Origin of the sequence: Rickettsia endosymbiont of Halotydeus destructor (genome assembly GCF_049278075.1) — a bacterium.
Classification (GTDB): domain Bacteria; phylum Pseudomonadota; class Alphaproteobacteria; order Rickettsiales; family Rickettsiaceae; genus Rickettsia.
Genome location: NZ_JAPNPB010000002.1, coordinates 230,685 through 280,315, shown reverse-complemented (window position 1 = coordinate 280,315; position 49,631 = coordinate 230,685). Strand labels below are relative to the sequence as shown.

The window sequence follows — 49,631 nt, the reverse complement described above, 5'->3', positions numbered from 1 at the left end:
CCTAGCAATGACGATTTATATTGCTTATTTCTGAGCCATAATTTCTTATAACAATCTACTGAAAATTCTTTAAAAATTCAAAATCTTTGCTCTGTAAGCTAAAAGCTTCGGGTAAAGTTATCTTGGCTACAAAATCCTCTGTTACATCGGTTTTTATAAATAAAGTTATTCTGGCATTACTATGTTCGCCGTTTAAGCATGTTGTTAATAAATCAACTATTTGATTTAAGTCCGTATAGCTTTTCGGAAAAAATTGTAACTCAATTTGTTGATTATTGATGGCTTCTTCAATACTCATAAAACTTTTAGCAGTTAATTTTATGCCGCCTTCATCTTTTATTATATCGCAATTAACAATGACTAAGCTTTTAACATTAAGCAAATGCGAATAATCCTGTATGACCTCTTCGCTAAAAATACTTAAATCAAAAATGTCTTGAGCGTCGGAAAGCTGCAACGTAACAAATCTTCCCCTTGCAGACATTCGTGAATCTTTTTTCTGAATCACGCCGGCAAGCATTACTCGATTAGTGCCGTCAGGTAAATTATTATGTAAATTTGCCGAGCTTAAAATCCCGAGGCGGTTAAATATTTCTTCATATTCAGATAACGGGTGGTGGGTTATAAATAGTCCTAATGCCTCAAATTCATAAAATGCTAAAGTATTTTTATCAGCGTGATCGCTTGCTATTAAAAGCTGAGGGCTTAAACTATTTACCTTAATTAAACTAAATTGATTAGAAGCTTGTTCTTCATGGTAAGAAATGGAATATGCCAGCAATTTTGAAATGCTTAAAAATAATTGTTGACGGTTATCGTGAAGCTCATCAAAACAACCTGATTTAATAAGATTTTCCAGAGATTTACTATTTATGGATTTAGGGGGCATGCGCTCAATAAAATCTATAATGCTCTTAAATTTTCCTCCTTTTTCTCTCTCCTCCGCTACTAACTTACCAAAATTCGTAGTAACGCCTTTGATTGCTCCGAGTCCGAATATTATAGATTTTTGTTCTTCTGGATTCCTGTCTTCGCGGGAATGACATAGAGGGCGGGAATGACATAAAGAGGGTATACTAAAATAACCGGTGGAAATATTAATATTGGGTGGAATGATTTTTATATCACTATCTTTTGCTTCTTGCGAGAATAAGCCGATTTTATCGTGGTTGTTTAATTCAAGATTTAAACATGCAACTAAAAATTCAGCAGGATAATTAGCTTTAAGATAAGCTGTTTGGTAGGAAATAATGCCATATGCCGAAGCATGTGCTTTATTAAAACCATAGCTGGCAAATTTGGCAAGCGTTGCAAAAACCGATTTGGCCTGAGCTGCAGGAATATTATTGGCAATTGCACCCTTGATAAAAATTTCTTCCTGCTCGTCCATCTCTCTTTTAATTTTTTTCCCCATAGCTTTACGGAGTAAATCAGCGCCGCCAAGAGTATAGCCGGCAAATTTTTTAGCAATTTCTAATACTTGCTCTTGATAGATTACGACGCCGTAAGTTTCTTTAAGTATAGGCTTTAATATTTCATGCAAATAATCGGGTTGCTGGGTGCCGTGTTTACAAGCGATATAGGTAGGAATATTTTCCATCGGGCCTGGGCGATATAAGGCCCCTAGAGCTATTAAGTCCTGAATGGAATCAGGTTTTAAGCGCCTTAGCGTATCTTTCATCCCGCCGCTTTCAAATTGGAAAACCCCAACTCCTTTACCTTTACATAACATTTGATAAGTCTTTTCGTCATCAAATGTCATATTATTAAAATCAATATCGACGCCTTGTTCTTTCAGAAGTTTTTTACAGTCGGTAATAACGGTAAGAGTTTGTAATCCTAGAAAGTCAAATTTAATTAAGCCGGCAATTTCCGAGTATTTCATTGAATATTGCACTATTAACATATCGGAATTAGTATCTTTGCAAACCGGGACTATTTCGACTAAGTCTTTACCGGCTATGACGATTCCTGCAGCGTGAGTAGAGGAATGCCTATGTAAGCCTTCTAAAATTAAGGAAGTGTCTAAAACTTGTTTTATTAATTCCGCTTCCCCTTCCAAATTATATAATCCTTTGCCTTTAGCAGCACTTAGAAGCTCAGGGACTTCTTTCATAGCCTGATCAAGAGTTACTTGATTAACGGCACTAAACGGCACTAGCTCCGTTAAATAATCAGCGTATCTATATGCGAGGCCAAGTACCCTGGAGACGTCTTTAATTACCGCCTTTGCCTGCATTTTTCCGAAAGTAATTATTTGCCCGACTCTATTATTACCGTATTTAGCACGAACGTAATTTATAACCTCTTCTCGTCTTTCCTGACAAAAATCAATATCAAAATCCGGCATTGAAATGCGTTCAGGATTTAAAAATCTCTCAAATAATAAACCGAATTTAATCGGGTCAGGATCGGTGATTAAAAGACTCCAGGCAACGACAGAACCAGCACCTGAACCTCTACCTGGACCAACTAATATGCCCTGCTCCTTACTCCATTTAATAAAATCTGAAACGATCAAAAAATAACCTGCAAAGTCCATTTTACAAATAATATCTAGCTCATAGTTAAGACGAGCAAAATATTCTTCCTTAATTATTTCCTGTTGCTCAGATGAGGTATTTTCCGTTTTAAATTTTGTGGCTAATCTAGCAAGCAAGCCCTCTTTCGCCTCTTTTTTTATTAAGTCAGTTTCGCTAATGTCATCAGTAGAAAAGTTAGGGAGCATTGGAGAATTCGGGTGCGCCATTACATAACAGCGCTGGCTTAAGTAAATAGTATTTTCGATTGCTTCAGGTAAATCAGCAAAAAGCTCTTTCATTTCCCTGGGAGATTTAAAATAGCAGTTATTGCTAACTATTTTACGATCCTGATATTCTTTAGTAACGCCGGCAGAAATACATAACAATACATCATGGGCATAATGCATATCTGTATCGCTAAATAATACTTTATTAGTGGCGACGAGCGGAATATCTAAATCACAGGCTATTTTAATATGAGCTGCTTCAATAAATTGCTCTTCGGGTAAATTATGCCGCATAATTTCTAAGTAAAACCGGTCACCGAATATTTCTTTTAATTTACGAGCGGCAAGAAGAGCCTGCGCTTCGTCTTTGGCGAGTAAGTTTTTACCAACAATCCCTTCAGTATAGCAACAAAGTGCAATCAAACCTTCATTATAAGTAGTAAGGTCATCAAAAGTTATATGGTCACAAATTTTGCGATCATTTTTAGTGAAGATTAAACTAGATAACTTAAGTAAATTTTTATAGCCGATTTCATCTTTGGCAATAAGTAAAATTTCGGCAAACTCAGCCTTACCGAAATTATTCTGTATATTAAGTATAACACCGTGAATGGGCTGCACGCCTTTTTTTACGGTTTGCAAAGCAAATTCTAGTGAGCCAAATAAATTACTGCGGTCAGTAAGGCAAATGGCCGGCATTTTTTGACGAGCGGCTAATTCCGCTATTCGCTCGATTGTTAACGCACTTTCTAAAAAAGAATAAGAACTTTGCGTTCTTAAATGTACAAAATCAGCTTGCATTTTTATTTATGTATTATTAATTTTTCAGAATTGTTCTTATGTTATTCCCGCTGACTTTCTATGTCATTCCTGCGAAAGCAGGAATCCAGAAAATAATAGTCATCTTAAATTTATTTCAGTATCTAATTAAAAAATGCTGAAACAAATTCAGCATGATAAGAAAAGACTGGATTCCCGTTTTCACGGGAATGACATAGAACACGCTTTAACTTATTCACCTCGCAATACTCTTTATCCCCCACGCCCGATGCCGTAATACTCAAAGCCTGCCGCTTTTACTGTTTCTGCATCTAGAAGATTTCTTAGATCTATAATTATCGGCGATTTAACTGATTTATAAATTACTATCCAGTCTAATTCATTAAATTCTAACCATTCGGTAGTAATCACAATTGCATCTGCTTGAGCGCAAGCTTCAATAGCGGATTTTAAATATAATAAATTTTCATTTTCAAAATATTTTTGTGCGTTATCTAAGCCCACCGGATCAAATGCTTTAATGTAAGCACCTTTAATTAGTAAGTTTTTTATAATTTCGATTGCTGGACTATCTCGAATATCATCAGTACCTGCTTTATATGTAAGCCCTAAAATAGTGATATTTTTACCCGATAGTTCATTACCTAGCAAATTACTAATTTTATCTACCATTTTAAAAGGGCGCCCCCTATTACTATCAATTACTGCATCAAGGATTTTACAATCGGTTTGGTAATTTTCAGCAAGCGCTCTTAGAGCTAAAATATCTTTCGGAAAGCACGAACCGCCAAATCCGGGGCCAGCATTTAAAAACTGGGCACCGATTCTCTGGTCAAGGCCCATACCGAAAGCCAGGTCTTTAATATTTGCGCCTGTCTTCTCACATAAATTTGCCATTTCATTTATATAGCTAATTTTAGTAGCTAAAAAACTATTAGAGGCATATTTAATAAGTTCTGAGGTGACTAAATCGGTAACTACTAGAGGAATATTTTGATCGATCAAAGGTAAATATATTTTCCGAATTATTTCTTCCGATTTTTTATTATTAACTCCAACAATTATCCGATCAGGAGCTAAAAAGTCTTTAACCGCTGTTCCTTCTCGTAAAAATTCAGGGTTTGAGGCCACGTTAAACGTAAAATTTTTCTCTGCTAAATAATCAATAATTTTATTGCAGCTAGTTGGCGGAACGGTCGATTTAATCACTAATAAACAATCTTTACTTATCCAGTTACAAATTTTATCAATAACGTCAAAAACATAGGTTAAATCCGCTTCACCTGAAGGTAACGATGGAGTCCCGACGGTAATGAAAACCGCTTCAGCAGTTGCAAGCTCAGCGTCATAATTATAAGTAAATTTTAATCTTTCGGATTTTATCGATTGCTGTAAATATTTATCAAGGTCAGTTTCATAAATCGGCGATATTCCGCTATTTAGCTTAGCAATTTTAGTCTGATCGGTATCAAGGCATACGACGTTATGTCCAAGGTGGCTCATCACGGTCCCGGATACAAGTCCGACATAACCGCAACCGATAAATGTAATATTCATAAAATTTGTATTTATTATTTTAGCTTTAGAGTATATTAAACTATACTTTATACTTGATTAGCTTTAATTTAGACAAGCTTTTTATTTTATTACGTCATTGTAAAAGGCTTTGTGTGAGGTAGATACCAAAATCGTCATTGCGAGCGACTAAAAGGAGCCCGGCAATCTAGAAAATAATAAAAAACTTCGTCATTGCGAGCGAAGCGAAGCAATCTAATTATAAGATTGCCACGTCGGCACGATGTGCCTTCTCGCAATGACGTTTAAAGTATCTGCACAATGATATATTTAATTTCCACTACATAATAACCCATGAGTTTTATCAAAAAATTTTTTCTTAATCTCTTTATATTCCTCGTTATACTTTCGATAGGTATTACTTTTTTTATATATCGAGCTAATAAGGGATATATGGATGAACCTATTAAAAAAATAATAGAATTTTATTTTAATAGGCAAGAAATAAAAGCTATAATAAGCGATTTGAAATTTAAGGAAAACCGGTTGTCAATTAACAAAATTTCATTAAATTTTATAGATAACGCACAAGGTGAAATTACTAACTTACAGCTTGTTTTTAATTTTAATAATTTAATATCTCACTCATTATTATCGGCTACAATCAATATTGATAAATTTGCAGTTAACTCAAATAATAATGAAGAAATTATAAATACTAAAATAAACGGTGATTATGCTTTAAATATAATAAAAAAGAGCGCTATTACTAAGATAAATTTAGAAGAACTGAAAAGTGATATATTAGCCGATAAAGAAGGGGCTAACTTACCGTCCGGCCAGGCTGTATGTTTATATAAAACTAATCCTTTACGGGGTAATAAGAAAAGGATTGATTGTAAACTTGCTTTTGAAGAGCAGGCCTTTTTGACATTTAACGGAATAATAACGAATAAAAATATTGAAGTAACGGCTAGCGCTACTAATATACCGTTAATGATTTATCAAACAATCGAAAAAATTATTCCTAATAATCCGGTAATTTCATATTTGCAACAAAATATTAAATCCGGGTATATACATAATGGGGAAATTAGTTTAAAGCTCAATAGAAATTTCGTTGAAAATGATATTTTAGAAGAAGAGGCGTTAAAAGGAAATTTGTATATATCAAATTTTGAATATAAATATCATGAAGATTTACCTCCTCTTAAAAATATCGATACTAATATTGTAATATCAGGACCTAATGTAAAGTTTGTAATAAAGCAAGCTTATACCGGTGCAACTCTTATTTCTAACGGAATTTTAACTTTTAAGTGGTTAGGGCCTGAAAAATCACAATTTATTTTGAGTGCTACAGCCAAAGGTGAAGCTAAAGATTTAGTTGATTTTATACCGATAGACGCATATGAAAATACTAAAGCTGAAGGTATTGACCTTAAAAAAATTAAAGGGGAAGCAAATTCTATAATTGAAATAATAATTCCCCTCAACTCCGAGATACCGAATATCTATAATATTTCTTCAATATTAACAAATATTTCACTAGATGCTTTTAACGGTAATATATTTTTACGGAATGCTGAGGCAAAAGGTATTTATCAGGACAATAAAATAAGTTTTAGTGGTAAGGGTAAGATTAATAATTATACTAGTAGCTTTACTTATAATCACAATATGGCAGAAAATAATAATGAATGCGCATTAAAAATTAAAACTAATATTATGGCCGCAAATCAAAAGCTGGGAATATTTAAATTAATCTCCGGCAGCAGCGTTCTTAATTTTGAATACAACAAACAACAAAATATCGGTGATTTTGTTACTATTAGTTCTAACCTCAATAATTTAGAATTTTACATCGATAAAATATCCATTCATAAAAAATTACATAAAAAAGCTAATTTAACTTTAAAAGCCAAGTTAAATAATAATTCTTCAGGCAGTAATATTGAATTTAATCTTTCAGGAGAGGATAATTTAAAAATTATCGGCAACAGCTTAATAAAAAATGAAACATATAATATTAATTTACCCGTTATTAATTATGCTCAAACGAATCTTTCGGGAAAAATTACCATGAATAAAAATAATCTTTCTACCGAGCTTAAGGGTACTAATCTTGATTTATCAGATTCTAACATGCTACAATTTTTAGAAAAAGAAGGAGATCCTCGTAATATGTCCTTAAAAGCTTCTATAGGAACGGTAAAGCTGAAAAATAACGTCACGCTCAATAACTTGGATTTAAAAATAAAGTGTGACAAAATAAAGTGTTTTTCTGGTTCTTTAAGTGCCGCTATGGGAGATAAAAAGGTTCAAATGTCTCTGGTAGATAAAGAAGGATCTGAACAATGGCAAATTGATAGTGACGATGCAGGTAGATTACTTAAGGGAATTGGTATGTATACTAATATGAAAAACGGTAATATACAGCTTACTCTCAACACTAGAAGACAAGAAGTTAGGACAGGTCAAATAATACCGATATTAGACGGAAGATTTACTATAAAGCGTTTTGTAATAACGGATACGCCTTTTTTAACTCGAATTGTATCTTTCGTCTCATTACCAGGTTTTATTAGTTTTGTATTAAATAATAAAGATGTTTTATTTGATAATATGATCGGCAAATTTAGTTATAACGGAGATATTATAACGCTTTATGATGCCGAAGCGCAAGGGCCGTTTTTTGATTTTACGATGAAAGGTAATATTGATACTAAAAAACAACAAATTAAGCTTAAAGGTAACGTCACCCCATCATTTTTTCTTATCAGTACAATTATCACAAAAATACCGGTATTGGGTAAGATATTTTCTAAAGTTGCACCTTACTCCCTAGAAGTAAAGTATTAAATATAAAATGATGAAATTGTTAAGCACTTTAATTAACCCAAATCGACATTATCTAATAGGAATTTTATTATCAGGCTTAACCTCAGGTTTAGCATTTATCCTGGTATTCTTCACTATCCCCTATCAACTATCCGAAGCAAAATATAATACCGCTATAATAGGTTCGATGTCGTTAACGGCATTTCCATATTGTTTAAAAGTAATCTGGTCGCCTTTTATCGATAAATATTCTATCCCGTTTTTATGTAGTAAATTTGGACAAAGACGAGGCTGGGCATTAACTGCGCAAGCATTTTTATTATTGTCTATGATAAGTTTTTTATTCATTAATCCGATTAATAATCTCTATGTTACGGCTATTATTGCATTCATTATTTCTTTTTGTGCAGCAACGCAAGATATCATCTTAGATGCTTACCGAATAGAACGCCCCGCAACTAAAGAAGAATTGTCTTTAGCAGTGACTTTTAGCGGCATAGGTTTTCGCCTTGGAATGTTAATAGGTAGTGTAGGAGCGTTATATTTATCTAGTATTTTTAGTTGGCAGACGGTGTATCAAGGAGCATTTGCCATGACCTTAGTCGGTCCTATAGTAATTTTATGTATCAAAGAGCCGAAGCCAAAAGAAAAACGCCATACTAGTTTAGATTTAATATCGATAAAGCAGTATTTTGAAGTTATACGAAAAAGTATATCTTCTTTAAAATCCGGTCAAGCATGCTGGCCGTTAACTATTTTATTTATTTTTTTATACAAGGCCGGAGATTCCATACCGATGGCAATGAGCTCTCCTTTATTTCTGGATTTATCTTTTACTGCTCACGAAATTGCTTCGCTATCCAAAGCATACGGCTTATTAGTAATGATTTTAGGGGGCTTATTAGGCGGGCTTTTAACTTCTAGAATAGGTATATTTTATAGCATATTAATTAGCGGTACCATTCAATTATTATCGCCGTTAATGTTTATGTGGCTTGCAATTACTGGGCATGATATTCCTACATTTATCGCTACTATTACCGTACAAAGTTTTTGCTCCGGACTTGCTGGTACAGCAATTGCTATTTACCTTGCGAGTCTTTGTAAAAATGAGTTTATTGCAACAGAATATGCAATAATTGCCTCCCTTAGTTCTTTAGTACGTATTACTCTGGCCTCTCTCGGTGGATTCTTTGCGAAATATATTTCCTGGCCGCAATTTTTCCTGGGTAATACCTTATTTAGCATGCTCTTTATAATAGTTTTCTTAAGAATATATAATCAACCATTATCCTCAAAGAGTGAATAAAATATAGGCATAAGCAGCTTTAGTTATCATTTTAAAATAGCTGTATATTTTCCTTTGTCACAAGATATAGGGATATTGTTGCGTGGATCGATTCTGCACCCTCATTGCGAGGAGTGCACGTTCCTCTTTCGTCATTGCGAGGAGGTATTTATGCCGACGTGGCAATCTGAATAAAAAGTTAGATTGCTTCGCTCCGCTCGCAATGACGGGTAGAGTCTTAGATTGCCGCGTCGGGACTACGTCCCTTCTCGCAATGACGTCTGGGATATATATGCAATAATGCCTGCAACGGCTCGCGATGACGATGCTTATTTTAATTATTCTAATAACTAAAATAAATAACACCCTTCACTCACTTCAAGCTCCCAGTCTTTGATCTGAGTCAATAGACCTAAAATAAACTTGTACAATTTTGTATATTAATTAATTTCTAAATTATTTATTTCTCCTACTTGTTGATTATTTTTGCTATTAATAAGTGTAGATTTATCGCCATAATCTATTATATAAAAATATCCTTGATCGGTGCTTATGTAATAAAACATAACATTATTATCGTAATTTTTTTAACTTGCTCATCACTTACAATATCTTCTCCGTAATCTAATGCGTTAATAGAAAGTAATTTAAGATTATATTTATCGCATAACATATTAGCTATTTTATCATATCGTGATCTATTTCTAAGCTCTTGTTCTTCAGAATATTTTTTTCTTTCGTCGTAGTCAGGAACTAAAGCTAAAATAACTTCTAATTCTTTGTTATAAATTTTATCATCTACTATTTTTTAATTATCGATTTTTTCAATATATTTAAAATTTAAGTCAAAAATTGACTCCTCACCTTCATTTATTGTAAAAATTAAACTTGTTAATTTTTCTATCTTTGCATGTATTTCTTTTATTATCGGCTTTTGCCTAACCTCCTTTTCTGCATAAATACCGGAAAATAGGTACTCCTCTCTTAGTTGGCTATCCATAGTGCTTAATAATTGACAAGCTTGAAAAAATATTTCTTTGTTTCTGTATGCCTTTATATTTTCAAGACCTTTTAAAACAATATTATTTTGCTTCTCATTAAAATTACTATTAGAGAAATATTGAGTAAGGCCTCCATTTTCTACTTGGCTTAAATAATAATCTACAAAATATACTTGTTGAGCTTGAGAAATTTTTTGGTCTAATTCTTCATCCGTATATAACCCTTCTTTTAAAGCATTTATATAATCTATAATGCCTTGTATACGCTCATATTTATCTTCATTGTGAAAATCTGAAGATTTAATTAAGGTGTACATTTTATTTTTATGTAAATGATTATATACTTTTATTATTAAGAATATTATAACTAAAAATAGTAAAAATATTTTAATGAGAAAATAATAATTAGTTATAAAATTCATAAAATAACTTGTAAAATTGAATTCGCGGTTTCTATCTAAAATTTAAATTTTTACTTGAATAATATTTTAAAATAATCAAATAGAAACTACAAAAACCTCATCACATCTTGTGCGATGACTCTTTCTTCATTTGTCGGGATGACGTAGACTTTGACTTTGCTGTCTAGGCTACTGATTAAATAATTATTTTCTTGGTTTGCTTTATCGTCTAGCTTAATACCGAACCATGCAAGTTTGTCAGTAATCATTTCTCGAATTATCGGGGAATTTTGCCCGACGCCGGCAGTAAAAATTAAACAGTCAAGTCCGCCAAGTGCAGCAGTTAATTTCCCTATTTCTAACTGAATTCTATAAACAAAAAGCTCTATTGCAAATTTAGCATCGGATGTTTTACTTTCTAACAACTCCCTAACGTCAGAATTTTCTCCTGATACTCCAAGTAAACCGGATTGACGATATAGTAAATTAGTTACTTGCGGTACGGTCATTTTTTCGGTTTCAAGAAGATAAAGTATTACGCCCGGATCAATTGAGCCGGTACGGGTACCCATCATTAATCCGTCAAGTACGCTAAAGCCCATAGAACTAGCAATACTAATACCGTTTTCAAGTGCGCACATGCTGCTGCCGCTACCTAAATGCCCGATAATTGTACGCTTCGGTAACTCTTCTTTGACTATTTCCTTAAAATGACAACTAACCCATTTGTAAGATAGACCATGAAAGCCGTAACGATAAATTCCTTGTTCATAATATTTTTTCGGTAAACCGAAGGCTTTAGCAAGCGGAGGGTTAGTAGAGTGAAAAGATGTATCAAAACAAGCTACATGAGTTACTTCCGGATATTTTTGGCGAAATAAATCTAGTACTTCTAAATTATAAGGTTGATGTAAGGGGCTTAAGGGAATTAAGGCTTTTAATTGCTCGCTAACTTTTTCTGTTACTATAGCCGGTATATTAAAATTTTTACCCCCATGGACAACTCGATGTCCTGTAGCGATTAAATTTAGCTCTTGCTGCTTATTCCACCACTCAGCAAAAATATCGATCATCATATCAACAGCATCGCCGGTAATTTTCTTAGAAAGCACTCGCTCAGATTTATCTTTACTATTTAGATGGAAGATAATTTCATCATCATCTTTTTCTAAAAAAATGCGATAAATCCTATTAGCAATTTTTTTATCCTGGATAGCAAAAACCGAAATTTTTAAACTGGAGGAGCCGGCATTAGCTACTAATAGTACATCGCTCATTATTTGTTACCTTTTTGTTATACAGCATATTTTATAAAGCTTCAGACAAGATGGATTTAAAGGTGAGCCTGCGGAGCGTACTCAGAGTACGCTTGAGCACAGGCGAATCCTGCAAAATTCGCTTGTATCAAGCTTTAGAATTATGCTGTATGTGTAATTTTGCTTTCGCATCATGATAGATAAAAGAAGCAAGTACACAGGAAATAACACGCATATCCATCGGGTCGGATCTACTGGTTAAAATAATCGGTACACGTGCGCCAAGAACGATCCCTGCCATAACCGCTTGGCCCAGGTATTTTAGTTGTTTGGCAAGCATATTACCCGATTCAAGATCAGGAACCACTAATATATCGGCATTGCCTGAAACTAGTGAGTTTATACCTTTTGCCTCAGCAGCAAATAAAGATATGGCATTATCAAATGCTAGGGGGCCATCAACTATAGCGTTTGTAATTTGTCCACGATCTGCCATTTTGGATAAGGCTGCAGCATCAAGAGTAGTAGGGATTGAGGAAGTAACCGTTTCAACGGCTGATAATACTGCCACTCTAACTTGTTTGTCGCTTTTTATTATATGCATTAAATCAATAGCATTCTGGACTATATCACGTTTGTCTTCTAGAGTCGGACGGATATTAATAGCCGCATCAGTAATAATAAAAGGCTTAGGAAAAGTAGACACCGCCATTAAAAAAGCATGGCTTATACGACGTTCGGTACGCAGCCCGTTTTCTTTATGTACTACTGCCGACATGAGTTCATCGGTATGCAGAGAGCCTTTCATAATTGCAGCAACCTCTCTTTTTTTTGCAAGCTCTACGGCTTTTTTTGCTGCTTCATGACTATGTTCAACATCAATAATTTGATAACCTTCAAGATTTACATCATTAACTTTTGCTACAGCCTCAATTTTATGTCGTGGGCCGATAAAAATAGGTGTTATTACGTTAAATTGCGCTGCTCTCACGGGGCCAAGTAATGACTCTTTATCTGTAGGATGTACCACGGCTGTTTTAACCGGTTTAAAACCTTCGACTTTAATTAATAAATTAATAAAATGTTTTGCCGCTTCATCAAAATCGGGGTCATTAGTTTCTTTTGGAGAGGTATAAGAGTTACCTAATTTTTTAGCTAAAACAGCATCTAAAAATGTTTCGTTTATTAATTGCTTTGCTTTCATAAAAACTCCTTAAAATTATTGGGTTAAATGTCATGCCAGTATTGTTGTGCGGCTACTAGCATCGTCACTGCGAGCATTTGCTCGGAGCGCGGCAATCTAGAAAATAATACTAGATTGCTTCGCTTCGCTCGCAATGACGGTGAGAGCCTTAGATTGCCACGTCGATTCTACGAATCTCCTCGTAATGACGGTGTTTTTAGGTACTTTCTGGATTCCTCACCTAAAGCAGGAATGACACCGAGGGCGACAAAATTTATTTCATATTTCTTAAATGGTCTTCCAGCTTTCTAAGCTTTCTCGGCTCGTATTCTATCGGTTTCCCGTATTTCTCCATTTTAGCATTTGTTCTATATTGGCTAATCTCTTCGATATGTGACTTTACTTCTTTGGTAATTTCTTCCTTTCTATGTTCTATTTTTGTAAGTACTTCTCCACTATAATCAAAATTCTTAACGTCAGCTTTAAAATTGTTTAGCTCTTTGGCAATTTCGTCTACAGGAGTGTCTTTTTTCTCTCTATAATATTGCTCAAGTAATGTTGGCATTTCTTCAATTTTTATATCATCTTTACCATAATGATCTTTAAGAATAGAATATTGTTTTTCAATATTTTCTACAGCTTTTTCACGCATAATATTATAATGATCTTCACGGCTAGCATACCAATCTTCATTTATTAATTCAGAATGTTTTTCGGCAGCATTATCGATCATTTTACGCATTTGAGAATCGGTAGCTTTTTCACGCATGAATCTATCGCCCATAATTACCGGTTCTTCGCCCTCAGAGAGTTTATGCCGTATCTCATGCGAAAGTTTCTTTTTAGCTAAATCTTCGTAATATGATGCGTCATCCTTTCTACCCTGCAGCTCTAGCCTTGCGAGATATTCCGGAGCAAGTACGTCTTCTTGAGTGCTAAGAGTCTCTTTATCTATCTTTAATTTTAGTTCTTGATACTCACGATCTCTATCCTTATCTGCTAGTGATTCATCATATGTTCTAAGTCTTGCATCGGTATAATCGTAATCATGCCATGCCGCGCCTGTTAAGGTCCCCTCATAGGCATCTCGCAGGTCTTTACCTACCACGGCAGTTAATGCACCTCTTTTGAGTCCTTCATAACCGGCATATATTTTTTCTCCTATCGCAAGATGTTTAGCATCCCTTAGCTCTCTTTTTGTTTTAACTCGATTCTGCATTTTTTGCCAATTTCTAACGACTTCTATATTTTTACCGATTAAGCCGACTCCTTTTCCTGACATCTCTTGATGAGCGTTAATGTAGGCTTTTTGATAATCCTGAGCAAATTTGGCATCAATTGCAAGTTCGCGTATACTTTTTTCTCCTTCTTTAGGCTTCATAAGCTTATCAAGTTCAGCTTTTTGCTCTTTAGTTAAAGAGTTATAATCTTTTGCTTGAAATTTTTTGGCAGCAATTTCATCTCGAAGTTTAGTGTAACCCATGGACGATAATTTAGCCTGCTCCTCTTTTGAGAACTCTACACCTTTAGGCAGTAAGTCTTTATTAGTTAACAAATTTTGAATAGCTGTTTCATAATCTGCCCCAGCATTCTTTTGAACGTTTTTAAGCTCCATGCCGTATTTTCTTTTGACTGCAGCTAAAACGCTTTTATTAGCTTTTTTCTCATCAAGCGCATCTGTTGCAAGACGTGAAGTCATAAATTTTTCATATTTCTCAGCAAGGGGTTGACTAATAAATCTTTCCTGTAATCTGTTCATAGCAGTGCCTGCTTTGCCTGCCGTATAACTCATAGGTTTATTAATTATAGTTTGGATAGGAGTATAAGCCTGATTAGCGATTTTTTGTATATTTGTTAAATTGCCTGAAGTGCCTGCTAAGAATTTTGCTAGCGATACGGCAGTATCATTAAACTTACTTAATAAATATATGGATACAAAAATTAATAACAATCCGTCAAGCTGGACAAATTTACCGTTAATAAAATTAGAAATTCTTTGCGCATCTTTAGTAAGGTCTAAAAATGGTAATTCAATATATCGGTTATCTATACACTCATAAGCGTTGCAAAAAGTACCGTCGTCTTTTTTATAATCTATAGGTACTAATATGTTTGCTTTATGAAAATTATTTGTACCGCCTTTCATAGGAGACGGGAACCACCAATAAAATATTGAATCCCCAAGGCTAACGTCTAAATCTTCAGTAAAACTACCAAATAACTCATTTATCGGTCCTAAATTTGGAAAGTCATATTTACATACTCCGAAACCTAACGTTGAATATATTTCGCTCCTGATAATCATAGAAATAAAAGCAATACCGACAAATAATATGATAGGTTGTAAAGCATAAGAGATTAATTGCCTTAACCAATTTTCAAATAACGAACGAGTTATATTAAATAGCATGAAGCAAATAAATATCGGTGCCATCGTAATAATCATACCGATAGCTATTAAGGCGGTCAGATAGATAATAGTCGCCTTAAATACCAACATGAAAATAAAGTAAAGAGCTATCAGATATAATATTATATATATAAATCCTAAAGGATCGACAAATAGTAGAGAGAATAATTTAGAAAGAGTTTGAGGAGCTATCAGCAGCCCTATAAGACTTTGTGAACCTGGACCGGTAGCAGAGGCTGCTTTTATTATTGCGAGTATTTGTTCAACCCCTTCAACAAAAAATACGAATAAATAATCATGAAAGAATGTCCATGCTTGGGTCGAGCTTAATAATATTGATATTATACTAACTTTTAATATCCTAATTATGAGCTCAACGTGAGTAAGGTTTAGATTGCCTATTAAAAAAGAAAAGGCTGTAAACATTATATATAATGTTAAAATGGCCGAAACACTTAAACGATATCCGGGAGTATCAATAATATTTTGATATGTTTGTCTAACTATCCCTAGGTCTTTGTCACTAGTTCCAAATAATTGATTTTTTATTAAGCTTGTTAAAAATTCTAATGGATCGGGTCTTGTATCGTTAACTCCCGATTTAATGACTACTCTATATTGTCCCCCATTATCATCATAGAATTTATCTAAAATTTTAAAATAGAGAAGAGAATCAGCATAATTAGAAGCTGTCACTCCTGGATACTGATAATTTATGCCTCCGGAAAGTACTAATTGACCGGTTTTATTAATACTATAAAAATTATAATTAGTATTTGTAGTATTTACAGGTTCACCAAGATGTTGAGTAATGCCTTTTGGTTGACGTTGGCTATCGGGAGAAATATTAGGATCAGAGCCATGATTGGCAATTAAGAAATAAAGCCCTACACCGTTTTTAAGCAAACACGGCGCATTAGTAATAGCGGCATCCCCTAAAGCTTTAGGGGCAGCTTTGCACATATCATCGTCTATAAATTTACATGCTTGTAGCTTTGCACAAAAAGTAGAAAGCGTATTAGTATTATTTTCTTGACTATACCAAGGACACCAAGCAGATAATTCTGATGCAGTATTTTTATCGCCTGCTAAATAGTCCCAGGGCCTAACTACTATAGTAAGTGGATAACCGTTTACTTTATAGCCGCTATCACGCCAGGGGGCAGATTGATCTCCTTCCTGTCTAGAAGTTAATTCTTCTTTTTTATATCTTGAAGAAATATTAAATTTTATAAAGCCGAAATCATCCGGATCAATACATCTATCCCCACTGCATCCTGACAGGAAAAATAAAGATATTAATAAAACAACAAAAATATTTTTTTTCATTTTAAATCAGATATAATTTACTTTATACATATTGCTATTGTCATGCCGTGGCCGTGGTATAACTTAGTTTTCTATTCGCAAGGACATTTAGAGGATATAACTAACAACTTACTTCTCGTCTTTTTTATCATCTTTTACATCATTACGTGAAGAAAATAGTTTACCGGTATATTCTTTATCTTTTTCGTTCGACGACGGTTTTGCTGCATAATTTTGATCAATCACCTTATCTTTAAAAATTCTTGCCGGTGCTAATGCTGCATTTCCTATCGGTTTTGCTACTGATGTTATATCGCTTATAATAGATTGCGTAGGATTAGAAGGTGCTTGGTAATTTCCTTCTTGTCTAGCAGGTGTAACATTTGTTAACTGCGCAACTACAATCGAAACATAATTCACTAACCCATACGACATTAGACAATATGAGAAAAATAGTAAAGCAGTAGTGAATAATACCAAGAAGGTATTAGTATTATTAGTTAGAAGATTAGCGCTAGTAATTGCCGGAACATCAGGTATGAAAAAAGGTATACCCGGTAAAAACGGTAGAGTAAAAGAAAAATTTAGCGGAATACCTAAGTGGCCTAAACCAAAGCTTGGTTTTATCGGAATAAGTATGCCCCAGCAGGCTCTAACCACTACTTTTAAAAGTTGTTCAGATAATATTTGATCTATTAACAAGAAGAAAATTAATAATATTGTTGGCTGCATAACGTAGCTAAATAATGTTGATAGCCAGTTATCGTAAAGGCTTTTAGTTTTTTCAAATAACATTAATATTATAAAAAACGGCGCTAAAGAGATCATTACGGAAAGACCTATAAAGGCTATAATATAAGCGATTATAACTTCTAATATTGCCCTAAAATAAAGTATAAGCCCATAGATAGTCATAATAGCTATAAATGTTAAGCCGGTGTGAATTTGTAAAAGCTGAATAAAAAGTAATCCCCAAATTCTGCCGTTAGTATATTTATCAAATATTGGATCAATGAAACCGAAAGCATTTGCTTGTGAGCTACTAGCTCCTACGACATTTCTAAAGAAATAATCAATACCATCTAAAAATGCACTAAATAAATATTTATTAAAAAAATCCCAACTTTCTGGTTGAAGCAAAAAAGCTACTATAGTTATTTTAAATATCCTGGTTACAACCTCTTGTGCTGTTAGCTTTAAAGCTCCCATTACAAACATTAAACCGAATATAACCACATAAAGCGTTAAAGATGCTTTAGCAATATTTTGCACCGCTGAATTACCGATTAACTTACGATAAAAAGTTTCCGTAAGTTCTCTAAATTGATCAGTAATAGGTTTTATTGCTTTATTATAAACTATATCAGAAAACCAAGTGGTGCCGGTATAATTAGCATAATCTACGGAAATCGCCCCCTGTATATTATTAGTAGTATCAATCACCCTAAGCCATAAATAACCGTCTTGATAGGCATCAACTGAAAAATCCTGATCTACCTGAGTTCCAGAGGTTGAGGCGTCCGGTAACGTGCCGCTAGGTGCTATAATATATTCCACTTTTATATTACTTTGATCGACAATACTAACTGGGCTATCGCCGTTACCTATTTCAACAATCATTGCGTAACGCCCAAAATACAAAAAGCTAGCAGACCAGTCAGTCGTGTTAATGTTAGTCGTAAAGTTAGTAAAATCAGGAAATTTACTCACCCAGTTGCTCATTAAAATTGAACTACTAAACATACCAGAAGGAGTCCAATCAGTAACAAAATCGAGGTTACCGCCACTAGTCGCTTTATAATATATAAAACTATTTTGTGTGTTACTTGAATTAACAAAATTTGCATCTCGGGCTTTTATAGTTGTACCGCCTATTTTTATTTCCATACCTCGCCCTTGATCATAATAGCAAGTAGGGCTAGTATTAATATCAGAATTTGACGGGCATGACTTTAAAGAACCCATTAAATTTTGTACCGCGCCGATTGCCATAGGTTTACCGACCAATGCCATATTATCGGTAGTTTTATATTTTGTAGCTTTTGCGCTTCCTGTGCAGAAGCTTTTTCTTTCAGGGTCAATAAGGTCGCATATAGGTGCTGCAGAAGAGTAAATTATTCTATTATCGTAATTACCGAGATTACTTTCGGTATAAAGAGCGGAGGCGGCTAATTGATTAGTATCAAGCTCTTTAATTAAAATATTATCTTTAGTATTATTAGTGAAAAAATTACTTTTATTAACCAGACTAATATTTACTACATCGCCTATATTCACTGGAATTTTTAAATTGCCATTAGCGAAATTAAAATATTTTATATAATCAGGCATTTTAGTAAATGCTAGCGCTGCAAGATCTTTATCAGCCGGAATATTACCGTTAGGTGCAGTATTAAAGCCTACGAAACCAGGCACTTCAAACTTGTTGGTAGTGTAATTATAAGTTTTTATAAATATTTGAGGACTGTTAAATCTTGGATCTATTCGGTATAATACCAAGTATCTGCGAGGCTTGGGAGTAATCCCTATAGTAGACCAGTTAAATTTTATTAATTTACCTTTCTCAACATTATTAGTGGAAGCTTGCCACTTTCCAGAATTTACCATATTAAGGGATGCCTTACCCCCCTTAAACCCAGAAAATTGTGGAACTTCCAGGCAACCAAATACACTTTTTAATCCTGAGGGGCTAGCTGACATCCACGTAAATTTATCATCGGCTTTAACCGACGATACGGTAAATAGCATCAATAAAACTAACCCTTTAAGAATTTTTATCATATTGTAACTTTTGTTTTTAGTATATTGTCGCTTTGTGCGAGCGTTGTTGTGCTATCAGAATTCGTTATTCGAAGCGGAGCTTCGTTGCGCGGCTCTGATGTCATTCCCATGAAAGGGGGAATGACATTAACCGCTTTTTAAAAGCCACACAACAATGTTACCCCAGCGTAACATTATCACTTATCCTTCTTTTCTCCACCGTTACTTTCTGGTTTTTTATTTTCCGGTCCGGCCTTACGATTCTTTTGTGCCTTATCTAAAGTGCTATTGCGAGTTTCTAACCTTTTCTTAGCTGCTTGGCCAATTTTATCACGTGATTGTTTATCCATTCCCACTTGTTTTAATGCTCCGCTTTCGCCAGCATTTGACATTGCGGCGCCCATACTTGTTGCTGAAGGCCCGGCGGCACTTGTTAATTTTGCTGTCATCTCGCCCGCTAATTCTACATAACCGTACATACCGTAAGCAATAATGACTAATGCAATCATATGTTGCATATTAACCCCCATCATACCGGAACGATAATCCATTCCCCACGGAGCAAACCAATTAATGCAGAAAATAGGTACATCGAGTAAGGCTACAGGAAGAATAGTACCTATAAAGGGAATTTTTATAGGTATAGCGCATTTCCAGCAAACGCTATATCCTAGAACAAAATCTAAATAAATCGTGAATAATTGAGTCAGTACAATAATACCTGCCATCATAATTACCGGTTCAAGCATATATCTAAATGTAAACCTTACCCAATTATCAAATAAATATCTGGTAAAATCAAATAACATGAAAGTAAGGAATAAAGGAGCTATACCGATTAATATACAAGTTGCCATAAAAGCCATAATATAAACCGCAACGGCTCTTAAAGCCGTAATAATTACAATTACTAAAGCGATAAAAACAATAATAAAGTAAATTATTCCGCTAAGTCCTAAAGAAAGCAGAGAGAGTAATTGAGCAAAAAATGTTTGACTAAAAAATATCTTGCTCATTACTGCATCTAAAAACATAAACGGATTAGAAATTTTATTAGTAGATGTAAATAGGCTATAGCCGCTCATATTAGAAATGATTTCATCGGAAAAACCGGTAATCGCATTAAAGAGATAATTATTGAAAAATCCAAAGGTACTCTCATTCATCAATCCGCTAACAATAGCAATTTTTATTAGTCTAATTACTAATTCTTGTTGATTGATTTTTACAAATCCAAGTAAATACATTGAGCCGAAAAGCATTATGTAAAGGATTAATATTGCTTTAATATAGTTAAAAAAGTTGGTACATGAAGAAGTATCACCTCCATAACAAACCATATTCCGGAAAATTTCTTCAGCAGCGTTTTGGACCCTAGTTTTAAATAATTCAAGTAAAGGTGTCATTACTTGAATAGTGAAACTGCCTACTTGCTGTGAAGTCATGAATTTTATCGTATAACTGCCTTCACTATCCGAGTAATCTTTCTGGTCATTTAAAATTTTCATCCATACGTAACCATCACCGCTCGCAGTAATTTTTGCCTTACCATCGCTATCAACATTGATTCCTGTAACCGAATAAGATTTACCGCTAGAATTTGGACTTTGGCCAGCCGGTACTGTTATATACTGCACTTTTCCGCGATCGCTAAAAACATCAGAGAAACTATTGCCATTTTCTCTATAACATTTGGTTTGTTTTATATTTAAAACATATCCTCCGGTATTTTTGTTAGCATCTTTTCCCGAAGGACTCCAAAGACGATATTGTAAATAGCTTGTCGGAACGTTAGTATTAAAAGGTATATTATATATAACTTTATAATTGTTACCATATTCAGCCGGTTTATCTGAAGGAGAAACAAAATTAGCAAATTGAGCGGTACCAATATTTTTGTCGACAGTACCAGAGGTATTCATTTGCCATATTAATCCTGTCGGACCTTTACCGCCGTTACCGTTAGCGGTATACCAGAAATATCTTTCATTTTGAAAAGCTCCTTTATTGCATATTTCCCCGTTCTTACCAGAACATTCCTCATCGGTTCCACCTATATAGACTTTATTTTTAGGGGCGCGATCGGTAACGCTATCGGGACAACCGCTAGGCGGAATATTAGCATTATTCGAGCATTGAAGAGCTGAATAGTCAGTAAATAATTTCCCGGTATCATCAGACCACAGAAATGTGAAACTCCCATCGTCTTTATAAGCTTCCGGAGCAGTACGTAGCTCCGCATTTGCCCAAAATGATAATGGATCGCATACTGCTGCATCGCAGCAATCAGAACTCCAAGATTCAAATATACATCCTGGACCACAGTGAAGAAAAATTTTGCAAGTACATTTTGTACGGTAATTTCCTTGATAATCATCCAACTTACAACCACTAACATACTCGCCTGAATAAACCGAATATCTGCCGCAGATTGGAGAGTAAGTATTGTATCCTTCAGCACAAGCGTTGTTATCTATAACCGTTTTACCGGTAAATTTATCTGTTAAATTATTGGAAGAACCGGGCGATATAGAAACTAAAATTCGGTCATTATTATATAATTCAGCAATATTGCGCCATTCGTCACTTTTTGCATCTAATATTAAAGATATAGGCAGCCTATCAACCTCGGTAATCCGTGGAATAGGTATTTGTTTACCAGTATCGTCCAAATTAGAATTAGCACCTGTTTTTTGTAAATTATCTTTTGGGATGTAAGCTCGACATAAACTGAGCTGACCAGTTATTTGTAATTGTAATACCTGTTGATCTTGAACAGATATATTAGTATTTAACCATTCTCCGTAACGGGCAGGGTCAGGAGTAAGCTGCATTGTACCATTAGATAGCATAGAAGTAACAGCATAGTTAGCATTAGCGTTAAGCGTAGAGGTGCTACTAACAGCATCGGTTCCGCCTTTGCCGTTTTCATCATACCTCATAAAACACCCGTTGCCCACGCTGACGGCTCCTATCATCCCAAGAGCTGCCAGGACAAAACAAACTAATAGTGCTATTATTGCGACTACTCCTAAAATTTTTAATAAACCTTGCATGTTATTCTACTTACCTCCTCCACTTGCTACAGAATCAGCAAGGCCACCGCTGCCACCACTTCCGCCTCCAGAGTCTCCTCCTTGTGGGCCACCGCTGCGTCCTGCTCCGCCTCCGGGTGCTGACATTGCTGGCGGCTTACCGTTTGCCATCTGAATCGCATCTTTAACAAAAACTGCTGCTTGTATTGCCAAGTTAACAATTTTAGTCGGACTTGCAGTGACCGAATCCATATTAGGCCCACTAGTTAAATCAGAAGCAAACCGTCCGATAGATTTTGAGAAATAATAAAAAATAATAGAAAAAACCAATACGCATACAAGCTCGGGCAGCACGAGCATATCCTTAGCAATTGATTTTACAGGAAAAAGTATTAAAAGACGTTCTTCCCACCCTTGACCACTATAATATTGTATTAGTTTATATCCTAGGCTGCTTTCGCATTGAGCAGCCTCAGTATTAGGCAGTCTTAATTCAAAAGTACTAAATTTAACATTACCAGCTGCATAATCATGCCTTAAAAATTCACAGTTTTTATATATTGCCGAGTCATACATGGTGAGTAACAATGCTATAAATCCTGCTATTACTGCCGGCTGTATAGCACAAGATAAACAAACTTTTAACCATGCATCAAAATAAGCTTTTGTTCTAGTAAATAAAATCATCGGAATAAATATAGGCGAGATATATGTCATAACATATATGGTAACCATGCATACTAAATAATGCGTTATAAAATATAAGACTATAGAGAGAAATATTATAAAAAATACTAAGCCACAGACAACTATTATAATATTTCCTGCCATAAAGAAGCCAAATATAACGGTAAAAAAGTTTAATGATCCTACGCTACTTAAAGAATTTGGGCTATTTGAATCAGGTGTGCCGATATCCGGTACAGGGCTAGTGTTAGTGGGAGGAGTGCTGGTAGAGAATGGCTTTAAAATTCCTTTTGTATCACGATTATAAAGTAAATTCACCCCAAAATAATAACCTATCCGACAATCAATAGAATCCCATAAAGCATAAAATTTATAACCAGCAGGATATTTTGAGGTATCAAACGTACATAATCCTCGTGTCCCCCCGGCATTAAAAACTATTTGAGCAAATTCCGGAGCGAATTCCGTTAGTAACGGTAATCCGTGTGTGAGCATACCGTTTTCTTGAGATAATTTGCCTCCTTGCGAGGTTATCGGACCAAGACCTACAGCAAAATAAACTACGAATAAAAATTTTATAACAAAAATTGCTATCTTATCGGGATTTGCGTAATCTTTATTTAAAATCATGTTGAAACCGAAAAACATGGTATAAAGAATTAATGCAGCACCGATAGCGTTTTTTAAATATCCTTGAAATATAGGAAATGAAGTAAGATTAGTTAAGCCGGCATTTTGTTCACTTGAAGAGCAGCTATTTTGTCTAAAAAATACTTTATCAAGACTTTCTTTTAAACAATCAACGGCAAGACCAGAAAAATTAAATAACGATTGACTTCGGCTTACCTTTAAGTAACAACTTGCTCCTATATTACTACAATTAGGGTCTGGGGGTGGTGGAACAGGAGCAGGGCTACTTAAAGTCTTACATGCTACAGGCATCGGACCTCTTGATGTAGGCATAAGTAAACATAAATCATTGCTCCCCCATCTTTTAACCGTTAAACCAATATCTTTTAATAACGGATTCGCTCCTAATTCTGGATTATTATCAACACTTAATTCGCTAAGTTTTTTAAAATCATTTTCTTTTAAAATATACATTGTACAAGGAGGGTTACTCCCTTCTTTATTTTTTATACAAAGTTTTAACGTAGGATCAGAGAGATCACAATTATCCTCAGGAGTTTTCATATCAATGCTACGGATTAAATAACCGTATGCAGTATTTTCTTCTAAATATCCATCGGGAGTAGTAGGTAAAGAAGAACAGGAATCACCAAAACCCCCAAAGCTGTTTAAATTAATAAACATTAAATAAACCATGATGAAAATTTTTGCAATTTTATGAATTTTCATTAGAACCGCTATCTATTTTTTTACTATTTGGACCGGCTCTGCCACCTCCGCTTTTTAATAATTCATCCTGTGCTTTTTCCGTCCTAGCTTGATTATCACGAATTTCGGCATTGCGTTTTTCCTGTGCTATGTAGCCTGTTTCTCCCATTTTCTTTTCATGGCTTTCTTGTTCAATTGTGCTTTTCTCTTGAGCTAAGCCATAAGATTTTTTTTCAGTAGAAATATTATCTTGTTTATCGTCTGTGATACTCTCCGTTCTACGTTCGATATTAAGTTGTCCTGATAAATCTTCAAACTTATCGGCTTCCTCGGTTCTCTTTATTCGCTCGCTCGCTTTTGGAGATTCGGGTAGCTTATCCTCTTCTTTTTTACTATCTGAGCTAGGTTGCGAAATTGTGATATCAGGTGATTTTAAACTTGCAGGCTCTGATATAGATGCCCTTATACTAGCAGGGACGTCGCTGTTATTATTGCCAGATGTTTCTTGAGTAGGAGAAAATGCTCTCGTGGCGCCAGGAGTAGAACCCCTATTACTGTTACTGCCTCCAGAGGTTGGAGTTGTACCGCCTGTACCTCCGCTACCGATGCTTAAGTCACTGCTACTATTTTCGCTTCCACCGCCGCTACCGCTATTTAAGTCGCTGCTACCACCAGCACCGCCTTTACCAGCGGCGGCGTCTCTTCCGACTCCTCCTCCTCCTTTAGCTATTTGATCTAATCCTTTTGTTGCTTGACCTGCTGCAGCCACTGCCGCCATACCGGCTTTAAAAATTGCTTGTGGTTTTATAGCAACATTCCGGAGAGAAACCCCTTCCGTCATATCAGCGGCAAATTCAGCCAGCTGACTGCTAAAATTATACATTAGATATAAAGTGAAACAGGCAGTAATCAGCGCTAAAACAATATCTTTGATTTTTTCAAAAATTACCTTAGGCGATATGAAGAACATCCCTGGGCCTAAAACAACACCCGATAAAAATTCGAATTTAGCTAAATATTTATCGGTATCAGTAGCTCCCGGTTTTTCCTTGACTATTTCGCTCACAATCTTTTTATCAAAGTCAAACATTGTTGAAAGAGGATTGTTTAACATATAACCCAAGCTATTCTTGCAGCTTTTCACATCGTCTTGGTTAGCATATTCCTCCCAATTATTATTGATATAAAATATTATAACATCTCGTGTAGCTGTTAAGCTGCCGGTTTGCATTACATTTTCTATACTATTAGATATTTTCGTATTATTATATTTGCATTTACCGTAAAAACCGAAGTCATAAACAGAGAACATAGTAATCATAAAAGTTGTTACAACCATAGGTTGTAACAGAAACGATATTAAGAGTTTAACCCATTGGTCAAAATAACTACGCGTATATGTAAATAAAAACATCGGTACGAAAAGAGGAGCTAAAATGCCAAGTATTACTATTGAGATCATACACATAACGGTAGAGTTAACCATAAATGCGGCAACCGAAATTACTAATAACGGATAGGAAAGGGCAATTGACACCAGTGTCATTTGTCCAGAGATTATAGCGGGAATTAATAAATAAATATATGGCGGTGCACTAAAGCTAAAAAAATCAAAATTTTTGAAGTCATGAGCTTTATACATATTTTCTACATATAAAGTGGACAGCATATCAAGCCCTAAATAATGTGCTACTCGGCAATCTAAGGCATCCCATAAAGCTATGTAAGCAATTTTACTATCATATTGAATATTAGAGGAGTTAAATTTACATAAATCAGATGGAGAAGCATTAATAACCCAACTAGCTAGGCCACTTATACCATTAAGTAAAAAAGGAAAAACAAACTGAATCATCCCGTCTAACCTATTATAGTTGGAGGTACTGCCGGGTGTTATATTGATTCCTATTGAGAAATAAGTAACAAATAACATTTTTAATATAAAATTTATAAATTCTGCTTTTGGAGGTACTTCTCCTGCGAGAATTATTTTAAAACCAAAGAAAATAACATATAGAGTTAAAAGAGCGGTAACTATTTTATGCATATTTACTTGAAACTGAAACAACGAGCTACTTTGTCTTAAAGACGAATTAACTACTTTATTCACATCATCAAAGCTACATACGTCTTTGCTAATAAGTAACCTTGCTGTCATTTCCTTGATGCATTCTATTAAAGGGGAGGTTATTACAACGGCAGTTTTAGAAGCATTATATGCTCGCTGATAACATCCTTCGCTGCCTGACGAATTACATTCGACTAATTGCAATGGGTCGGCAGGATTAGAAGTAGCTGAGTTGGTTCCGTTTATATCCATAAAGCTTGAATACATAGATTCCGGGAAAGGTTCCTTAACATATTTACACCCTACCGGTACATATCCAGTGAATCCTGGGGTCGATAAACATATACGATCATTTTCCTGAACAACTTTCCAGAATATTACGGGGAAACCGAAATCAATCAACGTGCCGCTGTCACCGGGTTTTTTATCTTTATATATCTCATGATAAGAGGCTGCCTTGCTTTCCCATGAATCTTTAATATCATCCCATGGATCTTTACCGGTAAATATGGATGAGGCGATAGCAATAGCAGAGTCAGCAATTGCCTGTGCTCTTACTTTAGCCAACGAAACGTTACTACACAAACCAAAAGTTAATCTAGGATCTTTAGAGTCGGCTCTATTATTTCGTGTACATTGCCCTCCTGGAAACTGAGGAATATTTTCTGCTTTTCCTTCTGCGCTATCAAATATTTCATGATTATTTATCTTAAGCTTTAAAAGTGTGTTCATGTAAAGCACGGGAGATACTAGATTCATTACCGCAAAAGTAAAAAACGGTGCAGGTATACAGGTATGAGAAAACTCAGAGCGTAATAAATCACCAATTCCCTGAGTTTCGCAGGTCAAGCTTGTCAGGGTATCAGTTATAGTGTCTATTGTATCCTTGGCATGGGCATTGATACTGAAATTTAATGTACAGCTTAATATTAAAATTTTAATTATAGTGCGGAGAAAAATTTTCATGAGGTAATGCTGCTCGTCCTCCCGAATTTATTTCGGGGCCTTTTTACAATATGTCCTGAAACAAGTTCAGAATGATTATAATTTTTCAAATTAATAAAATATCTATGCATAAATTAAGTTATAGTGATTTGGCTTCCTGGTAAAATACAGGTAACCATCTTTCTGGATCGTCACCGTATTGTTCTCTAATTTTATCAAGTAGTAAGACGGTTTCAACTCTACCGGATAAAACATTAATTATATTAGTCATGCCGTCTAAACTAACTTTAGCAACTACGGCATCAACTCCTTGCTTGATCAAAAAATAGCGAGTTGCTGGATCGGTAGTTTTGATTAAAGTATATTCACGTTGACTGAGCATAAAAGCACTGCGATAAATATCAGTTGCTTTAAGATTAGGCAAGAAGATTTGTGTAGCGGTTTGTTGTATCAATGTATCGCTAATCCTGCTTTTTGCCGCATCTTCCACACTTTGAGTAGCAAAAATTACAAAAGTATTTAATTTTCGTAAAACCTTTAGCCAGTCTTTAATTTTAGGTGCAAATACTGGATTATCAATCAATGCCCAAGCTTCATCTAGGACAAGCATTGTCCTTTGTCCGTCTAGAGAAATATTAATGCGGTGAAAAATATATAGCAATACCGGTGATAAACTAATCGGGTCTTTTAGCAACTCTGTCATATCAAAACCGAATACTCTAGCTTTTTGTAAATCAATACTATCTACTTCATTATCAAATATTTTTGCGTGCGAGCCTTTACCGACCCACATAGCAATACGGCTTGCTAAACTATCGGGCGTATCGATTCCTAAGAATGCTACGACATTACTTAATCTTCTGTCTTTTTTCTCAAGTCTAAAATTACCATCTACTAGTTGAGACAACACTTTATTATCTTGCGCAGTTATACTTTCACCGCTAGAAGTTACTAAAACCCTGAGCCATTCTAAGATAAAAGTTCTATTCTCACTATTATCTTCTAATTGTAAAGGATTAAAATTACATTTTACTCCTGGGTCAATCATCGTATAAACACCATTTAACGCACGGATAAATATTTCTGCCCCTTGATCTTTATCAAAAAAGAACATACGAGGCTTAAATTTTTGTGCTTCGGCGCATAAAAAGTTCATTAAGACTGTTTTACCTGCGCCGGTGGGGCCAATAATTAAAGTATGCCCGACATCTCTTACATGGAAATTGAAATAAAAAGGTGTTCCTGAAGTAGTATCAAAAACTGTAACATATTCTCCCCAATGATTATCCTTGATCTTACCTAACGGGTAATTATGTTGCGATGCAAAGCTAGCCATGTTTAAAGTATTGATAGTAGACGTACGAACTATATATTCCATATTTCCGGGTAATTGTCCCCAATAGCTAGGCTCCATATTAATTTTTTCTCTAATCGGCTGAATACCGGAATTAGAAAGTTCAACTGCTGCCATTGACAATATATCTTCTAAAGCTTTGGCACTATTCGCTGAGCATAAAAGTGATAAATGATGTTCGCCGAATCCTATATCACCGCTGGTTGCCATATCGAGTGCTTGGGAAATCTCGGCAACTTGCGATACTGCTTTATCGCCGGATTGAATCATACGATTTTGTTGTAGTTGCATTTTACCTATTGCGACCGTTCTGTTAGCAAAAACAAAACTTTGAGTCATAACAAATTCAAAAGGCATTTGCAAAAAACCGTCAAAAATTCCTGCCGATGTAGAAGGGCCGTATTCAAGAACACTTAAGATACCGGCGTATTTTTTACCGACCGGACTTCTCGATTCAATTGATCTAGAGCCAAAAAATAACCTATGGGTAGCTATATGTTGATCAATAGGTCCTCTCGGTAAAGCAACCGGCCCCGGAGAATCGCCGCAATTTACGAGAGAAGAAAGAAATTCCAAAATTTCACAATAAGAACCATTATCGGTTTTGCGTGTGCCGAGCAATTTGGCTCCGTAGCTTCTAAAAGTATTCACTATTCGAGTAGACATTTCTTGAAGGTTATCCTTCATCTCCCTCATGTCATTTTCCCAGGCAGTTTTATTAGATTTTTGTCGTAATTTCTTAATAAAATACTCAACGATAGCAGCGCCGCCAGTGTCGGGCCTATATAAAATGCTAACATATAGCTCATTAAAAAATGATCTAGCGCCGGCATGTTTTTTTCGCCATTCAGCTCCTAAATAAGTTATAAAATCATTCGGGATTTTTACAGTCGGATCGTATGTAAATTCAGTATCATCAAATATCACGGCTTTGCGTCTTCTAATAATATGGAAATACATTACGATATTACCGGAGGACATATTTTTTAATAAAGCATTTCTGATATTCTTTTTAATATCTAAATCCTCATCGTCAGCAGTTTCAAAAGAAAAGCCATTTATTTTTACGACTTGCAAAAGTTCATTATTTTTAGTGAGGATAGTATTACTATCCCAATGGCATTTATAAGGAATAAAATGAGAAGTTGACTTTTCTTGTTTAGCTTTTGATTCTTTGGCAGCTTTAGTTTTAAATAACTTCATTATTTAACCTGAATATTTTTATATTCTATTAACCTGAAAATTTGTTATGCCTTAGCTTGCTCAATATTGTGCGAACGTTTAAATAAAGAGGTAAAAATTCTTTTATACCGCGGCTTGACCCCTCACAACAATACTACACTCAAGCGCTATACGAATTTGCTCCGTAATAAAATTTATTAGGGCATTGGCTAGTTCTTGATAATTTATTTAAATAGAGTTCTATAAATCTCGGTTCTTTAAAGCATATAACATAACCTATTAAGTGCAAGATTCCTGCCATAAATAAAACAGAAATTCCATTATTCCAAATAAATAATGTCATAGACGTGATCATATTTAATGCCGCAAATTTTATGCTTACCCCAAATATCATCGCCGGTCTTGTAAGCCCTACAAATAAAGGATCAGATGATAAATTACCCGCCATATATTACCTATTCTTTGAAATTATTGTTTATGTTCCGTAAACATAGTAAGCAGTACTGAATTTGGAGTAGTACTATTCACAAAATGTACACAACCTATATTATTTTCGATCGCATTAATTGCCGCTTCGATTAATTCCCTCTTTATAATATTATTATTATCGTTTAACATTGACTTTAATATATTAATATCTTGTATTTTTGTATCTAATGCAAGCGAGTTTGGTAACTCATGTGGAAATATTAAATGATCTGCACTTAAAGCAGAAGAAATTACGGCACTCGTCATATCCGCATCTAATAAATGTGTGTTTTCTTGATCATCATTGGCAATCGGTGAGATAACGGGTATAATATTGTTATCTTCAAAATTTAACAATATTTCAGGGTTTATTATTATCGGCTCACTTACAAAGCCGATATCTATAACATCATGATTTGCCGCTCTTCTATGTGATAATTTAGATTTTTTAGCTTGAAGTAAATTAGCATCTTTACCGGAAATACCAATAGCATAACATCCTGCACTGCAAAGCTTTGAAACAATAAGCTTATTAACGTAACCGGATAAAATCATTTCCGTGATAATAGGATTATTATGAGCTATTGTGCTTATTTTATCATTAAGATTATCATCGATTAATGACTTTAACGGCGAATTTTCTAAATCGAAATGATCATGTACTATGGATATTTTAGCACCGCACATCTCAAGTAATTGCACAGATTCAATAAAAGCTGAGAATAACCCGGCATCATTAATAATTACCGCAGGTAATTTTAATACTATAATCTGATCTTTAATCTTATTGCTATTCCTTATTATCTCTTTAATTGTAATAATATTTTTTAAAGAAGGAATATTTTCAATTTCCTTTTTCTTACAGTTTGATGCATTTTGCCAAACTAAGCTTAACTTCTCTTGCACCTTCCTTACTCCTGCTACTTACATACATTACATTACATGAGTAGTTTAAAGTTGCAAGAAAATTCTGTGCTTCTGTCAAAAGCTTTTTGGGATGAGTTGCTTTATCCGACTTAGTAAAAATAATTTGAAAATCTCTATTGTAAGAAAGCAATAAACTAGCGACTTTCTTGTCGTGTTCTTTTATTCCTCTTCTTGAGTCAATTAATAAATTCACTAATTTAAGGTTAAGGCTGTTTTGAAGGTAATGAGCAATTAATATTTCCCATTGATTTTTAACAGAGAGAGGAACGTTTGCAAAACCATAGCCGGGAAGGTCAACTATAATAAGCTTTTCCGCTAGATTGAAAAAATTAATTTGTTGAGTACGTCCGGGGGTATTGGAAACCTTAGCAAGGCTTTTATTATTGCATAAAGTGTTAATTAAACTTGATTTACCGACATTTGATTTACCAACAAAGGCAATTTCCGGTAAAGAAAAATTAGGGATCTGACTGGGACGCATCGCTCCGGCAATAAATTTTGCCTCCTGACGAAAAAGTTTAGTAACTTTATCAATACTCATAATAATATTTGCGTTTTTATAATGATGCTGTTCTAGGTTAAGTGACGACTTGGTAACTATTTAATATAAACAGATATTTATACTAAACTTATTTAATAGACTAGTTAAATCCTTATATATTTGTGGCGGTCTGAATGGTCACAGCCATGTCGTGGCTTGCCGTAAGGAATCTTTATTAATTTTCGAGCTGTGTAGCAACTCCTCGTTTTTACACGAATGATATCATTTATTCAATAACAATATTACTACCAATTAATTCGCTACTAATTCATTTTAACATACTTATACAAAAAAGCCATTTAGGTTCTGTGAACAAAATTTAAATTAATCTATTTTAGTTCTTTTTTGCTGCAAATTATAAGATTTTTTTGAAATATGAATAACTATTCCTACAAAAATTTTATTAATTTTCGCTAAAAAATATCTTAAAATATAAATAACTTAAATTTTGTTTACAGAACCTAGATTAATTCAAGTTATCTAAAACCGGAATTATTAGATTTTGTAGTAAGTTCTAGCCATTCTTGTTCATCGATAATTTTAATATTTAACTCTTTAGCTTTTTTTAATTTACTACCAGCATCTGCGCCTGCAATAACTAAGTAGGTAGAAGACGACACGCTAGCCGTAACTTTTGCTCCTAACTTCTCTGCTTGCGCTTTTGCTTCAGCTCTTGAAAGAGTGGGGAGGGAGCCGGTAAATACTAATATTTTGCCGCTCAAACTACTTTGTTTAATTTGCTCTTGATACTCTTCGATATTTAATATCTCGCCAAGCTTACGGATAAGGTCAATATTTTCTTTAACATCAAAAAAATCAATTATATCTACTAAAATTTTATCACCGACACCTTCTAAATCATTTAATTTTTGATAAATAGCTTGATCACCTTCAGCAAGTGACGTCATTTGCGTTATAAAATTATTATAAGTTTGGAATTCTTTAGCAAGTAGCTTGGCAGTTTGTTCGCCGATATGTCTGATACCTAAAGCATATATAAATCTTGCAAGACTAACATTTTTTGATTTGTCAATACTAGTAAAAAGATTCGAGACAGATTTTTTGCCCCATCCATCCATATTTTCAAGTTTTGTTAAACTAGCATCATTTCTATCTTTTAAGAAAAAAATATCAAATGGATTGTTGATTAATCCTTTATCTATTAAAAACTCTACTTGCTTTTTACCGAGTCCGTCGATATCCATAGCATTTTTTGAAACAAAATGGCGAATCCGTTCATAATTTTGTGCCGGACAATTTAAATTATCACATCTGATTATTATTGTCTCTGCTTCATAATGAAGAGTAGAGTTGCAGGAAGGACAAAATTGCGGTGGCTGTATTTCTACGGCATCTTCAGAACGTTTAGTAAGGTCAACGGCTGTAACCTGCGGTATCACATCGCCCGCGCGTTGCAAAAATACATAGTCGCCCACCCTAATATCTTTTCGAGCTATTTCCTGGTAATTATGTAATGTTGCTCTTGCAACTATCACTCCGCCAATTGATATAGGCTCAAGCTCGGCTACTGGCGTTAAAGTTCCTGTTCTGCCAACTTGCACGGTAATAGATAATAATCTTGTTTGCCCAATTACGGCAGGGAATTTATGAGCAATAGCAAATCTAGGACTTCGAGCAATGAAGCCCATACGAGCCTGCAGAGAAAAATCATTTAATTTATACACTACTCCATCTACTTCATAAAGTAACTGCTCTCTATTAGTTGTTAAATATTCATAAAAAGCAAATATTTCATCTTCTGTATTAGCTAATTTTCCGAGTTCATTAACGTTAAAGCCAAATTCCTTAAGCTTTGCCAATAACTCATTTTGTGTATTCGCGAATCTTTCACTAGTTTCGCCTATCGCATAAACAAAATATTTTAGCGGTCTAGATTTAGTGATAGCCGCATCAAGCTGACGCAGTGAGCCGGCAGCTGCATTACGTGGGTTGGCAAATCTATCTTTATCTAGCAATTCTTGCTGCTCATTTAATATAGCAAAATCTGCTTTATCAATATAAATTTCTCCTCGTACTTCCAATTTTGCAGGTGCATTGACGATTTTATGAGGAAAATTTTTGATAGTTTTAATATTAGCTGTTATATCTTCGCCGATATAGCCGTCGCCTCTCGTTGCGCCTGTTATAAGTACCCCGTTTTCATAACTAGCGGCAAAAGATAATCCGTCTATTTTAGGTTCGCAAAAAATAGGTGTAAACTCATCTAACCGTAGAAAATTCTTTATTCTAGTGATAAAGACTTTAACATCATCTTCGTCAAAAGCATTGCCAAGCGATAACATTGGCATACTATGCTGAACTTTAGCAAACTTACTTTGAACGCTACTGCCTATCTTTTTACTCGGGCTGTTTTCTAAAACTAAATGAGGAAATTTTTGTTCTAAGGTCAGATTTAGATTAAATAATTGATCATACTCAGCATCAGACACTAAAGGTGCATCTTCCATATAATAAGCATGATTATATTTTTCTATTTTAGCTGCTAACTCTTTTAGCAGCTTACTTGCTTCTGATTCTGTGATTAAGTCTATATTTTGCATTGATTAGGTATTTACATTTTTTCAGCAGTTTTTTTAATAGACTTCTTGCATAACGTAGCTAATAAGGAGGAATTTGAAGGAAACACGGAACGCAGCACCGCAGCGTACTCTAGTGTACGTGAGGATGCGAGTACCGGCTTGACGTACAAATTACCCTTAGAAGCAAGTTATCCAAAAAGTCTAATTTAAACCTAGCCATAATTTAAGTGCATTATCCAATTGAACTAATTCACTAAATGAAAGTTTACCAATTTTTTTATCAATCTTTTCAGATTTAATGGTAACGATTTTATCGACCATAATTTGTGATAGCGAGCAAAGACCGGTTAATTGTGTAGAAGCTAATGAAAGGCGAAATAACGGTGCATCTACTAAATGCGTTGTTATAGGACAAAGCGTTATACTAGCATGAGTCGGATTAAATAGATCAGCTTGAACAACAACAGCGGGTCTTGGTTTACCGTAATCTTCACTTAGTGCGCAAGTTATAATATCTCCTCTTTCCATTAAGAATTCCACCCTTCTTGGTCAGTATTTATTTCCCATAAATTAGCATCCAAATCTTCTTGCTTACTAGCTAACAAAGATTGTTGTTTAGCTTCTTCTGCTAGATTTGGATGTTCTAGTTGCTTAAGATATATACGTATTGCTTCACTAATTAACCAGTTCTTACCACGATGCAAATCATGAGCTGCCTTTTCAAGTTTTTTACTCAAACTTGGCTCTAAACGAATGCTGGTTATATTACTTTTTGTCATTTTTATCTCTAAATAATAATATTAATTTTACTGTACCACAAAGTATTACATATTGCATTATATTTTTTAATTATTTACTTAGCTTTCAAGAATTGGATTTCTTCCTCCTATTAATTAACCCAATTAAAAACCCGCTAGAAGTGATAATAACCCCCAGCCAGATAAAGCTTATCATGGGTCTATAATATATTTTAGCATGAATTATATCATTATCTATATTACTTAAAACAGCGTAAAGGTCATAAGTCAAATAAGAATAAATATCACTTTCCTGTGATAGGGTTTTCTCAATTATGTAAAACCTATTTTCCGGTTTTAATATAGTAATTTCTCCGGCTCCATCCTCAAGCCAAAATTCGGCAATTTGTCGATAATAATTTTCTCCCTGCGAAAATTTAATATTTTGTAAGGTTACTTTAAATTCTCCAAGTATCTTGCTCTCGCCGACTAAGCCGGTGAAATCGACTTCGCTTTGTAATAGTGAATTAATAGTAATACTAAAGGCAATTAGGGCAAAACCGAAATGTCCTAAAAATACTGCAGCACTAGTTACTTTTAAAGCTTTTTTAAAATATGCAGTTCTATTAAGTAAAAAATTAATGTTATGTAGCATCAAAAAAACAGAGGCTACTATAATTGTTGCTGAAATAAGACCATATTTTACTTTAAAGGAAATAGGGTAACATATTACCAAAGAAAGTAATAAAATTATAATATGTTTTTGTCTAGAGCTGTTAGTAGTAAAGAGACCAGCAATAAAAAGAATCGGAATAACGAAAATAATAAAATTATTAACAAAAAACTCTTCATTAATAATGACCGGCTTATCATCAAATAAAGAGTAAATTACCGGATAAAGAGTAGCGCTTATTAATATGACTAAGCTTGTTAGAAAACAGATATTGCCGAGAATTATACCTTTTTCTTTGATGTCATACCGTGGCTTGGCTACGGTATCCAGAAAATCCTTGATAAAAAGACTGGATACCGTGGCTTGACCACGGTATGACATTAGTCCAAGCGAGCCAAGCGCAATCATTATAAATATTGTCAGTAAATAAGCTCCTCGCTCCGGTGATGCGGCAAAAGAATGAATAGACGTAATAAAGCCGGAACGGACTAAGAAAGTACTAAATACTACTAATAAAAAAGTAATAATCGATAAAATTATTGTCCAGCTTTGCATCCGAGCTGTTTTTATCGTCACTAAAATTGTATGATGAAGAGCAATAGCCGATAACCACGGAAATAATGAGATATTTTCTACCGGATCAAAAAACCAGAATCCTCCCCAACCAAGCTCTCTATAGGCCCACCATGATCCAAGTGCAATGCCGATAGTCGTAAATAAAATACCGATATTGGCAAAAGTTCTTAGTAACTTTATGTCATTCTCCGCCTTTCTGTCGCTTCCGTTGTTCTTGTCATTCCCATAAAGACGAGAACTCAATAAAGTTATACATGCCCAAGTGAAAGGCACTACATAGCTAACATATCCTAAATATAATATAGGGGGGTGGATGCTAAGGGCAATGTCTTGTAGCATCGGGTTTAATCCTAGCCCTTGTTTGGGGGCAAACGAAAAAGCATTAAATGGGTTAGAAGTAAAGTAAATAAAACTACCGAATAGTAATTGTATTAGCGATAAAATGACAATAGCTAGCTGCTTGCTTTGTTTATCGTGAATTAAGGATACATAACAACAACCGATAATTTGTAATAAACATAACCATAGTAAAATTGAACCTTCATGGCTTGACCAGCTGCCGGCAATTTTAAATAACAACGGTTTTATGGTACTGGAATTTAAAAAGACCGTTTGTAAAGAGAAGTCGGATGTAACAAAACTATAAATTAAAAAGATAAATGATAATAAAGTAGCGATAACGCTAAGGTAGAAGAAGAGAAGCATTTTGATGTCATTCCCGCGAAGGCAGAAATCCAAGCTTACTTTGTCATGCTGAACTTGTTTCAGCATCTCATTGTTAGTAGATCCTGAAATAAATTCAGGGTGACTAGAAACGTTTTTTCTGGATTCCCGCTTTCGCGGGAATGACAGAAAAGATACAAACAACAAAACAATTGCTCCACCGCTTGCAAGCATAGCAAGTATTTGGAAAAAATTACCGATATCACTCACCGTTAATTGTTCCTTCGCTTGCCGGTAAAACGGTGATTTTTACGCTTTCAATCTTATTGGCTATTTTTTTGTTAATAACGATACGTAAATTGAATATTTCTATTACTTCGTCTTGACTTGGGATACGTGCAATTTTATGAATAATTAAACCAGCAATAGTATTTGCGTCATTATCCGGTAAATTCCAATCTAGTTCCCTATTAATATCTCTAATAGTAGTGGTGCCGTTAATTATAAATTCAGAATCGGATTGTTTAATAATTTCATTATTATGACGATCATGTTCATCGGTAATATCTCCGACAATCTCTTCTAAGATATCTTCAAGCGTAATAATACCCTGCAAATCACCATATTCATCGACAACGCAAGCAAAATGATTGTTACGTTCTCTGAAAGCCTGTAATTGGTGAACGACCAAGGCATTTTCCGGAATAAACCAAGCAGAAGTTGCTAACTCTTTAATATTAATTTTTTTTGCATCATTATTATTTTCATATAAAGCACGTAGTAAATCTTTTAAGTGAAGAATACCAATTATATTGTCTCTATTATCTTGCCATAAAGGTACGCGAGTATTTGAACTTAAAGCTAAAGCATTTTTTATTATTATTTCGGTAGGTAAATCTATATTGATAGCAATAATATTACTTCGATGAGTCATAATTTCTGATACCGTCATATTTCGGATATTTAAAATCCCTCCTAACATATTACGATCGGACTTATAAACATTTCCTTCTTGATGGTAATGCTCAATCACTCCTCTAACTTCTTCCGTACCAGATATTTGAGATTTTAAGTTAATACGAAATATAAAACAAAATATTTTTGTAATATAATCAAGAGCAGCATTAATAGGCCTTAGGATTTTTAAAAAAATTATAATAGTCGAAGCCATAACTAGTGTTAGTTGTTCAGCTTTAACCACTGCTATTGCTTTTGGTACCACTTCCCCGAAAACGATTATTATAAAAGCCATAACTGCCGATGCGACTATTGTGCCGCTATATCCAAGAAAGCTAATGAATAATGAAGTTGCAATAGTAGTACAAACAGTGTTAATTAAGCTATTGCCGATTAATAAAGCCCCAATAACTTTTTCCTTTTTTTTAAGAACATCTAAGGCTAGCTTGGCACGTTTATTGCCTTCTATTTTAAGTTTATGGATTTTTCCTGGAGAGGATGCGGTAATAGCAGTTTCCATAGCGGCGAGAAGTGCAGATATACACATCATTATAGCAATAATGATTACTAATAATGTAGTCATTTTTTTGATACGGATGTAAAGTTGTTATGTGTAATTATATTCATAATAAAAATTTTACCTAATGTTTTTTTTATTATTATAAATTATTACCCTCGAGTTCGTTCCTTGCTACTGCTGCTATTAATACGAGATATAAAACTTGAATCTGAATTTTGCATTTTATGTCCTATTTCTTTAGCTTGTTGTTTTGTTAATTCTTTAGTTAGTATTTCTGCGTGAGATTTTCTTAAGTTAGCTCCTGCTCCTTTAGATTGTTCGGTAGAAAGAATTTCCTGACCTTTAGCATATTTTGTTAAGTTATCGCATACAAATACCCCGCAGTCATAGGCATTTTCTTGTTGTTTTGTTTTTAAATCTATTATTATTGCTGTCGGCTCCACTTTTTTAATTAAATTTAATAATCCAGGTCTATTATCTATAGGATTACCCATAGGATCATTATAAGTAAATGTTACCTCATCGTTTTCTTTATTGTAAGTTGCTACCATACCGGTCCAGTGTTCCCCTCCGGTCTCAATAGGAATAAGTGAGTAGTCTTTTCCTTCTTCCTTCATTGTTTTTACTATTTCTGAAAGCATCGATTCTTTTAAGTCATCTGGCCATGCTAGCGAGAGTTGTTGGATAATTACTTTATTGGGTTCATCTAAAGAATTTTCTAAAATCTGCCTTATATTATCATCAGTATATAAATAATTAGGTTTAACTACATCATTTATTGAAGAGGTAAGAGCTAATGATTCTTTGGAAGCAGTGTTCGCTTCACTAGCTTTCTCTTGTGTTGTATCATTTACAAGTTGCTGTTCTACTCGCGCGGATTCTGCTTGCAATTTTGTAATACCTGTTTCTTCCTGAGCAGTTTTGTTAGAAGGAGGCATTAATTGTGCTTCCGGTTTTTTAGATTCTTGATATAATTGCTCTTGTTTTTCTTTTACTATTTCTGTTTTAGGAGGGAGTGGGTTTATTATCGGCTTAGCTTCCTCTTGCTTCTTGCCAAATATTTTTTCTCTAATTGCTCCAACTATTTCTTTAAAATAATTAAAAACTTCTCTAAAAAAGCCGGCAGGTTGTGGTCTATATTCTTCAACTATTTCTTGCTTTATTTCTTCCGGTATAGGTGGCGGGTTTCCATTAAGAGTATTAATATTAGGATGGCTAGAAGGTGATTGATCGTTATCGCTCGGTAAAGTAGGATTCATATCTTTCTCCATATTAATGGGTTGCTGTAAAATTTTTGATACTAGCGTATTTGCATTTAATATAGTTTGAAGGTTAGAAGTTTTTTCTTTCGCTATAAATCCGTCAGAAACCGCTAAACCTTGATCTTGTGCATTGGCAAAAAATACATGATTTACGTTTGGTAAAAGCTTCTTCCAGATATTTTCTAGCTCGGTGTTTGGAGACAGGGTTTTATAATTATTAAATGTAAAAGAAGTTTTTGCACCAAGAATTTGAGAATTTTTCAAATCTTTTAACCCGATTATGGGAAGACGGTCATTTGAAGAAAATTGAATATTAAATATCCGAGGTTGAGCATTATTATTTACAGAAACTAATGCTCCCATAATACGATCTTTATCCGGTAGGTCATTACTTGCATTTGCTTTAAGAGAGACAACGGATACGTCTTGTTCATATCTTAAGGTATTTATTTTTTGCAGCATTATATCCGCACCGCCTAAAGAAAGAGTAAATATTGTAGAAATATTTTCCTTTTGCTTAGTCATTAATTATCCGTAATCACCATTAAAAAATTTAAGTATGATAATTTTTTGAAACTAAAGCAAGTAGATATTGTTATTGGGAGAGGGTATTGTTGGGTGGATACCCTCAATCGTCATTGCGAGGAGGGACGTAGTCCCGACGTGGCAATCTAAGAAAAAAATAGCTAAAAATGCTATGAAATTTATTATTTCTAGATTGCCATGCTCCTTTCAGTCGCTCGCAATGACGGCTGAAGTATCCACGTAACTAAACTACTTCAGCTACCCACGTGGATGCGCTTTAATTTTTAATGCTCCGTGCTTTAGTTCATATATTTTATCCATCTTATAGGCTATTTCATGATTATGTGTGACCATAATAATAGCAGTATTCTGTTCTTTTGCCACTTTAACAAGTAAGTTAAACACTTCATTAGTGGTTTTAGGATCGAGGTTACCGGTCGGTTCATCCGCTAGAAGGATTTTAGGTTTGTTAATTAAGCTACGAGCGATAGCCACACGTTGCTGCTCGCCGCCGGATAATTCGCCCGGCATATTATGTAGTTTTTTAATTAAACCAAGGCTTTGTAATATCTTCTCTGCTTCTTTTTTTGCTGTTTCTTCATTATCACCCGCAATTAGCCGAGGTAAAATAATATTTTCAAGAGCGGTAAAATCTTTAAGTAAATGGTGTTGCTGATAAATAAAACCTAAATGATGCAGGCGGATTAGGTGAGGTTTTTTTTGCTCGGCAGCTTGTATAATAACCTGCCCGTTTGTTGGATTGTCAAGCAGCCCTGCAATATGTAGCAAAGTCGATTTACCGCTGCCGGAAGAGCCGATTACCGCAATTAACTCACCTTCATTGATAGTTAAATTAAGATCGTCTAGCACTCTGATAAGAGTGTTTCCCTGCTTATATTGTTTTGAGATATCCTTTAAAATTAAAACATTTTTACTCATATCTTAAGGCATCCACAGGATTTAATTTTGAAGCTTTATAAGAAGGGTAGAGAGTAGCTAAGAAACATAATATTATTGATAAGGAAGAAATTAATACTATATCTTCTATTCTTACCTCTGATGGCAAAGTATATAAGAAATAAATTGCGGCTTCAAAAAGTTTGGTACCAGTTATTTTTTCTAAACAGGTTTTAATAGCTTGAATATTATAGGAAAAACCAGTGCCGAGTATTACGCCGAGTATAGTGCCGAGCAGACCAATAAACATCCCGTTACAAATAAAGATTATCATTATTTGCTTAGTGCTTGCGCCAATAGTTCGGAGTATCGCAATATCTGAAGTTTTGTCTTTGACTAGCATAAACAGGCTTGAAATAATATTAAATGCGGCAACCGTAATAATTAAGGAAAGAATAGTAAACATTGCTATTCGCTCAACCGCTAGCGCACTTAAAAATTGTGAGTGTAATATTTGCCAACTAGTTACCCTTACGTCGTTACCTAGTAACTGTTGTACTTTGTATGAATATGCTAAAGCTTGATCGGGATATGAGGTATTTATTTCAATAAGGTTAATATTATTATCGAGCGATAAAAAATTTTGTGCAGCTTCTAGAGGCATCAAGATAGTTGCGCTGTCATAATCATACATACCACTAGTAAAAGTAGCGATAACTTTAAATTCTTTAGATCTTGGCATACTACCGAAAGCCGTTGAAATTGCGTTCGGTGAAATTAATTTAAGCTTATCACCGGCATTAACTCCTAAATTGCTTGCTAGTTCGCTTCCCAAAGCTATAACATTTTTGCCATGAAAATTCTCAAAGCTACCAAAATTGACATTTTTTAAAATCTCGTTTTTCACCTTTAAGTCTTCTATATCCATGCCTTTAATGAGTGCGCCGCTATTATTGCGTTTTCCTAGAGCCAAAGCTTGTCCGTGTGCTACGAAAGTTACGTGTTTTATATAACTTTGCTTAAGTAATATAGTTTTTATTTCTTGATAATCTTCGATAATGTGGGATTTAGGCGCAACTATTATATCGCCGTTTAAGCCGATGATATTCTTGGTAAGTTCGGTATGAAAGCCATTCATAACAGACATGACTATTATCAAAGCAGCAACGCCGATAGTCACCCCGAGCAGTGAAAAAGCAGAAATAATAGAAACAAATTTTTCATTTTTCTTGGCTCTGAAATATCTAAAAGCTACTTTTAAAATAAAATTTTTATTAGTCATTTTGAATATTTAAGTTAAAATTTTTAATATACAACCTCGTCATTGCGAGTGACTAAAAGGAGCGCGGCAATCTAAAATATTTCGTTTGTCATTGTGAGAAACCGTTAGGCGACGTGGCAATCTTATGAAATTAGTTGGATTGCTTCGCTTTGCTTTGCTCGCAATGACGGTAAGAGCCTTTTAGATTACCGCGTTAATTCTTCGAATCTCCTCGCAATGACATTGAAAGTATCTAACTTAATCTTTTTGAATAGAAAGTTCAAAAATTTTATCATATTGAAATAATTTGTAACATGTTAATAACCCGAATACGGTTATAATACATACAGTTATGCCTAAAGGTGCATAAGTGCCGTTATACAGCCAACCGACTAATTGTAGGCCTATTGCCGTTGCAACTAGCCTGGCGGAAGTAAAAACACCCGTCATGCGAGCTTTACCGTTAGGGATCGCTTCAAGCAATAACGGCCATAATATATTAAACGGATATATTATTCCCACTGAGAGTAATAACATAACTATTGTTATAATAAGTGGATCGGTAGTTTTATTTATAATTATAATAGTATTGGCAATTAAGAATATTATTATAAATGAAATTCCAAAATAAAAGCAATTTTTAATGCCAAATTTTTTGAAACAATAACTGCTAGTAAAACTCATCGCTGCAAATAGCGCAGCCAGTGAACCTTGATAAAGCCCGAAAGTTTCTAATGATACTCCTAAATCCTGCATATACAAGATAGGTGCTATACCGATAAAAACCCAATATCCTTGAGCAAGGAACATTAAGGTGAGTAGATAATAAACAGCTTTTCGTGATTTAAAAACCGGTAAATATTCTTTTAAGGAAATTCGTATTTCCTTATTTACTTTACCTTTTGGAATGAATAGTAAACCAAGTATTAGGCTAACTATACCGAATAAAAATAATAAAATAAAATTACCACGCCAGCCCCAAAATAAATTTATATAACTACCTACTACGGGCGCAAAAGCCATGGAAAGAGTAATAGTACCGTTTAATACTCCCATCATTTCCTGTTGTTGTTGTACTGAATAAATATCTGCCAGCACTACATATACAAGCACCGCTACCGATGATATACCCGCACCTTGCAAGAACCTGCCTACCAACAATATTGGATAGTTATCGGCAATTATACATAGCAAACTGCCTATATTAAAAATCACTAAACCGATAATTATAATAGGTTTTCGCCCGTAGCGATCGCCTAAATTACCGACAATAAGTGAAGTTATGCAGTAAGCTATTAAATTCACCCCTAATGACCATTCTACCATAAAGGGAGAAAGGTTAAAGGTATCTTGTAAATTGGGGAAACTGGGAACGAATAAATCTACTTCCGCTCCCGCAAGAATTTCCATAATTATAACGGTAATAAATAGTTTCATAAAGATAGTTTATAATTGACTTAACGCATATTTTGTACTAATATATGTACATGTACTTAAATATGTTCATATTATGGAAGCAATTTCTTATACTCAAGCACGTAATACTTTTTCTAGCCTTATGGAAAAAGTATGCACTGATCATAAATCCGTGATCATTACAAGACAAAAACAAAAACCGGTAGTTATGATGTCTTTAGAGGATTATAACGCTTTAGAAGAAACCGTATATTTATTAAAAAGCCCCAAAAATGCCGAAAGGTTAAATCGTGCAATCAATGATCTTAAAGAAAATAAAAATTTTAAAAAAATATCCTTATAATGGAAATATTATTTCATCAAGATGCATGGGAAGATTATCAGTATTTTCAAAAAAATGATATTAAAATTATAGAAAAAATAAATCAACTAATTAAAGATATAACAAAGTCTCCTTTTTTAGGAATCGGTAAGCCTGAAGCCTTAAAATATAATTTATCGGGCAATTGGTCACGTAGAATAAACCATGAGCATAGATTAGTATATACTATAAAAAATAAAACTGTTTATATATTGCAATGTAGATATCATTATTAGGCATGCCTAACCAAAAATAAATGACTTAGAAATTCTACGTCATAAGCTATGGAAATTACGAGGTAATTGACGAAGCAATTCAGTAAAAAATGCTAATTTATAGCATTTTTGTTATTTTTTATGGATTGCCACAGCCACTTCGTAGCTTCGCAATGACGATATCTATCTTTGGTTAGGAATGCTCATTATTAAGTATAGAATATATTATAAGAATTGATAAAGTTACCAGTTCTTTTTTCATCTGAATAAAAATAATCACTGTTGCTATTCTCACTTATTTTACCTTTTAAAGCAATAGTTTCGTTGCTCCTCCGGTTAAATTTCTGTAATCATCACGTTCATCTGGAATTTTCTAATAAATACCTTGGTTTTTTGAATATTTTCAATATAATGTACTTTACTAAAATTAATTTCTTAATATTTTATTGATTATATATGGAGTGAAGATCAATATGTCAAAATTAGAAGATTTTTTGGTAAAAATAGGTAAGAGCAACTTAATACCACAATCAACCCCTACTCCTGATTGTTTAGATTTAGGAGGGGTAGATTTAGGAAGTGAATTACAAAGCTTAGTAGAAGCTTTAAAGGAAGAAAATAGTATAACTAAATTAGTGTTGAGAAACGTAGGTAATGTAACAAATTTAGACTTAAATGTTCTAGCAAAATTTCTTGAAAGTGAAGAATGTAAAGTAAAAGATTTTAATTTTAGCAACAATGGTTTAAATGCAACCACTATATCATTGCTTTCAGATTCGTTAGCAAAAAATAAAACGATTGAAATTCTTAATTTAACTGGTAATCCGTTAAGAGATGAAGGTTTTTCCACGCTATTACAAGCTCTTTTGCAGAATGATACTGTTCATACTTTAGAACTATATTGTACTGGTGTAGAATTAAAAGAAGAAGTAGAGCCAGCAGTTATCGAATTTTGTAAACAAAATAATGCTGTTAAGAATCTTGCAATAAGTAATGATCCTGCAAGAGTTAGTCCGTATGATCCGGTGCCAAGTGAAAAACTTGTAATAGAGCCTAAGAATGCTACTAAATTTATGCAAGCAATTTATCAAAAAAATAATCTCACCGATTTAGATGTAAGGTCAGTTAAGCTAAATGATGAAGGCGTATTAGAATTAATTAAACTTTTAGAAAAACATGATACAAAAATTAGTGAGATTAGTTGTAATATAGGATCAATAAAGCCAGAAACAAGAGAAAAATTATTAGAAGCTATAAATAAGAATAAAACTCTTACTAATTTCCTTATTTCTCAGAGAAAAGAAACGCCTGAAAAGGAGGCGCTTTTTGAACAAATTCAAAGTGTAACAAATAGAAATATAGAAGAGATAAAAACAATAGCTCAGAAGTTAAAGGATTTTTATAATCTTCCTGCTGAAGTAAAGGAAGGGCATGAGGCGTTACACAAAAAATATCTAGCTACTTTTCACCGTGATATTAAAAAATCTCAACTACATGACAAAGAAAGTATTAAGTTCCATGGAGAGCTTAATAACGAAGTCCTTGATAAAGTAGATAAGTATATCAACAAACATTTCTTTGTAATGTCAGGAATTGCAAAAGCACAACAAACAGAAGGAGTACCCAATGAGGTTGTATGTAATATATTAAAATATGTTGGTTTGAATGATATTGTTTATCAACAACCACAACCATTAGAAGTTACAATGTGCTTAGGCAATACCACTGAGTCAACGTGTATATCTAATAATTACTAGTAAGGATAAGATTTTTTAAAATCTTATCCAAAGCTGACGTTTATAACCAAGTATCGAGATGAAGAATTTAGATTAGGTATTACATGTACCATAAAACTCTATTATTTTTTCTTTCACCGCTATCGGATCGTTCATTAAATTAATCGTTCCCCTAAATTCTGCTGAGTTAGGTAGACCGCTACTATACCAACTTATATGCTTTCGAGCGAGCGGTACTCCTGTACCAACGCCGTAATATTCAAGCAATGCTTCATAATGTTCAAGAATTATGCTAAGCTGCTCGGTTATAGGAGGCGGCGGGGTTTCTTCACCGGTTTGCAAATAATGAGCAATTTGTGAAATTAGCCATGGCTTGCCGTAAGCACCTCTACCGACCATAATTCCGTCAGCCCCTGATTGTCTTAAAGCTTCCTTAGCTTTATCGAAGCTATTAATATCACCGTTAGCAATAACCGGAATTTTAACCGCTTCTTTGACATTTCTTATAAATTGCCAGTCAGCCGTTCCTGAGTAAAATTGGCATCTTGTCCGTCCATGTACGGTAATCATTTGTATTCCTGCATTCTCAGCAAGCTTTGCAAGTACCGGAGCATTTTTTGTTTGATCATCCCAACCCATACGCATTTTAACGGTTACAGGAACTTTAACAGCCTTAACCGTTGCTTCAAAGATTTTAGCAGCTAAATTTTCATCTCGCATTAAAGCTGAGCCGGAATAGCCTCCTACTACTTTTTTTGCCGGACAACCAAAATTAAGATCAATAATTTTCGCTCCCATATCTTCGTTCATTTTTGCGGCTTCTGCTATTACTCCAGGTTCGCAGCCGGCGAGTTGGACACAAGCTCCAGTTGCGTCGTCATGCATGATTGCGCATTTTTGCAATGATTGTCGTGATTCAACAATCATAGCTCTACTCGCTACCATTTCCGAGACTACAAGTAACTTTTTATTAAATCTTTTAACGAGTTTTCTAAATTCCAAGTCAGTTACGCCCGACATTGGGGCTAATATAACATTTGAAAATTTTATATTACCAATTTTTATCATTTATTTTTCTGTTTTATTCAGCATTGTTACGTGGATCAAAAACGGTGTTACTTCCTGTCATTGCGAGCCGATATAAACGGCGTGGCAATCTAGAAACAGTAAATTTCATAGCATTTTTAGCTATTTTTTCCTTAGATTGCCACGTCGAGATTACATCCCTCCTCGCAATGACGTTTTTGGGATACCCACGCAACATATACCTTCGCGGGAATGACATACACAGCTTATCTTCCCGATGATAAAGTAGAATATACGCCGTCTTCTTTTCTAATAATATCATATTGTCTTTGAGCTATTGAATCGACAAAATGAATATTACCGGATAAGCCTATATAAGGTTGTCGGCTTTTTATTCTATTTAAAAATTTTTCAAGCGCAAATTCTTCGCCGATATAGCTAGCAGTCATCTTGCCTAAATCATAGGCTAGAGCATGCATAAAGCTTATGTGATTAATTCCAAGTTCCTTAGCTCTTTCAGGTACATCGCTATTAAGAATATTTAAAGAGCCAGTAAAATTAATATTAATATTCTCTTGATAATCAATATCAATGCGGTTATCGCCGATTAAAATAGCTTTTTTATCTAAATTATGTTTTCTTATACTGTTTGCTACTAAATTAAGGTTTTTTGGATCGTCCGATAAGTAAATTACCGGTTTTGCTGTGTCTTCTTTCTCGTTAATAATATCGACGTTATCGGAAATAATTTCTGCAGCTTTTTCTATGGATTCAGGGGTTTCAGAATAAAATGCGGTACGGACCAAAGTTGCACTTTTCTGGATTAATATATTTTGTATTACCTGATGAACAGTTTGAGAATGCTTGCCTTCTGGTAACAAAACCATAAAATCCTTATAGTTGTTATCGCCGAAATAATTGATAATTCTAATCAACTGCTTTAAAGGAGCATGTCCAAAAACAAGTAATTTATCTTCCGCTAATGCCGGATTATTGGACATGGTTATTATAATAATGTCGTTCGCTCTTGCTTGTTCAGCTATCAACGAAGTAAAGTTAGAATATAGTGGCCCTAGAATAATCTTAGTTTTGCGTTTTACTATCTTATCCATGGCGGCAAGTATGTTTTTTTCATCCGATCCGTCATAAGAAGTAACGTGAATATATGATTTTATTCCATCGCTAAGCCCCATTTTTATTAAGTCTTTATATTGCTTGCCTAGCTCACCATCCCCTCCGGTCGTCGGCATTAAAATTGCAATTTCAATTTCTTGTTTTGGCGATTGTGGTTTTGTTATAGACGGCTCATTCGTAACGCTTTGACAACCAGATAAATAAATCAGACAAAAAAATGATAGAATGATTCTGAGGTTCAGTGAAGATTTTTCAAATAATCTAATTTTGGCTCTTTTTTGCTGCAAATTATAAGATTTTTTTGAAATAGGAGTGGCTATTCCTTCAAAAATCTTATTAATTTTCGCTAAAAAATAACCTATAATATAAATTATTTGAAAAAACTTCACTGAACCTAAAAATCTTTGTTCTATACTAGCCATAAATATTATTATAAAATTTAAAAAATTATGATTTTGAAAGCAGGGCTATATGTTGTTTCAACACCTATCGGAAATTTAGAAGACATAACGTTACGGGCATTATCAACCTTAAAAAATTCAAGCGTTATTTTATGCGAAGATACCAGAATATCGCAAAAATTGCTAGCAAAACATGGAATCAAAGTAAAATTACAAATCTATAATGATCATAGTGACGAACAAAATAGAAAAAATATTATGCAGTTAATTGAGCAGGGAGAAGTAGTAAGTCTTATCTCCGATGCGGGTACGCCTTTAATTTCCGATCCAGGGTATAAGTTAATAAGGGAATTACGCACTCTTAATTATCATGTAGAAATAGCCCCAGGAGTTTCTTCCCCAATTGCTGCTTTAACTTTATCTGGCCTTCCAACCGATCGGTTTTTATTTTGCGGTTTTTTGCCTAAAACAATTGAGGGTAAAAGAAAAATCTTTAATGAATTTATAAATATCCGTGCTACTTTAATCTTTTTTGATACGGCAATACGGTTAACAGAGTCATTAATTACGGCTAAAGAAGTTTTAGGAAATAGAGAAATATGTGTAGCACGTGAGCTAACTAAACGATACCAGGAAATAAAAACTGCTACTATTAATGAGGTAATAGAATTTTATCAGAATAATCCTTTGAAAG

Annotated in this window: 33 protein-coding genes and 2 pseudogenes (1 of these 35 only partly in view); 8 read left to right on the top strand and 27 right to left on the bottom strand. The window is 34.2% G+C overall.

The window, feature by feature from the left end; translation table 11 throughout:
* Positions 1-55 precede the first annotated feature (55 nt).
* On the bottom strand, positions 56-3,550 hold the full coding sequence (gene dnaE / locus OTR29_RS03605) for a DNA polymerase III subunit alpha (RefSeq protein ID WP_422229294.1): 3,495 nt from the start codon (positions 3,548-3,550) through the stop codon (positions 56-58).
* Positions 3,551-3,781: 231 nt separating this feature from the next.
* Positions 3,782-5,086 (bottom strand): UDP-glucose dehydrogenase family protein, encoded by a 1,305-nt coding sequence (locus tag OTR29_RS03600; protein WP_422229293.1) that lies wholly within the window; start codon positions 5,084-5,086, stop codon positions 3,782-3,784.
* Between the two features lie 312 nt (positions 5,087-5,398).
* Between OTR29_RS03600 and OTR29_RS03595 the strand changes: the two genes are divergently transcribed.
* Together OTR29_RS03595 and OTR29_RS03590 are read left to right on the top strand one after the other, a co-directional pair.
* Positions 5,399-7,906, top strand: a complete 2,508-nt coding sequence (locus OTR29_RS03595; RefSeq protein WP_422229292.1) for a YhdP family protein — start codon at positions 5,399-5,401, stop codon at positions 7,904-7,906.
* 10 nt (positions 7,907-7,916) lie between these two features.
* On the top strand, positions 7,917-9,194 hold the full coding sequence (locus OTR29_RS03590) for an MFS transporter (RefSeq protein ID WP_422229291.1): 1,278 nt from the start codon (positions 7,917-7,919) through the stop codon (positions 9,192-9,194).
* A gap of 419 nt (positions 9,195-9,613) precedes the next feature.
* Here the strand turns inward: OTR29_RS03590 and OTR29_RS03585 are convergent, their stop codons facing one another.
* From OTR29_RS03585 to OTR29_RS03570, 4 genes are all read right to left on the bottom strand, one after another.
* Positions 9,614-9,739: a hypothetical protein gene (locus OTR29_RS03585; protein WP_422229290.1), complete on the bottom strand. Its 126-nt coding sequence runs from the start codon at positions 9,737-9,739 to the stop codon at positions 9,614-9,616.
* The gene (locus OTR29_RS03580; RefSeq protein WP_422229289.1) at positions 9,724-9,846 is read right to left on the bottom strand and encodes a hypothetical protein; all 123 of its coding nucleotides are present in this window, start codon (positions 9,844-9,846) and stop codon (positions 9,724-9,726) included. The genes OTR29_RS03585 and OTR29_RS03580 overlap by 16 nt, the downstream gene beginning before the upstream one ends.
* A 135-nt stretch (positions 9,847-9,981) precedes the next feature.
* Positions 9,982-10,596, bottom strand: coding sequence for a DMP19 family protein (locus OTR29_RS03575; protein ID WP_422229288.1), 615 nt, complete (start codon positions 10,594-10,596; stop codon positions 9,982-9,984).
* Between the two features lie 86 nt (positions 10,597-10,682).
* A complete protein-coding gene (locus tag OTR29_RS03570) occupies positions 10,683-11,852 on the bottom strand; it encodes an acetate/propionate family kinase (RefSeq protein WP_422229287.1) in 1,170 nt (389 codons plus the stop codon).
* A gap of 37 nt (positions 11,853-11,889) precedes the next feature.
* On the opposite strand from OTR29_RS03570, the pseudogene OTR29_RS03565 reads away from it, so the two are divergent.
* Positions 11,890-11,988: pseudogene (locus OTR29_RS03565) on the top strand (palindromic element RPE3 domain-containing protein); the annotation flags it as partial.
* Here OTR29_RS03565 and OTR29_RS03560 read toward each other — a convergent pair.
* The 11 genes from OTR29_RS03560 to ligA all read right to left on the bottom strand — a co-directional run bounded on the left by OTR29_RS03560 (position 11,980) and on the right by ligA (position 34,598).
* Positions 11,980-13,035: a phosphate acetyltransferase gene (locus OTR29_RS03560; RefSeq protein WP_422229286.1), complete on the bottom strand. Its 1,056-nt coding sequence runs from the start codon at positions 13,033-13,035 to the stop codon at positions 11,980-11,982. The pseudogene OTR29_RS03565 and the gene OTR29_RS03560 overlap by 9 nt on opposite strands.
* A gap of 253 nt (positions 13,036-13,288) precedes the next feature.
* On the bottom strand, positions 13,289-16,753 hold the full coding sequence (locus OTR29_RS03555; RefSeq protein WP_422229285.1) for a type IV secretion system protein: 3,465 nt from the start codon (positions 16,751-16,753) through the stop codon (positions 13,289-13,291).
* A gap of 108 nt (positions 16,754-16,861) precedes the next feature.
* Positions 16,862-19,510, bottom strand: coding sequence for a TrbL/VirB6 family protein (locus tag OTR29_RS03550; RefSeq protein ID WP_422229304.1), 2,649 nt, complete (start codon positions 19,508-19,510; stop codon positions 16,862-16,864).
* Positions 19,511-19,689: 179 nt separating this feature from the next.
* Positions 19,690-22,548 carry a TrbL/VirB6 family protein gene (locus OTR29_RS03545; RefSeq protein WP_422229284.1) on the bottom strand — a complete coding sequence of 953 codons (2,859 nt, stop codon included), beginning with the start codon at positions 22,546-22,548 and terminating at the stop codon, positions 19,690-19,692.
* 6 nt (positions 22,549-22,554) lie between these two features.
* Entirely contained in the window at positions 22,555-24,573 is a 2,019-nt protein-coding gene (locus tag OTR29_RS03540; protein WP_422229283.1) for a TrbL/VirB6 family protein, read from the bottom strand.
* The gene (locus OTR29_RS03535) at positions 24,560-27,586 is read right to left on the bottom strand and encodes a TrbL/VirB6 family protein (protein ID WP_422229282.1); all 3,027 of its coding nucleotides are present in this window, start codon (positions 27,584-27,586) and stop codon (positions 24,560-24,562) included. Before OTR29_RS03535 ends, OTR29_RS03540 begins: the two co-directional genes overlap by 14 nt.
* A gap of 118 nt (positions 27,587-27,704) precedes the next feature.
* The gene (locus OTR29_RS03530; RefSeq protein ID WP_422229281.1) at positions 27,705-30,122 is read right to left on the bottom strand and encodes a VirB4 family type IV secretion/conjugal transfer ATPase; all 2,418 of its coding nucleotides are present in this window, start codon (positions 30,120-30,122) and stop codon (positions 27,705-27,707) included.
* 139 nt (positions 30,123-30,261) lie between these two features.
* A complete protein-coding gene (locus tag OTR29_RS03525) occupies positions 30,262-30,549 on the bottom strand; it encodes a VirB3 family type IV secretion system protein (RefSeq protein WP_422229280.1) in 288 nt (95 codons plus the stop codon).
* A 20-nt stretch (positions 30,550-30,569) separates the two neighbouring features.
* The gene (locus OTR29_RS03520) at positions 30,570-31,475 is read right to left on the bottom strand and encodes an amino acid kinase family protein (protein WP_422229279.1); all 906 of its coding nucleotides are present in this window, start codon (positions 31,473-31,475) and stop codon (positions 30,570-30,572) included.
* Positions 31,429-32,037 carry a ribosome biogenesis GTP-binding protein YihA/YsxC gene (yihA, locus tag OTR29_RS03515; protein ID WP_422229278.1) on the bottom strand — a complete coding sequence of 203 codons (609 nt, stop codon included), beginning with the start codon at positions 32,035-32,037 and terminating at the stop codon, positions 31,429-31,431. The genes OTR29_RS03520 and yihA overlap by 47 nt, the downstream gene beginning before the upstream one ends.
* A gap of 476 nt (positions 32,038-32,513) precedes the next feature.
* Positions 32,514-34,598: an NAD-dependent DNA ligase LigA gene (ligA, locus tag OTR29_RS03510; protein WP_422229277.1), complete on the bottom strand. Its 2,085-nt coding sequence runs from the start codon at positions 34,596-34,598 to the stop codon at positions 32,514-32,516.
* Between the two features lie 15 nt (positions 34,599-34,613).
* On the opposite strand from ligA, the pseudogene OTR29_RS03505 reads away from it, so the two are divergent.
* Positions 34,614-34,778: pseudogene (locus OTR29_RS03505) on the top strand (palindromic element RPE1 domain-containing protein); the annotation flags it as partial.
* Here OTR29_RS03505 and OTR29_RS03500 read toward each other — a convergent pair.
* The 8 genes from OTR29_RS03500 to OTR29_RS03465 form a co-directional block, all read right to left on the bottom strand.
* Positions 34,779-35,105, bottom strand: coding sequence for a type II toxin-antitoxin system PemK/MazF family toxin (locus OTR29_RS03500; RefSeq protein ID WP_422229276.1), 327 nt, complete (start codon positions 35,103-35,105; stop codon positions 34,779-34,781).
* On the bottom strand, positions 35,105-35,356 hold the full coding sequence (locus tag OTR29_RS03495; protein WP_422229275.1) for a CopG family ribbon-helix-helix protein: 252 nt from the start codon (positions 35,354-35,356) through the stop codon (positions 35,105-35,107). The genes OTR29_RS03500 and OTR29_RS03495 overlap by 1 nt, the downstream gene beginning before the upstream one ends.
* 85 nt (positions 35,357-35,441) lie before the next feature.
* On the bottom strand, positions 35,442-37,268 hold the full coding sequence (locus tag OTR29_RS03490; protein ID WP_422229303.1) for a heme lyase CcmF/NrfE family subunit: 1,827 nt from the start codon (positions 37,266-37,268) through the stop codon (positions 35,442-35,444).
* 220 nt (positions 37,269-37,488) lie between these two features.
* Positions 37,489-38,766, bottom strand: a complete 1,278-nt coding sequence (locus tag OTR29_RS03485; RefSeq protein ID WP_422229274.1) for an HlyC/CorC family transporter — start codon at positions 38,764-38,766, stop codon at positions 37,489-37,491.
* An 86-nt stretch (positions 38,767-38,852) separates the two neighbouring features.
* Positions 38,853-40,490 (bottom strand): Ulp1 family isopeptidase, encoded by a 1,638-nt coding sequence (locus OTR29_RS03480; protein WP_422229273.1) that lies wholly within the window; start codon positions 40,488-40,490, stop codon positions 38,853-38,855.
* Positions 40,491-40,748: 258 nt separating this feature from the next.
* Positions 40,749-41,429, bottom strand: coding sequence for an ABC transporter ATP-binding protein (locus OTR29_RS03475; protein ID WP_422229272.1), 681 nt, complete (start codon positions 41,427-41,429; stop codon positions 40,749-40,751).
* Complete coding sequence (locus OTR29_RS03470; protein ID WP_422229271.1) at positions 41,422-42,669, bottom strand: lipoprotein-releasing ABC transporter permease subunit; 1,248 nt, start codon at positions 42,667-42,669, stop codon at positions 41,422-41,424. The genes OTR29_RS03475 and OTR29_RS03470 overlap by 8 nt, the downstream gene beginning before the upstream one ends.
* Positions 42,670-42,906: 237 nt before the next feature.
* A complete protein-coding gene (locus tag OTR29_RS03465) occupies positions 42,907-44,085 on the bottom strand; it encodes a multidrug effflux MFS transporter (RefSeq protein ID WP_422229270.1) in 1,179 nt (392 codons plus the stop codon).
* Positions 44,086-44,158: 73 nt separating this feature from the next.
* Between OTR29_RS03465 and OTR29_RS03460 the strand changes: the two genes are divergently transcribed.
* The 3 genes from OTR29_RS03460 to OTR29_RS03450 all read left to right on the top strand — a co-directional run bounded on the left by OTR29_RS03460 (position 44,159) and on the right by OTR29_RS03450 (position 46,397).
* On the top strand, positions 44,159-44,407 hold the full coding sequence (locus OTR29_RS03460) for a type II toxin-antitoxin system Phd/YefM family antitoxin (protein ID WP_422229269.1): 249 nt from the start codon (positions 44,159-44,161) through the stop codon (positions 44,405-44,407).
* Complete coding sequence (locus OTR29_RS03455; RefSeq protein WP_422229268.1) at positions 44,407-44,661, top strand: Txe/YoeB family addiction module toxin; 255 nt, start codon at positions 44,407-44,409, stop codon at positions 44,659-44,661. The genes OTR29_RS03460 and OTR29_RS03455 overlap by 1 nt, the downstream gene beginning before the upstream one ends.
* A gap of 452 nt (positions 44,662-45,113) precedes the next feature.
* Positions 45,114-46,397, top strand: a complete 1,284-nt coding sequence (locus OTR29_RS03450; RefSeq protein ID WP_422229267.1) for a leucine-rich repeat domain-containing protein — start codon at positions 45,114-45,116, stop codon at positions 46,395-46,397.
* A gap of 72 nt (positions 46,398-46,469) precedes the next feature.
* On the opposite strand, the gene dusB is transcribed toward OTR29_RS03450, so the two are convergent.
* Positions 46,470-47,444 carry a tRNA dihydrouridine synthase DusB gene (dusB, locus tag OTR29_RS03445; protein WP_422229266.1) on the bottom strand — a complete coding sequence of 325 codons (975 nt, stop codon included), beginning with the start codon at positions 47,442-47,444 and terminating at the stop codon, positions 46,470-46,472.
* 224 nt (positions 47,445-47,668) lie between these two features.
* On the bottom strand, positions 47,669-48,958 hold the full coding sequence (locus tag OTR29_RS03440; RefSeq protein ID WP_422229265.1) for a penicillin-binding protein activator: 1,290 nt from the start codon (positions 48,956-48,958) through the stop codon (positions 47,669-47,671).
* A 27-nt stretch (positions 48,959-48,985) separates the two neighbouring features.
* Here OTR29_RS03440 and rsmI point away from each other — a divergent pair, with 27 nt between their 5' ends.
* Positions 48,986-49,631, top strand: partial view of a 16S rRNA (cytidine(1402)-2'-O)-methyltransferase gene (gene rsmI, locus OTR29_RS03435; RefSeq protein ID WP_422229264.1) — the 5' portion only. Its footprint extends 197 nt past the window's final position; only the first 646 of its 843 coding nucleotides appear in the window; the start codon lies at positions 48,986-48,988; its stop codon lies off the right edge, out of view.

Excerpts from the sequence above, each read along its gene's own strand:
- dnaE (WP_422229294.1), bottom strand. The coding sequence starts at position 3,550 with ATGCAAGCTGATTTTGTACATTTAAGAACGCAAAGTTCTTATTCTTTT.
- OTR29_RS03600 (WP_422229293.1), bottom strand. The coding sequence starts at position 5,086 with ATGAATATTACATTTATCGGTTGCGGTTATGTCGGACTTGTATCCGGG.
- OTR29_RS03595 (WP_422229292.1), top strand. The coding sequence starts at position 5,399 with ATGAGTTTTATCAAAAAATTTTTTCTTAATCTCTTTATATTCCTCGTT.
- OTR29_RS03590 (WP_422229291.1), top strand. The coding sequence starts at position 7,917 with ATGAAATTGTTAAGCACTTTAATTAACCCAAATCGACATTATCTAATA.
- OTR29_RS03585 (WP_422229290.1), bottom strand. The coding sequence starts at position 9,739 with ATGTTTTATTACATAAGCACCGATCAAGGATATTTTTATATAATAGAT.
- OTR29_RS03580 (WP_422229289.1), bottom strand. The coding sequence starts at position 9,846 with ATGTTATGCGATAAATATAATCTTAAATTACTTTCTATTAACGCATTA.
- OTR29_RS03575 (WP_422229288.1), bottom strand. The coding sequence starts at position 10,596 with ATGAATTTTATAACTAATTATTATTTTCTCATTAAAATATTTTTACTA.
- OTR29_RS03570 (WP_422229287.1), bottom strand. The coding sequence starts at position 11,852 with ATGAGCGATGTACTATTAGTAGCTAATGCCGGCTCCTCCAGTTTAAAA.
- OTR29_RS03560 (WP_422229286.1), bottom strand. The coding sequence starts at position 13,035 with ATGAAAGCAAAGCAATTAATAAACGAAACATTTTTAGATGCTGTTTTA.
- OTR29_RS03555 (WP_422229285.1), bottom strand. The coding sequence starts at position 16,753 with ATGAAAAAAAATATTTTTGTTGTTTTATTAATATCTTTATTTTTCCTG.
- OTR29_RS03545 (WP_422229284.1), bottom strand. The coding sequence starts at position 22,548 with ATGCAAGGTTTATTAAAAATTTTAGGAGTAGTCGCAATAATAGCACTA.
- OTR29_RS03540 (WP_422229283.1), bottom strand. The coding sequence starts at position 24,573 with ATGAAAATTCATAAAATTGCAAAAATTTTCATCATGGTTTATTTAATG.
- OTR29_RS03535 (WP_422229282.1), bottom strand. The coding sequence starts at position 27,586 with ATGAAAATTTTTCTCCGCACTATAATTAAAATTTTAATATTAAGCTGT.
- OTR29_RS03530 (WP_422229281.1), bottom strand. The coding sequence starts at position 30,122 with ATGAAGTTATTTAAAACTAAAGCTGCCAAAGAATCAAAAGCTAAACAA.
- OTR29_RS03525 (WP_422229280.1), bottom strand. The coding sequence starts at position 30,549 with ATGGCGGGTAATTTATCATCTGATCCTTTATTTGTAGGGCTTACAAGA.
- yihA (WP_422229278.1), bottom strand. The coding sequence starts at position 32,037 with ATGAGTATTGATAAAGTTACTAAACTTTTTCGTCAGGAGGCAAAATTT.
- ligA (WP_422229277.1), bottom strand. The coding sequence starts at position 34,598 with ATGCAAAATATAGACTTAATCACAGAATCAGAAGCAAGTAAGCTGCTA.
- OTR29_RS03500 (WP_422229276.1), bottom strand. The coding sequence starts at position 35,105 with ATGGAAAGAGGAGATATTATAACTTGCGCACTAAGTGAAGATTACGGT.
- OTR29_RS03495 (WP_422229275.1), bottom strand. The coding sequence starts at position 35,356 with ATGACAAAAAGTAATATAACCAGCATTCGTTTAGAGCCAAGTTTGAGT.
- OTR29_RS03490 (WP_422229303.1), bottom strand. The coding sequence starts at position 37,268 with ATGCTTCTCTTCTTCTACCTTAGCGTTATCGCTACTTTATTATCATTT.
- OTR29_RS03485 (WP_422229274.1), bottom strand. The coding sequence starts at position 38,766 with ATGACTACATTATTAGTAATCATTATTGCTATAATGATGTGTATATCT.
- OTR29_RS03480 (WP_422229273.1), bottom strand. The coding sequence starts at position 40,490 with ATGACTAAGCAAAAGGAAAATATTTCTACAATATTTACTCTTTCTTTA.
- OTR29_RS03475 (WP_422229272.1), bottom strand. The coding sequence starts at position 41,429 with ATGAGTAAAAATGTTTTAATTTTAAAGGATATCTCAAAACAATATAAG.
- OTR29_RS03470 (WP_422229271.1), bottom strand. The coding sequence starts at position 42,669 with ATGACTAATAAAAATTTTATTTTAAAAGTAGCTTTTAGATATTTCAGA.
- OTR29_RS03465 (WP_422229270.1), bottom strand. The coding sequence starts at position 44,085 with ATGAAACTATTTATTACCGTTATAATTATGGAAATTCTTGCGGGAGCG.
- OTR29_RS03460 (WP_422229269.1), top strand. The coding sequence starts at position 44,159 with ATGGAAGCAATTTCTTATACTCAAGCACGTAATACTTTTTCTAGCCTT.
- OTR29_RS03455 (WP_422229268.1), top strand. The coding sequence starts at position 44,407 with ATGGAAATATTATTTCATCAAGATGCATGGGAAGATTATCAGTATTTT.
- OTR29_RS03450 (WP_422229267.1), top strand. The coding sequence starts at position 45,114 with ATGTCAAAATTAGAAGATTTTTTGGTAAAAATAGGTAAGAGCAACTTA.
- dusB (WP_422229266.1), bottom strand. The coding sequence starts at position 47,444 with ATGATAAAAATTGGTAATATAAAATTTTCAAATGTTATATTAGCCCCA.
- OTR29_RS03440 (WP_422229265.1), bottom strand. The coding sequence starts at position 48,958 with ATGGCTAGTATAGAACAAAGATTTTTAGGTTCAGTGAAGTTTTTTCAA.